Source organism: Vreelandella nigrificans (assembly GCF_002374315.1).
Classification (GTDB): Bacteria; Pseudomonadota; Gammaproteobacteria; order Pseudomonadales; family Halomonadaceae; genus Vreelandella; species Vreelandella nigrificans.
Window position 1 is genome coordinate 459,103 of sequence record NZ_NWUX01000001.1, and the last position, 57,032, is coordinate 516,134.

A 57,032-nucleotide genomic window follows, 5' to 3' on the forward strand; every position below is an offset into this window, starting at 1 on the left:
GATGAATTAGCACAAACAGGAATGGCGCTCGATGTACTGATCACCTTAACGCTAGGCAGAGATATGCTGTTTTCAGCCTATGGGCTTGAATCTGGCTTAGGGGGCACGCTGGAAATTCGTCAGGACAGCGGCGCACTACAGCTGTTTGGTGATGTCAGCTTGGTCGATGGGCGCTTCCAGGCGTTCGGGCAGGATTTGCTGATACGGCGAGGGCAGGTGCTATTTAGTGGTCCTCCCGGCTTACCGGTGCTGGATTTTGACGCTGTGCGTAATCCAGATATTACCGAGGATGATGTTATTGCTGGTCTTAGGGTAACCGGGAATGCCGAAGAGCCTAATGTCTCCATCTTCTCTGAACCTCCCATGGATGAGACGCGTGCGCTATCTTATCTTTTGAGAGGCCGTGCTCCAGATGCTTCAGGTGGCGGAATAGATAGCGCTTTAACCACGGCCTTGATAGGCATGTCTCTTGGTCGCACGGGGAGTGCTGTTGGGTCTATTGGTGAAGCCTTTGGTATCTCTGATTTGACGCTGGATACCACGGGTGCCGGTGATGATAGCCAAGTGGCGCTAAGTGGGCAGTTAACCGATGATATTCGGATTAGCTATGGCGTGGGGATTTTCTCGCCTATAGCAGAACTCACTCTTCGTTATACTCTCTGGCGTAATCTATATGTACAAGCGGTTTCGGGGGCTAATCAGGCGGTGGATTTAATTTACACGTTTTCCCGCTCTGGCAATCCCGATATTTACCCACGGCAATAAAAGAGGGCGTTATGACGCTATTTTCCGAAAATCCGACTGTGCCAACAGGACGTGAAGCGCCTATCGAAACCAGTGAAACGCACACCGTTACTGGACATATGATGCATCCGCCTTTTCCTGAAGGGTATGAAGAAATAGTCGTGGGAATGGGGTGCTTCTGGGGGGTAGAGCGCCTGTTTTGGCAGCAGCCAGGTGTGTACATAACCGCTGCAGGTTACGCAGGTGGCTCAACTCCCAACCCAACCTACCAAGAAACCTGTACCGGCCGCACAGGTCATACCGAAGTTGTTCGTGTGATCTATGACCCAAAGCAAGTGTCGTTGGACACCTTATTGCAAATTTTTTGGGAGCAGCATGACCCCACACAAGGGAATCGCCAAGGGAATGATATTGGTAGCCAGTATCGCTCTGCGATTTATACGACGACTGATATGCAGCTGGCCACAGCTAAACACAGCGCTGATGCATACCAGCAAGCGCTTGACCGTTCAGGTAAAGGCGCCATTACCACTGAGATTAAGCCATTAGATGCGTTTTACTATGCAGAGACTTATCACCAGCAGTATTTAGCTAAAAACCCAAATGGTTACTGCGGGTTGAAGGGAACGGGTGTCACTTGCCCCATTTGATAAGTCGGAGCAGTCAAATATGCAACGCTTAATTCGTGGTACCGCGCTTATCAGCTTAGCTACGGCAGCCATAATGCATGCTACTGCGGCGTTCTCAACGGATGAAGGCGCAACTTTTCAGCAGCCACTTACCTTAGAGAATTCCCCTTTTTCCAGTGAACGAGAGGCTGTTGCTTGGCGGCAAGACGAGCTGAAAGATTTAGAACGCTTACTGCGCCAGCTCCGATTTGACTTAGTCAATAATCGCGATGCTCGTGGTGCAGCCCCTCGTCTTGTCGAGTTACAACAGCGTGCAACCCTTGAGTACTTCTTGCCGGCGTTTATTGAAGGCACACATGGACGTGGTTCAGATGCACGCCCCGCAATCTGGCAAGAGTGGGACGAATTTGCTGCAGGCTTTCGTGATCTTGAGCAGAAGGTCGCAGAGCTAGTGAGTGCCGCTGAACAAGAGGATTATCGTGCAGCGACACGAGCGTTCTCGGATGTAAGTCTAAGCTGCCGCAGTTGTCACCGCGCTTATCGGCATAATTAGTAAATGGATAAGCGCGGCTATTGCCAACGTTAGTCGCCTGGCTGGATGCGGTCGATGCGATAGAGTGTCTCGACTTGGTCTAGACCGCTAATCGTGCATCGTAGGTCTTTAACGCGGCCGTCACTTAGCCCATAGACCCAGCCATGTACTGAGATCTTTTGGCCGCGTTGCCAAGCGCGCTGTAAAATTTTGGTGCGGCACAAGCTATTAACCTGCGCCTTAACGTTCAGCTCGCACATGCGGTCAATCTGGTCTTCTATCGGCAGATGCTCAAGTGAGTCACGGTGACGATTGTACTGTTCTCGAACAGAGTGAAGCCAATAATCAACGACGCCGCACTCGCTGCCAGTTACAGCGGCTTTAATGCCACCACAGCCATAATGACCCACAATCATCACATGGCTGACCTTGAGAACGTCAACGGCATACTGCACCACCGAAAGCGCATTCATATCAGTATGGTGGAGTAGGTTAGCTACGTTTCGGTGAACAAATACTTCGCCTGGTGGCAACGAGATGATCTGATTTGCGGGCACGCGGCTATCAGAGCAGCCAATCCATAAGTAATCAGGATTTTGTTGGTTGGAGAGGCGTTTGAAGTACTCTGGGTCCTCTTCGCACATGCGCTCAGCCCAAGCGCGATTGTTTTCGAGGAGCGTCGCAATAGGGTCAGGCATGGAATCTCCGTAGGATGGAATTATCAGGTTAAAAGGCGCTAGATATCAGCAATAGTAGCGCTGCGTTAATTCTGAGTAGGGGTTTTAACCTTCCCTGTATGTAAGGTCAATCTTCAGTTTACCGCCAGTGCCAATAATTTGGTGCTGTAGATAGGAGTCAACCATGCCAGCAAATGCTGATTACGAGTATGATTTATTTATCATTGGCGCCGGATCAGGCGGAGTTCGTGCTGCCCGTATGGCTGCTGCTACAGGGGCCCGGGTAGCAGTTGCAGAAGAACGCTACTTAGGTGGGACTTGCGTCAATGTCGGATGTGTTCCCAAAAAGCTCTACTCATACGCTGCCCACTTTCACGATAGTTTTACTGACGCTGCAGGCTTTGGCTGGCAGCTCCCTGAAGCCGCTGTATTTGACTGGCCAACGCTGCGGGATAATAAAACCCTCGAAATCAAACGACTGAACGGTATCTACCAGAAGATGCTGGAAGGTGCTGGTGTTACTTTATTCAGTTCCCGAGCCCAGCTGATTGACGCGCATACTATTTCATTAACGCTAGAGGGGAGAGAGGTCCAGGTCACCGCGAAACAGGTACTGTTGGCGACAGGAGGATGGCCTTGGGTGCCTAGCTTTCCAGGCAGTGAATACGCGCTTAACTCCAACCAGATATTCGATTTAGAAGCCTTTCCAAAGCGCTTTCTAGTATTAGGTGGTGGCTATATTGCGGTTGAATTTGCCAGTATTTTTAACGGATTAGGTAGTAATACACACCTAATTTACCGCGGTGAGCTATTTTTAAAAGGCTTCGATCAAGAGGTTCGTGAGTTTACCCGCGACGAGATGGTCAAAAAAGGCGTTAACCTCCACTTTGAAGCTAATATTCAGCGAATTGAGCCTAGCGGTAGTGCGCTTAATGTATACCTCACCACTGGAGAGGTGCTAGAAGTTGATGTCGTTCTCGCTGCGACTGGGCGCCGGGTAAATGTTGAGGGCTTAGGATTAGACGCATTGGGAGTAGCATTAGATGAGAACGGGAAAGTTCCTGTGAATAATCGCTATGAAACGACAGTTCCTTCGATATTAGCCTTGGGGGATTTAACCGCGGGCCCTGAACTTACCCCTATCGCCTTGGCTGAGGCAATGCAGTTGGTGGACATCCACTTCAATAAAATGGAGCTTCAGCCATTAGATTATTCCACCGTGCCTACGGCTGTGTTTTGCCACCCTAATATCGGTATGGTTGGGCTTACCGAGGAAGCCGCTCGAAAGACATACTCTAAAATCCGTGTGTACCGTACCGACTTCAAACCTATGAAGCATACGCTTTCGGGAAGCTCTGAACGTGTACTAATGAAGTTGATCGTGAATGATGAGAATGATGTCGTCCTAGGCGCTCATATGGTGGGTGACGAGGCGGGCGAACTAATTCAGGGGCTTGCGATAGCTGTAAAGGCTGGCCTTACCAAGAGCGATTTCGATCGCACAGTAGGTATTCATCCAACGGGTGCTGAAGAGTTTGTCACAATGCGCACGCCTTCCCGCTACTAAGTAGGTTAATGACATAAGTTGGTTAACTACAAGCTGGTTGTTGTCATATTGGGTGGGCTTAGGCCCGCCTTTTTATGTCGTGCACTTGGCAGTAATTGATCTAGGCCTTTACTCATGTCCCTAGCGGGAAAGCCCTTGGCTAGCGGGTTTTTACAGGTATTATAATATTAAATTATGGAAAACATGGGTAAGGATAATGTGGATTTTGAATTGCTCATAATCAGCTGTTATAATGAGCGTCAAATTCGCTACAGCGAAGCATAACCATGAGTACGCCAACCAAACCTTTTACACCCTCTGCTGACCTTGCGCGACCTACCGTCGCTGACGCTGTTGTTGGTCACTCGGAAACGCCACTGTTTATCCGTAAGCCTAATGCAGATGATGGCTGGGGAATTTTCGAGCTGATAAAAGCTTGCCCACCACTTGATGTGAACTCTGCCTATGCCTACTTGCTATTAGCGACACAGTTTCGCGACACCTGTGCTGTAGCAACTAATGAAGAGGGCGAAATTGTTGGCTTCGTCTCAGGCTATGTAAAAGACAATGCGCCCGATACCTATTTTTTATGGCAGGTTGCGGTCGGTGAAAAGGCGCGTGGGACAGGGTTGGCGCGGCGCTTAGTCGAAGCAATCATGTCTCGACCTGAGCTTATGAATGTACACCATTTAGAAACTACTATTACTCCCGATAATCAAGCCTCATGGGGGTTGTTTCGTCGTCTCGCGGCTCGTTGGCAAGCCCCTCTTAATAGCCGCGAATATTTCTCTACTGAACAGCTGGGTGGAGAGCACGACCCGGAAAACTTAGTCCGTATTGGCCCGTTTCACACCAATACTATTTAAGTTTCGTTTTCCGTTCTCGTTGACCCAGCTTGCTCTATGCCTGCTAGGCTCATCTATCAATACAAGGAGGTCGCTTAATGCAGACCCAAACGCTTGAACGCTTAGAATCTAATGTACGTACTTACTCTCGCTCCTTTCCAGTCGTGTTTACTAAAGCGCAAAATGCGCGTTTAACTGACGAAAATGGTCGCGAATACATTGATTTTCTAGCCGGCGCTGGCACTCTGAATTATGGTCATAATAACCCCCACTTGAAGCAGGCAATGATTGACTACCTGGCTACAGATGGGATCGTACATGGCCTTGATATGTGGACGGCCGCCAAGCGTGACTATCTAGAAACCCTTGAGGAAGTGATTCTTAAACCTCGCGGCCTTGAATACAAAGTTCATTTGCCGGGACCAACAGGCACCAATGCCGTAGAAGCGGCCATACGCTTGGCCCGTGTTGCTAAAGGTCGCCATAATATTGTGACCTTCACCAACGGCTTCCACGGCGTAACAATGGGCGCATTGGCCACAACAGGTAATCGTAAATTCCGTGAAGCTACAGGCGGTATACCCACACAGGGCGCCAGCTTCTTGCCATTCGATGGCTACATGGGTGAGCACACGGACACTCTGAATTACTTTGAGAAGCTACTTAATGATAAGTCAGGCGGGCTAGATATTCCGGCAGGCGTAATCATTGAGACCGTGCAAGGAGAGGGCGGTATTAACGTTGCGGGCCTAGACTGGTTGAAGCGTTTGGAAAGTATTTGCCATGCCCATGACATACTGCTGATTGTTGATGATATTCAGGCGGGCTGTGGCCGCACTGGAAAGTTCTTTAGCTTCGAGCATGCGGGTATTACCCCTGATATCATTACCAACTCAAAATCGCTATCTGGGTTTGGTTTGCCTTTTGCTCATGTGTTAATGCGCCCTGAGCTCGATAAATGGAAGCCAGGCCAATATAACGGTACTTTCCGCGGCTTCAATTTGGCCATGGTTACAGCAACAGCAGCACTGAAAAAATATTGGTCTGATAGTACCTTTGAGCGTGACGTGCAACGCAAAGCGCGTATTGTTGAAGAGCGCTTTCAAAAGCTGGCAGCATTGCTGAGTGAAAATGGCATACCTGCAAGTGAACGAGGTCGCGGACTAATGCGCGGTATTGACGTTGTTTCAGGTGAAATCGCTGACAAAATCACCAGTAAAGCGTTTGAGCATGGCTTGATTATCGAAACCAGTGGCCAGGATGGCGAAGTCGTTAAGTGCCTCTGCCCGTTGACAATTACGGATCAAGACTTGTTGGAAGCGCTGGATATTTTAGAAGCATCTGTCAAAGCTGTGATCAGCGAGTAATTTTAAGGAGCACTCACATGATTGTTCGCAATATTGAAGAAGCACGCAAAACAGACCGCCTGGTAACCGCAGAAAACGGAAACTGGGATAGTACACGCCTTGTGTTGGCCAACGATGGCGGTAACTTTTCTTTTCACATTACCCGCATTTTTGAGGGTACTGAGACACATATTCACTATAAACATCACTATGAGTCTGTGTACTGCATTGAAGGTGAGGGTGAGGTTGAAACGTTAGCCGATGGTAAAATTTGGCCAATTAAGCCAGGCGATATTTACATCCTTGACCAGCATGATGAGCATCTACTGCGTGCTCATAAGACCATGCATTTGGCGTGTGTGTTCACTCCTCCCATTACTGGTAACGAAGTGCATCAAGAGGACGGTTCTTACGCACCAGCCGAGTAGTCGACGTTGTTGTGGCGTTGTAAAACGCTGATGTAGAGTAACTGAATAAAAAAGCAGCCTTGCTGATCAGCAGGGCTGCTTTTTGCTGGAGGGTTAGGTGGTAGCGGCTGCTCGGCATCTGATTGATGGTCACCAGATTAGTGAGTGTTCCGCCTACCAGCTTGTAGGCATTTCCCGAACGGCAAGCCAGGGTACCCAATACGGCATGTGAAGAACCTCATTGGGTCAGTGGTGCCGATCTAGGGGAAAGGTCATGAACATTGGCGCGACAGATTTTTTAAACTGAGCATTGTGGACTGATATCTATTTTCGTACTTCGTACATATATTATTTGGCTAATCAGTCTAATGGAGTAATACTATTGTTGCAGCTTAAGCCCTCTTCTATCAACGACTCCTTATCAGAAACATCAATAGAGTTGGCAACTTCTATATTTTTATGTAACTTATGTAATAGTTTAATAAAAGTTTTGACTTCGTTTTCTGAAAAACCATTAAGTAGAGCTTCTTCTCTCGCCAAAGCAACGTGAATGATCTCTTCATGAACTGACTCACCCAATTCTGTCAAGGAAATAATCTGTTGTTGTTTACTGTTCCTCTTGAACTGACAATTAACAATACCTTGAGATCGAAGTGATTTAATGGCACGGCTTATTGCCGCCTTGTCAAAGCCTATTACATCCCCAATACGAGTTGCCGTAATATTAGGTTCTATGGCCAGCATAGCAATAATACGCCACTCAGTGATTCCTATCCCAAAGTGTTTTCTGTAAAGCATAGACGCCCCATTCACATACCTGATGAAATAGCGAGGCTATCTCTTTTCCCAGCCAAAGTAATCCCTCTGACCGAAGGGATGAAAAAGCCCTGAAACATTCCTGTGTCCTGTGCAGGTATTAAGTGCAAATTATAGTGTTGTCCTTCGTCTTCGATTTATCGAATATCTTCGTAAGAATTTATTTGGGTACGGAGGAAGGTATGACACACGAAATCCATATCACCAAAACAGGAAGCCCGGATGTCCTGTCGCTTCGTGAGGTCTATGCCGCTGCCGAGGCCGGGATCCTCGCTGCTGATATTTGGAAAACGTATCCGCTGACGCAGGTGGCTGACGCGCACCAGACGTTAGAGAGCCGAACAGCCATGGGGCCGAACGTGCTAAGGCCTGAATAATGGAAGCCATTATCGTTATAGTGCTCGAAGCAGGGCGGAGCGCTGTCGATGTTGCCCTCTATACACTGCTGCCTATCATGGTAGTAACGATGGTTCTGCTTCGTTTTTTTGAAGCCAGCGGTGGGCTAGAGAAGTTTATGACCGCGGTGGCGCCCATTGCCCGTCCCTTTGGCCTGAACGGATTAGGGGTGTTGGCGATGCTGCAGATAAGTTTCGTAAGCTTCGTCGCGCCGCTCCCAACGCTGGTACTGATGGAAAAAAGAGGCGCTTCCAACAGGCACCTTGCGGCGGCACTTGCCGCCATACTTGCCATGGCACCGGCCAATGCCGTTTTTCCACTCGCCGTGATGGGGCTGAATGCCGGTGAAGCGCTATTGATTTCCCTACTCGGCGGATTGACGGCAGCAGCCACGACTTACTGGCTCTGGGGAAGAAAGCTATCCAGGGAACCCCATAATGCTGAGCATTTGGAACAGAAAGTTGCAGAAAAATTTTCAGTCCTCAAAATAATTAACACCAGTGGCGCTGAGGCCATTCAGATTGTCATTAATATCATCCCCATGCTGTTACTGTCTCTCGTTGTAGTGACAGCGTTGAGACATACGGGAGCCATCGGTAGCCTACAGGCATTAATGGCCCCCGTTATGAACATAATAGGTGCGGAGCCTGAACTCCTATTACCGTTCTTAACTAAATATTTGGCGGGCAGTACCGCGTTAGTGGGTGTCATGCATGATCTAAACGCTCAGGGTCAGCTCAATTTATCCTTGGTGAGCTTGACCAGTGCGGGGTTTTTGCTGCACCCACTAGATTTACCGGGAGTCGCCATCCTGCTATCCGCTGGTGCGCGTTTAGGCAAAACTGCTCTCCCTGCCATTTTAGGAGGCGTTATCGGTATTACGCTGCGCACCTTTCTTGGCACCATGATGAGTTAGAATGACAGCCTCACCTGTTGACGTTACCGGGAGAGCCAAGGCGGCCCGTTTTCGAAGCAACCGACGATCCATTCAATAAATGCTTCTGTTCGAGCGGGCGCGAAATCGGCCGAGGGGCGTACCAAGTATATTCCTCCGCTGGCGTCAAAAGACCAGTTGGGCAACACCGGCACCAGAGTACCTTGGGCAAAGTCCTTTGCCATTAGCCAATCGCCTGCGCCTAAAATGCCAATGCCCTGGCGTGCGGCCTCCAGTAGCGCGAGACTGTCGTTAGAAAGGAGAGAACTCTTCGTTATCACTGACTCTACACGATCTCCATTTGAGAGCTGCCATTCTGGAAACGTTGCCAAAGCGGGAAACGCCAAACAGTTGTGATGGATGAGGTCTTCGGGTTCGCTTGGCAACCCATGTTTAGCCACATACTCCGGCGACGCGCCAAGCACCCGTCTTTGATGCCAAAGCTTGCGGGCCTTCAATCGACTATCCTGAAGTACACCAATTCTAATGGCCGCGTCGAACCCTTCTCCGACCAGATCCACGTACTGCTCGTTGTAAAAGACGTCAACGTTCAGTGCAGGGTACATCTTCAGAAATTCGGGCAGCATTGGTGCAAGCCATAAGCGCCCCATCGTGGCTGGAAAGGCCAATCGCAACTTGCCCCTAAGATGTTCTGCGCCGTCGCTCGCCTCTAATTCTGCATTATGAAGCGAGTCGAGGGCTGATTCCGTTTTGTCTGCCAGCCGTCGCCCTGCATCGGTCAGCCGGATTTGGCGCGTTGTTCTTTCGACCAGCCGCACCCCAAGACGAGCTTCAAGTGAAGCAATACGTTTGGAGATGATAGTGGGATGACGATGTAAACGACGCCCCGCTTGAACGAACGACCCCTCGTGAGCGACGGCAAGCAGGGCGGTAAGCTCATCAATCTGTCGACTGTCCACTATGTAAACTCTTTGTAGGGCTAATCAGTGATGGGTTAGTGGGCCACGTCAATCACAACCTTGCCGACATGATTCCCGCTGGCAAGGCGCTGGTAGGCTTCACGGTATTCTGCGAACGGGTAAACCTGATCAATGACCGGCTTCACTTCGTGCTGGGCCATTGCTGCGAGCAGCGCTTCAAAATTAAGCCGAGGGCCAATGGCCGTACCGGCAACTCGAAGAGAGCGTGACAGTATGTCGATAGGTGGCAGGCCACCACCGATCCCGCTTGTGAATCCGACTATCGCGATTTCCCCACCAATTCGACACGATGCCGCAGACTTGACGATGGTTTTCTCACCCGCGATATCGACGACTTTGTCGACACCCTTACCATCGGTCAGTTCGAGAATCTCGCGATCCCAATCCGGGAAGGTGCTGTAGTTGACAACCGACTCGGCACCCAATGACTTCAGCATCTCGGCCTTCTCATCGCTAGACGTAATTGCCAGGACGCGCGCACCAAACATCCGTGCCACCTGGAGCGAGAAAAGCGCGACACCGCCAGTACCTTGTACCAGAACGGTTTGACCTGGCTGAAGAGGGGATGACAGATTGAGGCCTGTCCAAGCCGTAACGGCTGCGCATGGCAACGATGCCGCCTCAATGTACGACAGGTATTCAGGCAAATGCACAACGGCGTTTTCATGCATGAGAATATATTCGGACAACCACCCATCTGCCGATATTCCCAAGCTGTTCAAATGATACTCCGCCTGCATGGGGCCACCGACCCAGTGTGGGTTGCAGCTTGCGGATACCCGATCACCGACGTTCGCTCTGGTGACACCATCGCCAACCGCGACGACTTCACCCGCTCCATCTGATAGAGGGATACCGTTTTTCTTGGTTGGCCCGCCATATTGACCATTCAATATAACCTGATCACGAAAGTTCAGCGAGGCAGCATGAACGCGAACAAGTACCTCATGGTCTGTTGGGGTCGGCGTTGGTTCGTCATGCAGTTCCAGGTCTGGCTTTTCTGCAGACGTCCATCTGACAGCTTTCATCTCTCTTCTCCTTGCGTGGAATAATGGGATATATCACTACCGGTCTGCCCACTTAGGCAGGCCAATTCAAAGACCGGTTAAGAGCGACCACATCGGCATGGGTCGGGTTCGACCCGAGTACAGTAAATTGCTCAGGCAACTGAGCGCGCTTGCGAGGTGCTTCGCCTTCTACTGCGGCAGCCAGCGCTTTGCGCATTGTCTCGGCGTCCCAATCGCAGCAGTAGGAGGGTGTTGATGGCTGCTGCCGCCATGATTCATCCAGGGTTCCGCCATCGACCGGGTCAAAGCCGACCTCATCGACGAGCCCCATGACCTTTTGTTTCTGGTTAACGTCATCACCGGCTACTGCCACCGCAAGCCGGTCTTCTGCTCCTCGGGGGCGGCCCAGCTCGACCAAGGAGTAAGCCAGAATGTTATTGAAAGCCTTGATCACAGGGCGGCCAAGCTGCTCCGCAACCCATACGCTCTCCACCTGTCCCGAATCAATATCGGGAATACACGGATCGCCTAGCTCTGGGTAGTAGTTGCTTGTACTAACGATAGGCGTCGCTTGAGGCGTGTTTTCAAAGAGCATTTTAGGCAACGTTGCAATGGCTGACAGCGGGATCGCCAGGATAACCAGTTCCACTCTGTCGACCGCGCCGTGAGTGTCGGCCGCCTCAGCGCCGATTTCGTCCGCGAACGGCCGAACGTCGTCCGGCCCCTTGGAGTTTGCGACTCGAACCTGATGTCCCGCAGTGGCTAACTTGCGGGCAAGTGAGCCGCCGATGTTACCAGTACCGATTACACCGATTTTCATTGCTATACCTAGCCTTCTAAGTTGCTTTACAGCAAAATAGAGACAAGCGAACATAAGCGCAAGAACCTACTAAAAAGTGCAATACCCACCAAAAGGTAAGTATGACTGATCGAGATTGGCGTTGCGAAGACCCTGAGCAGCAGCTCGTTTGGGCTTCCGCAACCAGCGAAGCCTTACGAGTGCTTGAAGGAAAATGGAAAATTGTCATTATCATTCAGCTGTTTGCGGCAAAAAAACCGTTACGTTTTTCCGAGCTGGAACGTCGCGTCGACGGTGTCAACCAGAAGATGCTCATCCAACAGCTTCGACAGCTGGAGAAAGACGGCATTGTGACAAGGACGATTTATCCGCAAGTGCCGCCAAAGGTGGAATATACGTTAACCGAGATGGGCATCGCGCTCGGACCCTCTCTAGAGGCACTGATTGACTGGGCCTTTATGCGTCGCGAATCCCTTGGCGATCAGGCTGAAAATGCATGATAAGAGCCCCTCATAATAGGAAATCTACCTATAAAGGTTAGACAAAGCCGTGTTTTTGTTTTTTAACCTTGTCGGCTAGCAGGTACGATTAATAAAGAGAAAGCGTTGCTCTTTGTGGCAACGCTTTTGTAATGATTTTATCGATTTACAGTTCACATTTGCTGCTATGTAAGACAGCTTCTTGCATCATTTCCAACCCCGGAAAATGACGCTGGCGTTGACGCCACCAAAGCCGAAGCCATTGGATATAGCGTGCTCCATCGACATTTGGCGCGCTGACCCCCGCACCAAATCAAGCCCTTCGCTAGCAGGATCGGGATTCTCCAGGTTGAGGGTGGGCGGCGCAATCTGGTCACGTAGCGCCAGAATGGTCAGAATCGCCTCCAGGCCCCCGGCCGCTCCTAGCAAATGACCGGTCGCCGACTTGGTCGCGCTGACGGCCACTTTGTCACCAAAGGTGCTTTTGATGGCCGCGAGTTCTCCTTTGTCTCCTAATGGAGTGGAAGTGGCGTGGGCGTTGAGATGCTGGATATCGACGGGTTGCAGCTTAGCCTGCGCGAGCGCGTTTGACATCGCTCGTTGGGCGCCACTGCCGTCCTCGGGGCCTGACGTTATGTGGTAGGCATCAGCCGTTGTGCCATAACCGACAATTTCAGCGAGGGGAGTCGCACCACGGGCAAGCGCATGTTCAAGCTCCTCTATGACCAGAAGCCCTGCGCCTTCACCCATCACAAAGCCATCCCGGGCGCTATCAAAAGGGCGGGAGGCCTGTGTTGGCATGTCATTGAAATGCGTAGACAGCGCGCGAGCGGCCAAGAAGCCCCCCAGGCTCACTTCGTTGATGCAGGCCTCGGCCCCACCGCAGATGGCGACATCCACCTCATCGGCCCGAATCATCCTTGCCGCATCACCAATCGCCTGGACGCTGGCGGCGCAAGCGGTTACCGGCGCCCCGATAGGGCCTTTGTAGCCATAGCGAATAGAGACATGACCAGCAGCCAGATTGACCAAGAACGAAGGCACGGTAAAAGGAGACAGGCGACGTGCGCCTCGGGTGTCACTCGTGCGAACGGCATCTGCAATGGCTGGAAAGCCACCCACCCCAGAGGCAATCACCGTTGCGGTTCGCTCTTGCTCGTAAGCTTGCGTGGGATACCATCCGGCCTGGTTAACGGCTTCCTCCGCCGCTGCTAGTGCAAGCAGCATAAAGCGATCCATTTTGCGCTGATCCTTAACCGGCACAACGTTATCGGCATTGAAGCCGGCCTCTGGATCTTCCCGGTGATCGGGAATAATCCCGGCAATTTTGACCGCCAGGTCATCCGCCATTGTGTCAGGCAACCGTCTAATACCTGACTGGCCATTCAAAAGCCTTGTCCAGCTAGCTTCTGCTCCAACCGCTAAAGGGGAAACCAGCCCCAATCCAGTCACAACAACTCTACGCATTTTTAGCTCCTTATTAGCAATTGCTAATTATTAGCTTGGCCCTGTATAGCAGGGTTCACTCCACCTTCAGAAGCGGTATTCCCGCCCCTAGGTGTCGGCTTGATCTTGAACCAGATGGCATACATCGCCGGTAAGAACACGAGCGTCAGAATTGTCCCGGCGAAGGTGCCCCCGATCAGGGTGTAGGCCAGCGTTCCCCAAAACACCGATTGGGTGAGGGGTATGAACGCCAGAATGGCGGCGAGCGCGGTCAGGACGACCGGGCGAGCACGCTGCACGGTGGCCTCGACCACGGCGTCAAAGGGGGCGAGCCCTGCCTTCGCGTTGTCGTGAATCTGTCCGATCAGGATAAGAGTGTTGCGCATCAGGATGCCTGCCAACGCAATCAAACCGACGAGCGCATTGATGCCGAATGGCTGGTTGAATACCAGCAAGGTAGGCACCACGCCGATGAGGCCCAGCGGTGCTGTGGCGAACACCATCGTCATCGCTGAGATCGAGCGAACCTGAAAGATGATCGTGATCAGCGTCAGCGCGATCATAATGGGGAAGACCGGTAGCAGGGCGCTATTGGCCTTGCCGGCTTCCTCGATGGAACCGCCCATCTCGATCCGGTAGCCCGCCGGCAGTTCGGCGATGATCGGCTGAAGTTCTTCCCAGATGGCGCTGGACACGTCGGGCGGCTGCAACTCTTCCGCTATATCCCCACGCACGGTGATCGTCGGCGTGCGGTCTATGCGGCGCAGAATGGGGTCTTCCATGTGAACCTCCACCGTGCCGACCTGCGATAGCGGAATCCGCTGACCGGATGCGCCTGTCAGGGTGAAATCTTGAATTTTGCTTGGGTCAAGTCTTGTAATGCCGGCCGAGCGGGCCACGACCTGAACGGAACGGATATCCTCGCGCACCTCGGCAATCGGGATACCACTCAACAGGAACTGTAGCTGCTGGGCAGCATCACTCGAGGTCAAGCCGAAGCTTTGCAGGCGATCCTGATCAAGCGAGAATCGCAGCGTGGGTATGCGCTCGCCCCAATCGGTATTGACCGTTCGCATCTTAGAAGAAGCCTGCATGACGGCACGCACCTGGGCCGCGATGTCGCGCAGTTCATCGGGCTCCGGCCCCATCACGCGGAAGGCCACGGGGAAGGGGGAAGGTGGGCCGAACACCAACTGGGTCACTCGCACCCGCGCCTCCGGCGCCAGGCCGTCGGCCACTGCCTGACGCAGCCTATGCTTGAGCGCCTCACGCGCCGTCTGGTCATCCGTCAGGACGACGATCTTGGCGAAGGAGGGATCGGGCATTTCCGGCGACATGGCGAGATAGAAGCGTGGCGCACCCTGGCCGATGTAGGACGTCACGATGCTGGCTTCCTCTTGCTCCTCCAGCCAGGCCTCGACTTTGGCGGTCGCCTCACTCGTCTGCTCGATCGAGGTGCCATAGGGCATCTGTACTTCGATCAGCACCTCGGGCCGGTCAGACGTCGGAAAGAACTGCTTGTTGACCACGCCCATGCCTATGATCGCGAGGATGAAGGTTCCGATCACGAACGCCGCCACCAGCCATTTGCGCCGTATCACCGAGCCTAGCAACCGGCGGAAACGCTCGTAGTTCGGCGTCGCGTAGATAGCCCCGTGGCCGCCCTCGCGCTTCTTGAAATCCGGTAGCAGCTTCACCCCCAAGTAAGGCGTAAACACCACGGCGACGATCCACGACATGATCAACGCAATGCCGACGATCCAGAACATGTTGCTGGTGTATTCGCCGGCGGTGGACTTGGCGAATCCGTTCGGCATGAAGCCGATCGCCGTCACCAGGGTGCCGGAGAGCATGGGTGCGGCAGTGTGACTCCACGCATAAGCCGCGGCACGTACACGGTCGTAGCCTTCCTCCATCTTCACCACCATCATCTCAATGGCGATGATCGCATCATCGACCAGGAGCCCCAGCGCCAGAATCAACGAGCCGAGAGTAATACGGTCGAAGGCCATGCCGGAAGCCGCCATGACGATAAAGACGGCGGCCAGGGTCAGGGGAACAGCCGCCGAAACCACGATACCGGCACGCCATCCCATGCTGATGAAACCGACCAACATCACCACGCCGAGGGCGGCGAAGAACTTGAGCATAAACTCGTCGACGGCCGAGCTGATATTAACCGACTGGTCTGTGACCTTGGTTAGACTCATGCCAAGTGGCATATCGGCGTTGATAGCCTCTGCCTCCTCCTCCAGTGCCTCGCCGAGGTTGAGGCCATTCCATCCCTCGCGCATGACTACACCGAGCAGCAAGGTGGATTCGCCGTTGTTGCGAATGATGAAGGTGGCGGGATCCTCGTAGCCCCGCTTCACCTCGGCGATGTCGCCGAGCTTTAGGGTATGGCCCTGCGCGACGACGGGCGTATTGCGAATCGCCTCAAGGTCGTCGATCGCCCCGTCCAGCCGGATGAAGACCTGGGGGCCCTGGGTGTCAATCGAGCCGGCGGGCGTCATGACATTACGTGCATTGAGTGCCGCGAATAGGGCTTGCGGGGAGACGCCAAGCGTGGCGAGACGATCATGGGAGAACTCGACAAAGATCCTTTCGGACTGTTCGCCGATGATATTCACCTTCTTGACGCCCGGCACGTGAAGCAAGCGCTGACGCAGGCTCTCAGCCTCGCGGATGAGATGCCGGTGAGGCTCGCCCTCTGCCTTCAGCGCATAGAGTGCAAAGGTCACATCGGCGTATTCGTCGTTCACCATGGGTCCAATGACGCCACTGGGCAGACTACGGGCCTCGTCGCCAATTTTCTTACGCGCCTGATAGAACTGCTCCGGGACTTCGGCTGGCGGCGTACTATCAAGCAGATACACCGTGGTGAAGGCTAGACCCGGACGCGTAAAGGTTTCGGTACGGTCATACCAGCTCAGTTCCTGCATGCGTTTTTCCAGCGGCTCGGCGACCAGTTCCTCCATTTCCTGGGCCGTCGCACCGGGCCAGGCCGTGGTCACGGTCATCTGCTTGATGGTAAAGGCGGGATCCTCCGCCCGGCCCAGCGTCAGGAAGGCCATAATGCCGGCAATGAAGATCACCACCATCAGAAACAGGGTGACCGAGCGCTCGCGCACGGCGAGGGCTGAGAGGTTGAAGGCACTCATGGCTGCTCTCCACGATTGGCGGCCAAGCCCGTGGTAACTGAACGCTCATCTAACTGCACTTGCTCGCCCTCGTGGAGTAAGTGCACGCCGAGCGCCACAACGCGATCGCCGGCTTCCAGGTTGCCAACGACCGACGCCGTTTCATCGCTGAGGCCAGCCACTTGCACGGCCTGCCAAGTGACCCGGGGTGTTTCTCCTTCGATCAGCCCTTCGATCAGCCATACGCCGGGCCCTTTACCTGGATCGAAGAGGGCGCTTATCGGCACCTGCAATAATGCCGAAGAAGAAGGGTCGATCTGGATACCGACGGAGACGGTTGAGCCCAGTGGCGCATCGGCAAGATTACCTTCCAATACATAGCGTGCTTCGAAGGTTCGTGTCAGGGGGTTGGCGGCATCCGACAACTGGCGAAGCGTCGCAGCACCCGTGAGCCCGTTGTCATAGAGGGCTGCACGGCCTGTGGAGCCGACCGCTGGGCGCAGCGTTTCGGGGAGGTCGATGAGTGCCTCGCGGGGCCCCGCATGGGCCACCCGCACCACGGTTTGGCCGGCAGCAACGACTTGGCCGGGTTCTGCCAGCGTGTCCACGACCACCCCGTCTGCATCGGCGAGAAGCACCGCATAGTCGGTTTCATTGCGAGCAACATCCGCGCGAGCCTCGGCCGCCGTGAGATCTGCCCGAGCCGTCTCGGCGGCTGCCCGGGCGCTGTCGTAGGCTGATGCGGACACCGCGCCTCGAGAGACCAAGTCACGGTATCGCGCCTCGTCCTCTGTGGTTTGACGCGCGCGCGCTCTGGCGGCAGCCACGGCCTGCTCGTGGGCTCGCGCGGCGAGCACCAAATCCGTAGGGTCGATGCGCATGAGTGGCTGGCCGCGCTCGACGGCTTGACCGGTATCGACTAGGCGCTCCTGCATCTTGCCCGGTACGCGAAAGCCGAGATCGCTTTGCACCCGCGCGGCAACGATACCGGTAAATGAACGCTCGGCCTTTCCATCGGCCTCCACCTCCGCTACCCGTACATAGGGGGGCTGCGTGCGCGGGTCGGTTAAAGAGCTGTTGTCACTGCAAGCCGCCAGAGCGAAGGGCAGCAGACCGGCGAAAACTAAGGAATGAATATTACGGCGCTGAAGCATGGCGACCTCCAGGGATAGAAGGTCTCATGTTCTAACTAGTGACTAATATTGTCAATAGTCACTGTGCGTAAATTCGTCCTTTAGGGTGCCAAGCTACGCAATACCAGGTTCGAAAGCTGCGCTGGAGCATCCTCGACAAGATCTAAATTGTGTTGGAGGAGAAGAGGGTTCACATAGGGGTGCATGACCAGAAAGATTGAGTGCACTGTCTCATCCAGCGGGGTTTTTCGCTCGAACTCGCCGCTCTCGCGTCCTTCGCGAATGATCTCCAGCAGCATCTGCTTGATGTGCTGCGCATAGCCGCGAGCAGAGGGCCAGCCTTCGCCTGCGGAGTGTGCGGCGATGTCATAGAGCTTGCGATCATTGAAGAAAAGGTTTGATCCTGTCTCTACTAATGCTTTGAACATCCTCCTAAATTTCTCCGTTGGCGTGGATGCGTTCATCACAGCCTCTTCGATTGCCTCGACAATGGCGCTCAAGACTTTAGAGCAGATGGCCTCGCCAATGGTCTGTTTGGAATCGAAGAACTTATAGATATAAGCCTTGGAAAAGCCAATCGATTTGGCTAGGTCGGAGACAGTGGTTTTCTCGTAGCCGTAGTGGCTGAAGTGCTCTTCAGCCGCCGCCACGATCTGTTCGCGAACACTGTGTTCGGCAGGTCCTCGTGACGGTGGTGTGGAAGGTGGTGTTTCAATCATCGGTCGTGTTACCTCGTATTCTTTAGCTTGACAGTTAGTGACCATAATGGATTGTAGTCACTTTAACAATTTTACTCTCCGGAGACTCTCATGCTCACCCGCCCACGCTCTCTCGCCTTACTGATGAGTGCCAGTCTATTAACGGCCAGCCTGTTAACGGGATGTGCGGTCGGCCCTGACTATAGCTCACCCGAGCCCGCCTTATCGCCTCGTTTCCTTGGGCAGGAGGGCGTTGAAGCGCGTGGAGTTCAGCACAAGGCAAACCTTCAGGCCTGGTGGGCCGCTTTTGATGACCCCATGTTAGCGCGCTTCGTTACTCTTGCTCTTGAGCAGAACCTGGATATCGAACAAGCGGCAGCCCGTGTCGCCCAAGGGCGTGCTTCATTGCGACAAGCCGATGCTGCACTGCTGCCATCGGGCAACGTGAGCGCTTACGGCGCGGAAGTATACCAGTCGATCGAGACCCCGCTGGGGCAGGTGCTGTCTGCCACACCTAGCTTCGACCGCAGGGGCCGTGCCTACGAGGCCAACCTCGAGGCGGGCTGGGAGATCGACATGTTTGGAGGCCTGCGGCGAGGACGGGAAGCGGCACGCGCCGAGTATGTGGCCTCTGAAGCTGGAGCCGTCGCGACACGGCTGGCCGTCGCCGCCCAAACGGCGGACGTATACGTCATGATCCGGGGCTTGCAGGCACGTATCAAGATTGCTGAACAGCAATCCGAGACACGTCGTGAACTGCTCGACACGATCAGATTCCAGTACGAGAAGGGGGTGGCTGCCGAGCTTCAGGTGAACCAGACCGAGGGTGCGCTTGCTCAAGTCGAAGCACAGATTCCGGTCCTCGAGGCTGGTCTCGACTCGGCGATGAATGCGTTGGACGTGCTGCTCGGTGTACCGCCTGGAACCTACCGCAGAGAAATGAGTCAGGTGGCGTCGATCCCGGTGGCTCCAGGCTTGGCAGAAACCGGCACGCCAGCCGAGATGATTCGGCGGCGCCCAGATCTTATCGTTGCCGAGCAGCGCCTCATTGCTGCTAATGCGCGCATTGGCATGGCGGTTTCAGAGTACTATCCCAAGTTCTCGCTCGGCGCACTGCTGGGTAGTGCCACCACGATCTCAAGCGGCAACCTCTTCTCTGGCGATGCCAACCAAGCCCAGGGCGTCCTCGGGCTGCGCTGGCGCCTGTTCGACTTTGGCCGCGTCGAGGCACAAATTGCCGCCGCGCGCGGCCAGGAAGCAGAAGCGCTCGCCGCCTACCGTCTAGCCGTGTTGCGCGCAACGGAAGAGGTGGAAAACGCCTTTTCCGCGCTAGTTAAACGCGAGGCCCAGCTCGATATTTTGGCGCGAGGTGAATCCTCTCTCGCACGTGCCCGCGAAAACTCACTTGCCGCCTATGAAAGTGGTGTCGTTAGCCTGATCGAAGTGCTCACCGCCGACGCCAACTTGCTGCAGATAAGCGACATGAAGGCGCAGGCACAAACCGAAACCGCACGGGATGCCATTGCCTCCTTTAGGGCATTGGGAGGCGGGTGGGATGCACCGCATGCAAGCAGCAAGAAAAACATATAGCTCAGGAGGTAAATGCCATGACAACGTCAATTGACACTCGTAACGCTGAAGAAACCCTTGCGCTCTGGCAGGCCGAAGAGGCGGCCGTGCGAGAGCGTATCCAGACGGTTCCCGGCGTGGCGACCCCTGCTCAGATCGCCGGGCGCAGCGGATTGCAGGTATTTGAGGCGCTTCTCGCCGGAGAGATCCCGCCACCGCCCATGGCTGATACGCTGAACTTCACTCTGCTTCGTGTGGAGCCGGGATTCGCGCTGTTCCAGGGACAGCCCCGATTCAGCCATTATAATCCGATGGGTACGGTGCATGGCGGCTGGTTCGCGACCATGCTCGATACAGCCATGGGGTGCGCCGTGCATTCGACCTTGCCTCCGGGCAAGGCCTACACGACCCTGGAATTGAAGCTCAATCTCGTCCGTGCGCTCACCGATGCGGTACCGCTAGTTCGTGTGGAAGGCCAATTGGTTCACGGCGGCCGCCAAGTGTCGACGGCAGAAGGTAGGCTCATCGGGCCAGACGGTAAGCTCTATGCCCACGCGAGTACAACGTGCTTAATATTCGAACAGAGGGCGTAGAAGAGTATTTTGCGGAGGAACCGAAGGTCTACCATGCACCTTTTACGACTGGAGAACATGACGATCAGAACAGCCCCTTTGGAATGGTAATGTCTTAGGCAGGTTGTTGGCTTTAAAAATGATTGTCGTAAGAAAATGTAGGCCTGATGTCGCTAATGTGTAGTAATCGCGGTTTGATCTGACAGTTCAGGCTTTTAAGTCTACGACTGTCAGGTCAAGTTCAGCTATTTAGTGTGGTGATTTTATTGCGATCAAGCTAAATAGGCGCTGATCGGAGAATAGCTCGACTGACTAATCTTGGCCGAGGAGCGACTGTGTGTAAAGCTGCTCAATCGAATGACTCGCAAGGTTAATATTCGCTAATTGGTAACGCTAGTGGTCTATCGAAAGAGCACCGAGTCTACGGTACGAAGAAGTGAGTCTAGTGCGTTGCGACGTTGCCTAGTAAACATTGCCATTCCTATTTTTGATGCGGTAGATGCAGAGCTAAACCAGTAAACCTCATACGACATGACGTCTTATGCAGGCTGCGATAAAGGCTGTGCCGTTATCGGCCTTCAAACGCTTAATTTTTAATTATGATTTGCTATCGGGTCATGCAACTGGATGGTATTCAATGGCATTGAAGCCTTTCTACGACGAGGGGTAGCACCGCTATAAAGTTTTCGCCAGGTTTGCGGCGATAAGCCTGTTTCGCGTTTAAATACCCGGCAAAGGTGTGATTGGTCGCAAAAACCATACCTCAGTGCTATATCGCTTAGGGAGCACTCCGAACAGAGCATATATTGCCCGGCAGCCTCTACTCGTCTGGCAGTTACATACAGCAGCGGTGTTATCCCCATTGTCTGTTTGAACAAGCGCGAAAAATAACTGGTGCTCAGGCTCAATAGCGAAGCGAGTTCGTTTGTTCGGATGCATCTGCCGAGGTGCTGATCTATAAAGTCGTTGACACGAGCAATTTGCCACCGGGCTAACCTGCCGGTGACTCTGTCCTGGGAAGGCTTGCTGTCACTGTCAGCGGTAAGCAAAGAGATTGCCCGACGTAACTGCGTCGCAGCTGCGTCGGGGTTTAGATGAATAACTCTTTCCGTCTCCATTAGTAGCGACAGCATTAGCCTGGTCTGTTTCAAGCAGTCGGCCCTTCAGAATAGATTTTGTTCAATGGCTTTGAAGTCATTGATAATCCATCGGATTGTCAGTAGACATCGCCAGAGGTGTCGTTGCCTCTGGTTACTACTATGCATGTTCACATATTCGTTCCGGTAGTAGCGTCCGGTGATTAGCTTTGTCGCGAAAAGAGGAACGCCAAGGGGGGGGGGTGTTAGTTGGTCAGCAGGGCTATCGCGTTCTTGCGCTCTTCGTATCTGATTTTTTGCGGTACCTGAAGGGGGCTTTGAGCGTCGCGCATCACACACGCGTCCAAATTGCGGGCCGTCATCCAATAATAAGCGCCGATTCTTTGTGATAGTGACGAGGCATTTCACACATTTCATCGCGCTCGAAAAAGGGTGAACAGCACTGGTATTTGCCGATGATCAAGCATGGCCTACTAGCATGAGGACTTATGATGGAAATCGGTATCGACAGTTTCGCGGCCATTTTTCCTGACCCGGTGACCGGGAAGCTTCCCTCAGCCACCGATCGCATGGCCGACCTCCTCGAGGAGGTTGAAATCGCCGACCGGGTCGGGCTCGACGTATTCGGAATCGGCGAGCACCATCGTGCCGAATTTCTCGATTCCGCACCCGCGATTATTCTCGCTGCTGCCGCTGCCCGTACCCGCCAGATTAGGTTGACGAGCGCGGTGACAGTACTGAGCGCCGCCGACCCCGTGCGGGTCTTCCAGGAGTTCGCCACCCTCGATCTGATTTCCAAAGGGCGGGCCGAAATTGTTGTCGGCCGAGGCTCGTTCGTCGAGGCGTTTCCACTCTTTGGCCTCGACACACGGGCTTATGATGAACTCTTTGCTGAAAAGCTTGATCTGTTTCTGAAGCTGGGCGAGACGACCAATATCACCTGGGGTGGGCGTTATCGCCCAGCGCTTCGCGGAGAGGGTGTCTTTCCGCGCCCCCACCAGCCGCGCTTGCCATTATGGGTCGGCGTCGGCGGCACACCGGCGTCCTTCGCGCGGGCTGGCACCCTTGGCCTTCCATTGATGGTCGCTATCATCGGCGGCAGTTTCGAGCGTTTCCGCCCACTCGTCGATCTCTACCGCGAAGCGGGCCTGAGAGCTGGGCACCCTCCCGAGAAACTAAAGGTGGGCGTTCACGCGATGGGCTTTGTCGGTGAAACGGATGCTGAAGCCAGAGACTCCTTTTTTCCCGGCTGGGCGCACCTGACCGGGACGATAGGGCGCGAGCGTGGGTGGCCAGCCCCGACACGCCATCAGTTTGATGATATGGCAAGCCCAGAAGGTGCTTTCCTGATCGGCGACCCAACAACGGTGGCAGCGAAAATGCTCAAGTTAAACGAGTCGCTCGGCGGCGTGTCTCGCATCACATTCCAGATGAGTACCGCGGCGTTAGACACGGCGGCAATGAAGCGCTCTATCGAACTCCTGGGTACCGACGTCGCGCCACTAGTGCGGGAAGCACCATGATTAGTCTAGAAAGTGGGCTATCTCCCTTAATCATACCGAGTAAGAAGGGAGTTTAATGATGGGTGCTTCCGAATTTAGTTTAGTACAAGCGGTTGTTCTACTGGGGGCGGCCACCATCGCGGTGCCACTTTTTAGAAGGCTGGGGCTTGGTTCCGTGCTTGGTTATCTTGCAGCAGGACTTGCCGTAGGCCCCTTTGGTTTTGGATTGATCAACAATCCCGAAACGCTACTTCATACCGCTGAACTGGGCGTGGTGATGTTTCTGTTCATCATCGGGCTGGAGATGCGCCCGTCCAAGCTATGGACGTTGCGGCGCCAGATATTTGGGCTTGGCGCGGCGCAAGTGGTCACCTGCGGTACCCTGCTAACGCTGGCAGCCATGGCGGCAGGTGTTTCATTTCCCGTTGCTGCGGTTGGAGCGATGGGCTTTGTACTGTCGTCAACCGCCGTCATCATGCAGCTGCTGAAAGAGCAGGGCGACACCTCGTCGCCCGAAGGGCAGCGGTCGATCTCGATTTTGTTGTTTGAGGACTTGGCGATTGTGCCTTTATTGGCGCTTGTGGCGCTTTGGGGCTCGTTAGCCAGCCCGATAGGCGCCAACAATGAGTCGGTATGGCAAGCAGCCGCCATTGCCGTCGCCGGTTTTGCTGCCCTGTTGATGGCGGGCCACTGGCTGCTCGACCCGTTTTTCAAGATCATCGCCCGATCCGGCGCAAGAGAGGTGCTCACCGCTGCTGCATTGCTGGTTGTCTTGGGGTCGGCGGTGTTCATGGAGAGCGTCGGTCTGTCGATGGCGATGGGCGCCTTCGTCGCAGGCGTACTGCTTGCTGAGTCGAACTTTCGGCATCAGCTGGAGGCGGATATCGAGCCGTTTCGTGGCATCTTGCTCGGTCTGTTCTTTCTGAGTGTCGGCATGTCGCTGAACCTTCAGATCGTCGCTGACGAGTGGCGTATGGTACTGGGGGGCGTCGTAACCTTCATGCTGGTGAAGGCCCTCGGAATTTATGCCATCGCACGTTTGACAGGCTCCGCCCATAGCACCGCCATGAGCAGGACTGTGCTGTTTGCACAAGGTGGTGAATTTGCCTTTGTCCTTTATGCCGCCGCGATGGCAGCAGGCATATTCGACCTGCGTGCATCCGCTATTATGAGCGCGATTGTGATTCTCTCTATGGCGCTTACGCCAATCCTCCTGATAGCTCAGGCGCAAATGCGCAAGCGTGCGCCTGTCGCCATCGATCTTGATGGCGTCGATAAAGCCGAAGGTCTACGTGGACAAGTGCTGGTTATCGGTTTTGGCAGGTTTGCTCAAGTGGCCAGCCAGGCGCTGCTTGCCCGCCGTGTCGAAATCTCAGTGATTGAGAACGACGTCAAGATGATTCGCGCAGCGGCAAACTTCGGATTCAAGATCCATTATGGCGACGGCACTCGCTTAGATGTGTTGCGAGCGTCGGGGGCTGAAACGGCTGAGGTTATCCTGGTCTGCGTCGACGACCCGGAGGCGGCGGACCATATTGTCGAGCTTTGCCAGGCAGAATTTCCCATGACTACTCTTTATGTACGCTCCTTTGATCGTGGCCATTCGTTGCGGCTGATCAACGCGGGAGTCGGGTTCCAGATCCGTGAAACCTTTGAGTCCGCGCTGGTATTCGGCCAGGCAGTATTGACGGAGCTGGGCTTCGACGAAGACCAGGCAAGGGGGGCTATCGAAGAGGTACGTGAACGCGACAAGGAGCGATTGGAACTGGAACTGATCGGCGGCCTGGAGGGCGGACGCAAGATGATCCGTGGCAATACCGAGACACCTGAGCCCGCACCGCTGTTCAAAACCCGATCCAACAGTGCTGATATAGGCACGTGATCCTTCCTATCCCATGTAGCCTGCTACAGGAGAATTCCACCATGACCAAAGCATCCGATCTGTTCATCAAGTGCCTAGAGGAAGAGGAGGTGGAGTATATTTTTGGGGTTCCCGGCGAGGAGAATCTCGATATGCTCGACAGCCTCAGCCACTCGACCAAGATTCAACTGATCCTTACCCGGCACGAACAGGGGGCAGGCTTCATGGCTGCAACCTATGGCCGGCATACCGGCAAGGCTGGGGTGTGCATGGCGACGCTAGGGCCGGGCGCGACGAATTTAGTCACCGCCGCTGCCTATGCGCAGCTTGGCGGTATGCCGATCCTGATGGTCACCGGTCAAAAACCAATCAAAAAGTCGAAGCAAGGCCGCTTCCAGATCCTCGATGTGGTTGACATGATGAAGCCGCTGACCAAGTTCACCCATCAGCTCGCCAGCGCCGACAACATCCCCAGCCGGGTGCGTGAAGCGTTCCGGCTCGCCGAAGAGGAGAAACCCGGCGCGACGCATATCGAGTTTCCAGAGGATATCGCCGCCGAGCAGACTGAATCAATGCCGCTTAAGCGCAGCTACACGCGGCGACCCAATGCCGATGTGAAGTCGATTCGCGCTGCGGTGCATGCGCTTGAAAAAGCCAAATCGCCGATCCTGGTGATCGGCGCAGGTGCCAACCGCACTATGACCTGCCGGATGCTGAACCAATTCATTGAGAAGACCGGCATTCCGTTCATTACCACTCAGCTCGGCAAGGGTGTGATAGACGAACGCCACCCCAAGTTTGTCGGCTGTGCGGCTCTGTCATCGGGCGACTTTGTCCACCGCGCTGTCGAGGCCGCTGACCTGATCGTTAATATCGGTCATGACGTGATCGAGAAACCGCCGTTCTTCATGCTGCCAGGCGGCACACCGGTGATTCATATTTCGTCCAAGACAGCTGAGGTTGATCCGGTCTATTTTCCGCAGATCGAGGTTGTTGGCGACATCGCCAATGCTATCTGGCAGATCAAGCAGGACATCGTTCCCAATGGCGGCTGGACGTTCGACGCGATACTGGAGGCGCGCAAGCGCCAGGTCGTGCACACCGCGTCGATCTCGGGGGATGCACGCTTCCCTATCTTCCCACCTTACCTGGTCGAACAGGTCCGCGCGGCGATGCCCGAAGATAGCATCATCTGCCTCGATAACGGGGTGTACAAGATCTGGTTCGCCCGCGACTATCCGGCTTACCGCCCCAATACCGTACTACTCGATAACGCGCTCGCCACGATGGGCGCGGGCCTGCCCTCGGCCATGGCATCGGCGATGGTTTATCCCGATCGCAAGGTGATGGCGATCTGCGGCGATGGCGGCTTTATGATGAACAGCCAGGAAATGGAGACCGCCGTTCGTTTAAAGCTCAACCTCACCGTGCTGATCCTCAACGACAATAGCTATGGCATGATTCGCTGGAAGCAGTCGAACATGGGCTTCAAAGACTGGGGGCTGACTTATGGCAACCCCGATTTCGTCAAGTATGCGGAAAGCTATGGCGCGTTCGGGCATCGCGTGGAAAGCGCTGAGCACCTCCAGCAGCTGCTTGCACATACCCGCGACACGCCGGGCGTTCATCTGATCGACTGCCCAGTCGATTATTCGGAGAATGACCAGATCCTCAACATCGACATAAAGATGCTGTCGAAAGAATTGCAATCCTTATCCTCAGATTCGCTGGAAAGTGGGATGCGCCCCGGGAGTTTCGAATGACCAAGCTCAAGTCCATCTATCCGCTCTATCTCAACAACGTGGCGCAGCAGCCGAACACTAATCTTGCTGTGACCGACAAGTTCACCGGCGCGGTCGCGTTTCACGTTGCCCAGGCCGATGCCGCGACGATCGATGCGGCGATCGCCGGCGCAGTCGAGGCAGCAGAACCAATGGCACGGATGGCAAGCTACGAGCGCCAGGCGGTGCTCACCCATTGCGTCACCCGCTTCACGGAACGGTTCGACGAGCTTGCGTACGCACTGTGCGTTGAGGCGGGCAAGCCGATTAAGGACAGCGAGGGGGAGGTCGGCCGGCTGATCGATACCTTCCGTATCGCCGCCGAGGAGTCGGTGCGGATGACGGGAGAGGTTCAGCCGCTTGACATCTCGGCGCGCGCCAAGGGCTATCAGGGCATCTGGAAACGAGTGCCCATCGGGCCCAGTTCGTTCATCTCGCCGTTCAATTTTCCACTCAATCTGGCCGCGCACAAGATCGCCCCGGCGCTTGCGGTGGGCTGTCCGTTCGTGATGAAACCAGCGAGCCGTACCCCCTTGGGCGCAATTATTATCGGTGAAGTGCTAGCCGAGACCGACCTGCCCAAAGGTGCATTCTCAATTCTACCCGCCAGCCGCGACGGTGCTGACCTGTTCACCACCGACGACCGACTCAAGCTACTCTCGTTCACTGGATCGCCCGATGTTGGTTGGGACCTCAAGGCGCGCTGCGGCAAGAAGAAGGTAGTACTCGAGCTTGGCGGCAATGCCGCGGTGATCATTGATGCGGATGCCGATCTCGACGATGCGCTGGAGCGTGTCATTTTCGGCGCTTTCTACCAGTCGGGGCAGAGCTGTATCGGGGTGCAGCGCATCATCATCCATGCCGATGTTTACGACCGCTTCCGCGACATGCTGGTCGCCAAGACAAAAACACTGGTGGCGGGTGATCCCAAAAAACGCGACACGTTTATCGGCCCGATGATTGATATCAAGGAAGCGACGCGGCTCGAAACCTGGGTCAAGGAGGCCGTCTCTGCTGGTGGGACGCTACTCTGCGGCGGCAACCGCGAGGGTGCGATGCTCGCCGCCACCTTGCTCGAAGCTGTGCCTGCCGATACCAAGATCGTCACAGAAGAGGCGTTCGGCCCGGTGGCGGTGCTGTCACGCTTTACTGATTTCAATGCTGCTGTCGCCGAGGTCAACGCTTCTAAATTCGGGCTGCAGGCGGGCGTCTTTACCCGCGACTTGTTCAAGATGTTCGATGCTTGGGATCACCTCGATGTTGGTGGGGTGGTGATCAACGATGTGCCCAGCTATCGCGTCGACAATATGCCCTATGGCGGGGTCAAGGATTCTGGGCTGGGCCGCGAAGGTGTGCGTTTCGCGATGGAGGACATGACCGAAATCCGCAACCTGGTGATTCGCCGCCCCTAAGGTTCGCCTTTGGGGCGGCATCTAGCGCCAAACGTTCTTGCCAAACGCTACTCCCCGATTGAGAAGATAAATAGGACGCTACTGTTACCTCTATGCATAGTTATCATGCCTTGTTGGCCCTGGCGGAGGCTCAACGGTATGTCGTCGGCGCCAAGCCATCGGGGTGTCGCCGACGACGCGTCGGAACACGCGAGTCAAATGCGCCTGATCGCACATCCCGCAGACCAGCGAAATCTGGCACACCGAGTCCTCCGTCGTTAGCAGCAGCCGCTGCGCCAACTCCACTCGCAGGCGTGTGACGTAAGCCATCGGTGCCTGGCCGCAGCTTAGTTTGAATGCACGCGAGAAATGGCTCGTGCTGAGTTGAGAGAGCGCAGCGAGATCCTTCACTCGGATCGTCGATTCCAGATGCGTCTCGATGTACGCGACGGTACGGCGGACCTGCCAGTCGGCCAGCCCACCGTGGGGGCAGGTGGACGAACCGGATACGGGAGCAAGGTCTTCGTGCAAGAGATCCAGCGCCCGCGCGACACAGGCTCTCGCAAATGCGCGATCGGATAGCAGTGCAGCTTTAGCGTCGTTCAACAACACTGCGACGTCGGGTGGGGAGTGGGTTTGCATGTGATTTCCCTTTTTGATCTCAACCACTGCGAAATAGCTGATCGTGAATCAGGATCGGGTAAGTGGCGGAAGGTTCGCGTCGGTGAAAATCCCTTACGTCTAGTTGGTCAGGTTCGTATCGGTTATTATCGGGTACACAAATACGTCAGTTGAAACGGTGGACTCGATGCGGCCTCGCGCTGGAACGCCACGATGGTCTCTTCTGGGACGGCGCGCAGAGCGTGCGACGATTGAGCAGGCGCTGGCCCGGGCAAAGACCGGGCAGAGCGGTGTGCTCGTGGTTCGCGGGGAAGCAGGCGTCGGGAAAACTACGCTGCTTGAGTATGCCCGCGACACCGCCACTACATTAGGGTTCCGGGTGGAGTACGCAGCCGGAGTGGAGTCCGAGACACAGTTTGCGTTCGCGGGTCTGCATCAGTTGTGCGCGCCGCTGCTGGACCGGGCAGGCGCGCTGCCCGACCCGCAGCAGACCGCCCTGGGCGTGGCGTTCGGCATGCAAGGCGGTGCTGCACCAGACCGGTTTCTGGTCGGGTTAGCGACCCTCAACCTGTTGGCCGAAGTCGCCGAGGAGGGGGCGCTGTTGTGCCTTGTCGAGGATGCACAATGGCTGGATCAGGCGTCCGCGCAGGTTCTTGCGTTCGTTGCGCGGCGATTGGAGGCCGACCGGATCGCGTTGGTGTTCGCGCTACGCGACCCGACCGATCGTGATGTCCGCCCCTTCGTCGGATTGCCCGAACTCCGGCTGGACGGGCTAGGGCAGACGGATGCGCGGGCGCTGCTGGCCGCTGCGTTCGGCACACCGCTAGATGAAAGGGTGCGCGACCGGATTGTTGCCGAGGCCCGCGGCAACCCCTTGGCGCTGCTGGAGCTGCCGAAGAGCGCACTTCCGGCGCAATTGGCCGGCGGGTTCGAGTTGCCCAACGTGCTGAGCGTGCCGCGCCGTATCCAGGACAGCTTCCAGCAGCGCTTGAACACTCTGCCTGCCGACACGCAGTTGTTGCTTCTGGTGGCCGCAGCCGACCCGACCGGTGACGTGGCGTTGCTCTGGCAGGCGGCCGCGCACCTGGGGATTGTTCGCGAGGCGGTGGCACCCGCGGAGACCGTCGGGTTGGTGGAGATCGATACCCGGGTTCGGTTTCGTCATCCGCTGGTACGCTCGGCGGTCTACACGGCCGCGACTCTGCCCGACCAGCGCCGAGCACATAGGGTGCTGGCCGCCGTCACCGACCCCCAGATCAATCCCGACCGGCGTGCTTGGCACCGGGCGCAGTCGGTGGTGGGCACCGACGAGGAAGCCTCGGCGGAGCTTGAGCACACGGCCGGACGTGCACTCGACCGCGGCGGGCTGGCCGCGGCGGCCGCATTCATGGAGCAAGCGGCAGTGCTCACGCCTGAACCTGCCCGCCGTGCGACACGCGCGCTCAACGCCGCGTACGCCAAGCACGAGGCCGGTGCGCCCGAAGCCGCGTTGGAGCTGCTGGCGGCCGCGGAGGCAGGGCCTCTGGATGCATTGCAACAAGCTCGCCTCGAGCTGCTGCGCGCCCAAATAGCGTTCCACCTGAAACGAGACAGCGACGTGCCGAGGATGCTGCTGGACGCGGCCAGAATGCTCGCCCCACTGGACTCCGCGCTGTCCCGCGAGACCTACCTGCACGCGCTGGATGCGGCCGTCATCAACGGCGGTGCCGATGCGGTGCACATCGCTGAAGCGGCATTGGCCGCTCCCCCATCTGCGGTACTTGCGCGACCTGCGGACCTGCTCCTAGATGCCCTCGCGACGACCTTGACGAGGGGATATGCGGCTGGAGCACCCGGGCTGCGACGCGCCCTGGAAGCGTTTCGCGACAGCTCAAACACGGATCCCGGGCAAGCCCGCCAGAGCGACTCCTGGCTATGGCTGGCTGGCCGCAACGCTGTGGCTATCTTCGATGACGAGCTCGTCTACATATTGGCCAGCCGCAACGCCCAGCTGGCTCGTGAGGCCGGTGCGCTGACGACGCTTCCCGCCGCGCTAAGCTTCCTGTCCATCACATCGGTTCTGATGGGTGAACTTGCCCGAGCCAGCGAGCTCGCCACTGAGGCGACGGCGATCACTCAGGCCACCGGCGGCGTACAGCTACGGCACGCTCACATCATCCTGAGTGCTTGGCGTGGCGACCATGCCGAAACCACGGCGCTCAACGCCATCACCGCTCAAGACGTCACCTACCCTGAAGGAGGCACGGACGACTCCCTGGCTCAGTACGCGATGTCGGTGCTCCACAACGGGTTGGGCAACTACTCGGCCGCTCAGGAGGCTGCGGCACGGGCGTGCGAGTCCCATGAGCTGTCGCTTAGCAGCGCGGGCCTGCCCGAACTCATCGAGGCTTGCGTCCGTGGCGGTCACCCAGAGCGCGCGGCTCTGGCGCTGGAACAGCTCAACTCTCGAGCCCTTGCCAGCGGCACGCAATGGGCACTCGGGATGGCGGCGCGCTCGCGGGCGCTGATCAGCACCGGGCCGTGCGCCGAAGCTCACTACCGGGAGTCGATCGAGCGGCTCGGCAGCTGCCGGATGGTTACCCACCTCGCTCGTGCCCACCTCGTCTACGGCGAGTGGCTGCGCCGCGAAGGACGCCGCCAGAATGCCCGTGAGCAGCTTCGAAACGCCCATCAGTTGCTTTCGGACATGGGGGCGGAGGCCTTCGCCGAACGTGCCGCCCGCGAGCTGCGGGCCACCGGCGAGCACCCACGCAAACGTACCGCTCGGCCGACCGACGCACTCACCGCCCAGGAGCTACACATAGCACGGTTGGTCGCTACGGGAGCGACCAACCGGGAAATCGGCGCCCAGTTGTTCCTGAGCCCTCGTACGATAGAGGCCCACTTACGCAGCATCTTCCAGAAGCTGAACATCACCTCCCGCCGGCAGATCAAGAACTTCCAGCTTCCCTGACACGACGAACGCTACCGGTCATGATTTCTGCCTGATAAGCGGAGATCCCTTTCGACACGTTATGCGCATTTCAACAAGCCTTGGTGCTCTTGGAAACTGAGCGCAATGCCGCGCCACTCCATAAATACGGAGACTGTTCAAAGTACTCGATCAGCATCTCGGTAAGGATCCGGACCTTCCGTGCAGGGTGCTGGCCTGGGGGGCGGATAACATAGGCACCGGCCGGAGGGGGAGGATAGCGCGTCATAATGGGAACAAGCGCACCAGTTGCCATATGTTCCTGGGTAATGAAATCGGGCAGCCAAGCTACGCCAAGCCCAGCCACAGCGGCGGCGGCGAGGGCTGTGGCGCTGTCGGCCTTGAATCGCCCTTGCGGGTGCACCGCAATGATTTTGTCTCCGTCCATGAATTGCCAGGCTTCTGTGCCCTGCATAAGAGCCTCATGGGCCAGGATCTCATCTGGGGTCTCCGGCGCTCCATGTGTCTTGATATAGCATGGACTTGCAACGAGGTTGCCAAAAATCGGACCGACGCGACGTGCTTTCAGGGTCGAATCTTCTAGAAAACCAAGCCGTATCGCACAGTCATAACCATCGGTGATCAGATCAACACGGCTATCACTGTAGCAGGCGTGTATGTGTAGTTGAGGGTGTCGTCGTGCCATTTCAGCCAGGACAGGAGCGAAATGCGTTGGCCCAAACGATAGTGGGGCTGCGATTCTCAGGCGCCCGCGGAGTGCACCGTTGGGTAGAATCGCTTCTCTAGCCACGTCGGTTTCTACGCAGATTTTGGCTGCATAGTCTTTAAAGGTAGTACCTGCTTCGGTAAGCGCTGCCCCGCGGGTGGTTCGCGAAAGAAGTTGAACGCCCAGTTCCGCTTCGAGCCGTGCGAGGCGGCGACTGACAATCGACTTGGCTATACCGAGTCGAAGGGCGGCAGATGAAATGCCTCCAGCGTGAGCAACCTCTACGAATGTCTGTAATTCTTCAATGTCCATTTTAGCGTTCCACGAATAGCAACAATGGTTTCTGCAAAATGGTACTACCAGGCTGAAAGCCCGAATAGGACAATACTGCTGCAAATGAGTGTCTGCTTTTTGGGCATGCCTTGCGGAGATCAAACTTAAGCTCAATGGCAGCAGGGGATGTTTCATAGAGACCCTGTCATGGGCTTTCGCCACAAAAATGTGGTGCTCTTTCTGGGCGCCTATCTAGCACAGGATTTACGACCATGAATAATATTCTTGTTATTAACAGCAGCGTTTCAGGTGAGGCATCGGTTTCACGATTTTTGGTAGGGGACGTCGTGCAGCGCATGCTGGAGATAAATCCCAACGCTGAGGTTACTTATCGCGACCTTAACGAAACGCCCATACCCCATCTCACATCCACCACTGTTGCGGGCATCCGGGCCGTTGCCGAGACGCAAGCCGAATTGGCCGCGGAGACCCTTTCGAACGAGCTGATCGCTGAGCTGAAAGCGGCGGACGTCGTTGTAATGGGTGCTCCGATGTATAATTTCAGCATTCCGTCGTCCTTGCGCAACTGGTTCGATCACGTGCTGCGCCCGCGGGTGACGTTTGCATACGGCGCAGGCGGTGTGCAGGGGTTACTTTCTTCAGATATAAGCGTGATCGTGATCGAATCGCGGGGCGGGCTCTATTCGGAGGGGCCCACGCAGGCGATGGATTTCCAGGAGCCCTATTTGAAGACGCTGCTGGGCTTTATCGGGATCACTGACGTCACCTTTATTCATGCCGAGAAAATCGGCTCTGGACCTGAAGCGCGCGAACTTGCCATTGAAACCGCAAAATCGCGTATTGAGGAAGTCGTCGCAGCTTTAGTTTGGTAAGCATTCTTATCTTACCTTACGTGCGGGTGTTGTGGCGTCTAGCAGGCGCCCGCCCCATGCATCCGCACTTGCTACGCAAGTATTCCTTCTTCGATATCCCCTTCATTGTTCCCCATTCTGCGACACAGCTTAGCTTCAAAGAGGGCTACTGCGCCGAGTATAAGTGCAGCAGTATCTAAGTCCGGGCAATGTCGCCACTGGCGCATTGCTAACGGGAAACCAAGCTCGCAAAAAAATTGACCACTGACAGAGGATATTTCCATGACTTTTCGTAATGGCCTTGCGTCTCTTCTTCGTCCCGAAGATTCAGTATTGGTGATGATTGACCACCAGCCTTACCAGCTCGCGAATCTTAATAGTCACGAACCAACGATGGTAATTAACAATTCGGCGGCGCTTGCGAAAACTGCAAAAGCCTTCAATGTTCCTACGATTCTGACGAGTGTGGTCGCTGCCCAGGGCGGCAACATCTTTCCTCAGATCACTGATGTATTCCCTGGCCAGGAGATCATCGACCGCACGTTCATCAACACTTGGGAGGATAAGCCAACAGTGGACGCGGTCAAGGCGACGGGCCGCAAGCAGCTGATCATCGCAGGCCTGTGGACCGAAATATGTGTTGCCATGCCGGCGATCCAGGCTGCTGGCGAGGGCTGGGACGTCACTGTCATCACGGATGCGTCTGGCGGTACGTCGGTGGAGGCCCACGAAGTCGGCATACAGCGCATGATTGCGGCCGGTGTGAACATGATGACCTGGATGGCATTGGCGTCCGAATGGCAGCGAGACTGGGCACGGGCCGAGCATCTTGTCGAGATACTCGAGGTCATGAGACAGCATGGCGGTGGCAGCAGTATTGCGTACATGTGGGAGCAGCAGTTGCTCAATACGCCGGTGCCTGACAGCGCGGGCTAATCCGAGCGGGGATGACGAGATTTTTCAGCGACACGTCACGAGAAAGTTAGTGACTGTAAGAGTCTTGTCATCCTTCTTGCAACAAGCCGTCATGCCATTGGTGATGATCGCAAGCCAGCCCGGCTAGGCTTTAAATAAGGGGCGTAAAATGTCCATAGATAGTTTTCCTGTTGGCTTGGAAATGCATGTTTCCTATCCAGAGCTACAGGTCAATCTGACGCTACTGTCAGTGACGCAATTGAAATTCGAGATCAAGGACGGGCCATTTGCCCGGATCGAAACCGTCGATATACAGGTCGTGCCACTTGGCAACAGTCTCTTCGCGGTAAGCTGGCAGGGGCTTGATGGTGCGACGGTCATGAATGTTCAGGACTATGACAAAGGTCTGATTCACTCCTACGCAACCTTACCTGGCGGTGAGTTTCTGAGGATGACCGGGGCATTTACGGTTACACGTCCCGCGGATCGTACTTCTGACGAGCGCCCTCATCGTAACAAGGCTTTGGTGCTTGACGCGATGACATCACTTTTCCAACGTCATGATGCGTCTGCGGTGGAGCGCCTCTATGCAGCAGATTACATTCAGCACAATCCCAATATTCCTCAAGGTCGCGATGCGCTGCAGGCGCTGGTGGCAGGTCTTTCGCCATCTGTCTACTACGAGCCCGGCCTGATCATTGCTGAAGGTGACCTTGTCGCCATCCACGGCCGTATCCGCGGCTGGGCAGATACCCCTCAGGTGGTGGTTGATATCTTTCGGGTTGAAGAGGGCAAGCTGGTGGAACATTGGGATGTATTACAGGATGAAATGCCGGTAGCTCTCGGTGGCATCTCTATGTTCGATCCCGCCGAGGGAGCTCATCACGCTCAACCGGAAACCGCATAGGCGGCTAGGGCCGCTCCAGACTAGTTCTTCAAACCGCTATTCATCCAAACGCGACATCTTTGTTCTATAGCCTTCGTTATTAGCGCTTTAACGTCTTAGTGGTACTCACCAACAGGAGCAGTATCCATGACTATGTTCACTACCAGCGATAACGTCTCACTCTTCTACAAAGATTGGGGCTCGGGCCAGCCAGTCTTTTTCTCCCACGGTTGGCCGCTTTCCTCCGACGCCTGGGATAACCAGATGCTGTTTTTTGGCCAGCAGGGTTATCGGGTTATAGCCCATGACCGGCGCGGCCATGGGCGCTCGGAGCAGACCTGGGATGGCAACAATATGGATCGTTATGCGGACGATCTTGCCGAGTTGTTCGAATATCTGGATCTTCGCAATATCATCATGATTGGCCATTCCACCGGTGGTGGCGAAGTAGCGCACTATATTGGCCGCCATGGTTCTTCGCGAGTGGCTAAAGCCGTATTGGTGGGCGCAGTGCCACCTCTAATGCTGAAAACCGATAGCAATCCTCATGGCACGCCAATGGAGGCGTTTGACGGTATTCGTGCGGGCACTGCGTCGAACCGCTCTCAGTTTTTCCGCGACCTGACCGTGCCGTTTTACGGATTCAACCGTGAAGGGGCTGATGTTAATGAAGGGCTTCAGGAGTCGTTTTGGCTACAGGGCATGCAGGGGGGGATCAAGGCGCACTATGACTGCATTCACGAGTTCTCCGAAGTCGACTATACCGCTGACCTAAAAGCCATCGACAAGCCCGTATTGTTTATCCACGGCGATGATGATCAGATTGTCCCGCTCGCGGCCTCTGCTGAATTGGCTGCTGAGATCGTCAATGACGGCATCCTGAAAGTCTACCCCGGTGGTTCGCATGGGCTGGCGCAGATTGACGCTGACCAGTTCAACACAGATGTGCTGGGTTTTATTCGTAGCTGAAACGTCCGCGACGCTCGAGCATTTAGTCGGGCGTCGCTCATCACACTCTTGTCCCACTCTTAGGCAGTTATCCAAGAGTCAGCGACGGTATTTTGCGACAGTGCACTGATGTCTCATATCTGCTTTATTCAAGGCGACTGGCTAAACCCAACGGTATGGGAAAAGTTCGAGCGCCACTTCAAGGCCTGTGGCTACGCCTGCAGTATCCTGTCGCTGCCAGTCTCGGGTGAGCAGGGTTGGCATCAAGTTCTGCATGGCAAAGATGCTAGGTTTTCACCCCTTAAATGCCTTGTAGATTTCTACGCGATTCAGATTGCAGGTTTTTCGACGCCACCTATTCTAATTGGTCATGCGATGGGCGGGCTGATTGTTCAGCTGTTGCTTGATCGTGGCCTGGGGTTGGCTGGTGTCGCCATCGCTTCGCGACCGCCGCAGCGGGTCTCTCCTGGCTTTCACTCGATACTGCAGATACTTACGGCACGCGTTGAGCGACGACAAGGCATGCGCTTTTTGCGCATGACACCTGCGCAGTTTTTCTGCCGGGTGGCGTATCCGGGATCGCGCCCGTCAGCAGCGCCGCTGTATGAGCAGTTGGTTGGCAGAGTCCCGCAAACACTGATGATAACAGCAGCACTGGGCGTAGGTGGCAGGCTACTCTTCACTCAGGAGCGAGGGCCGCTATTACTGATTTCGGCCGGTGATGATCGAATGGTTGCCAGTTCTGTGGTTTTAGCCAACTATTTCTATCAGAGACGATCCTTGGCGCCGACAGACTACATCGCGTTTCCTGGGCACGGTCATCTGCTTATTGTGCAGCCAGGCTGGGAGTGTGTCGCCGATCGAATTATTGAATGGCTCCAGCAGCAATTGGGCTGGTTTTGAAAGCTCGCAATGGCCTTAGTACTTAAAAGACACTGTAGGTGTATTCCTTGCGAACATACGTAATTTTACTGCTGAGCCTCGTGCTTGGCTGTCTTGCGTGCTCAAGTGCAGTGGCGCGTATCTCGAACGAAATGGATCACCGTCGCTGGACTGCCAGCGACCGGGAGCCCACTGCAGTGGGCGCGCTTGCGCAAACCGTTGATGGGTACCTTTGGCTGGGTACCCATGATTCCTTGTATCGCTTCGATGGTTTCGAGTTCGAGAAATTTGAGCCTGCTGACGGTGAGCCGATGGGGGTGGTCTCCGCGCTTGCCGGCACAGCGGAAGGGCTGTGGGTGGGTTTTCGTATCGGTGGAGCCCGTTTGATCAACGCAAATGGTGTGATGCAACCGGTGGAGCCAGGCCTTCCGGACGGCGTGGTCTACAGCATTGCCGAGGATCAGCAGGGACAAGTCTGGGTCGCGGCGGATGAGGGGCTCGCGAACCATGATGGCACAGCTTGGCGCCAGATTGGCCAGGAGATGGGCTTTACGGGCCGCCATGCCCGAGCGGTACACGTGGATGCAGGTGGATATATCTGGGCAGCAAGCGAAGAGGCGCTTTATATGCTCCCTCCGGGTGCCTCTTCGTTCATAGGAACGGGTATCAGGAGTCCATCAATCAGCGAAATAGCATCATCCCCCTCAGGCGACGTATGGATAACTGATCGCTCCAGGAACCGGTTACTGCATGTGACAAAAACAGGCTTTGCTGGCGTCGAGTTTGAAGAAATACCGATATCAAGTGCGAACAGTATCGTTCTGGATGAGCAGGGGGACGCCTGGCTGGGTACGCTTGGAGCCGGTTTGCTCTACCTTGCCACCGGAAAGATACATGAGCCTACCGAGGGTAGAGATGTCATCAGCTCGTATACCGCTCGTGACGGACTGAGCTCTAATTTTGTATTGTCACAGCTCATCGACCGTGATGGTAATTTGTGGGTAGGTACGGATGCAGGCCTGGATCGACTCAAGCGTAAAGACCTGGCCCCCCTCGCTCTATCTACAGGCGTGGGCAGTACTGCACTGGCAGTAGATGGTGAAGGTTCACTCTGGGTCGGCTCCGACAATGGCCAATTAACGAGCTTCGGGAGTGCCAACTATTCCACCTATGAATTAGATATGCCGATCAACGCATTGGTTAACAGTGAGCAACACGGCTTATTGATTGGCGGGCATCAGGGCGTTTTCTCACTTTCGGGCGATGAACTTGTGCACGTCGCAGCATTACCTATCGAATCTACCCCGGAATCTGCCGTCAGGACGATGGTGGTAGGAAAAAATGGCGATATATGGGTCTCCGTCAACAGAGCAGGGCTATTCGTCTGGGCTGATCAGCAATGGCAACCTATTGGCCCATTTAGTGATTCGGAGCGTCAGGTGATGCCTGTGAGCGCCTCCCGAGACCCATCAGGTAAACTGTGGTTCGGCTACCGGGATAACCTTCTGGTGTCCTTTGCCGAGCATAAGTTCGAGCGCTGGAGCTACCAGGAAGGGCTGGACATTGGCCATGTCACCGCCATGCTGCATCTGCCCGAACGCACCTGGGTAGGTGGTCAGCATGGTCTGGCATATCTCAAGGATGGACGTTTTCATCGTCTAGATCTGCCGGCCGCCGGATCATTTCAGAATATCTACGCCTTAGTCGCCGTGCCGGCAGAGAAGAGCGCGGGAGAATCCGGGATGGACATCTGGGTGCATAGTCGCGGTGGCATCTTTAAGCTACCTGCCGCGGAGATCGATCGCGTAATAGCGGGCGGTGACACACTGTTGTACAGCTCTCACGATCACATTGGCCGACTACCCATGGATCCCCACAAAGTATTGCCACTGCCTACTGGCGTCTCTACGCCTGGAGGCTTGCTATGGTTTGCCACCGGCCATGGCGTTATCCGTGTTGATCCCCATAAACCAAGTGATATGACACATCCACCCGTCATTACCATCCAGGCGCTTACAGCCGATGGTGTCGATATTGACATTTCTGCCACCCCTATTCGTTTATCAGCACCACCGCAGAGGCTGGTTATTAACTATTCTGCGTTAAACCTCACCGCACCAGAGACCATGCGTTTTCAGTACCGTCTTAATGGTCATGATTCGGAATGGGTCGATGCAGGGCGTTCCAGGCAAGCTGTTTTCTCACGCCTGCGAGCAGATAATTACGAATTCCATGTTCGCGTGCTTGATGAGACCGGGCAGTTTCATCATCCTAAAGAAGCTTTGATTTTCAACGTCCCTCAGGTTTTCTATCTGCGTCCATGGTTTTTAATGCTCGTTTCAGGAGCGCTGCTGGCGCTCGTATTCTGGATATCCCGTGTTTATACGCAACGGGAAAAAGCAGCCCTTCGAACACGCTTGGAAGAGCGCTTTCATGAGCGTGAGCGCATCGCACGCGAGCTGCATGACACCTTACTGCAAAGCGTGCAGGGCATGATGCTTAGCTTCCAGGCGGTGGCCGACAGTCTGCCTGAAGAGTCCCGTGCTCGTCATGCGATGGAGCGCGCGCTGGACCGGGCTGATCAAGTGATGGCCGAAGGTCGGGACCGAATTACGGGGTTGCGCGGTGAAATATCTCCGGCGGAAGATCTGGCGGTTGCATTCCAACTGTTACAACAGGAGGCCGACGCTTCGGTTTCTGTAGCCTACCGCGTTAGCAACGTGGGTCAGCCATTGCCGCTGGGCAATGAGGTTCGCGATGTTTTCTATCAGGTGGGAAGAGAAGCGGTTTTCAATGCATTGCGTCATGCAGAGGCCACGCAGATTTCCGTTAGCTTGACCTACGCTAAGGATAGATTCGAGATGCTTGTTGCTGATGACGGGGTTGGCATGGATCCACGCTACCAACGAATGCGCGGGAGACCTGGGCACGGCGGTTTGAGGGGCATATATGAACTTGCCGACAGAATTGAGGCCACGTTGATGATCGTTAGCAGCGACCAAAGCGGTACGCGTATCAGGTTGTCACTGCCTGGCGCCATTGCCTATGAAAAAGCAATTGACGACAAATACAACCGTTCAATTAAGGCAGGTTAAACTTATGGTCGATCATCAGAAGCCCATCTCCGTATTGGTAGTCGATGATCATGCTCTGATACGCGAGGGTATTGCGGCAGTAGTGGGCAATTATGAAGACATAAGCCTGGTGGGTGAAGCTTCCAACGGGCTGGAGGCAATCCGCGTGTACCGGGCAACGCAACCGGACGTGACGCTAATGGATGTTCAGATGCCTGAGCTCAATGGCATTGGTGCCATTAGCGCCATCATGTCGGAGTTTCCCCAGGCATGTATCGCGGTACTCACCACCTACCGAGGCGATGTAAGAGCGTTGCAAGCGATCAAGGCGGGCGCGCGCGGCTATCTCTTAAAAAGTATGCTGCGCCGTGAACTCATTGACACGATACGCGCTCTGGCAGCCGGTAAACGGCGTTTCCCACCGGAGATCGCGGCAGAGCTGGCGGCCCATATTGATCAGGAAGGTCTGACCGGCAGGGAGCTTGAGGTACTGCAATGTGTCGCTCGCGGTTTTTCGAACAAGGAGGCCGCTGTCGCTCTGGCGATAGGTGAAGATACAGTAAAAGGGCATCTACGCAATATCATGGACAAACTCGGAGCCAATAATCGCACGCATGCGGTGACTATTGGTATCCAGCGAGGAATCATCGAGCTTCCGCAATAAATAGTTCTGTCCCCCACTTTAGTGTTGGTAATTGCTCTCCTGTTTAGGGCTGGGTCGGGCTTGGCCACACTGCCATCCTGGGTATCCCATGGTGGCGAGCTGGGTACGCCACCAAGTTCTGATCCCTGCCAAGGAGCGAGAGCTATGAACGGAAGTGTTAGCACAGGTTACTTACTGGACAACACCGCCTTCAGTGGTGCTGACCACTTAAAGCGTACTAAGCAACTGCTGACGTTGCTGATAGAGACGGAGAGAGCCCTTCACCACGATCCCGACATTGCTTCGACTTATCTTAATGAAGCGATCGCTTTGCTGGCAGACGACAGTCAGCATGAGCCTTCGCCCCATAGACATAGGGGAGGGTTGGCACGCTGGCAGATATCGCGTATTGACGAATTCATCAATGATCATCTCGACCACTGCATACGAACCACCGAACTTGCTTCATTGTTGGGTTTGAGCGTTAGTCATTTTTCGCATGCGTTCAAACAGACGACCGAAATGACTCCGCTAACGTATGTGACTGCCAAGCGTTTGGAGGCAACGCAGCAAAATATGGTCTGTTCAACACTCTCCTTGAGCGATATTGCGCTTAGTCACGGATTTTGTGACCAGTCCCACTTTTGCCGCGTGTTCAGACGTGAAACAGGACTGTCACCGCAAACATGGCGGAAGCTGCATACTGATGTCCTAGCGGAACAACCAGCCTGCCACGAGTCGAACCACCTTGGGCATGAATTGTTGTCGTAAGCAGAGGCGTACCAAGTGAAGTTCATCCACGCCCACCAAATGGCAAAAAAAGACGCTGAGAACTTCAGCGCTCCCTCAGTCATACGGAAATCTAAAATGGCATGATGGAGACCTACCGCAGCGGAGGCGACTGCAATGACCGAAACCAGATCAAACAGCAGTTCAAGCGGTGTTGCCCCTCGGCACGACCTGCTGGAAAAGGTCGCAACCCTGGTAGATCAGGGCCTTATTCGCACCACTGCTGGGAAAATCTCGGGTTAATTAATGCCGAACATCTGCGTGCAGCCCATGCCGAGCTGGAAGCTGGAAAGGCTGTAGGTAAAATTGTATTGGAGGGTTTTTAAAAACTGACCTATGAAAATGTGGTGACGTAGATGGTAAAAGGGGCGGCCTAGCAGGCCACCCTTTTTCTTTCGCGAAGCACCCAAGAATTCGCTTGTGCTCTCCAGCCTGGAGCAACTGATTGAAAAGTAACGGGCATTACCAGGGTGCAGTTGGGTTAAATCCTAGCAATGGCGTCCCGCTCATCACCTCATGTGCAGGTCGTTTCCCATATTTAAGGTAAAGAAGAGAGCAGAAAAGCCATCCGTGTTGATCTGTTGTTCGATGTTCATCTCGGGGACTGAGCCCGAATAAGATTCAATAGCGAAGAAAAGCCCAAGGGTCATTTTTTCTTCTTTGAACATCGTAGAATAACCACGATGGTTAGAGAAGTCAGTCATTTGAGAGCTCCCGATAGACGTTATTTAAGATAAAGTTACATAAAGGAAAATGCCCTAAAGAGTTCATAATGAAAGTTTTAAAAAGTTTCAGCGAGCCGGAACATGGATAATGTTAGGGGCAGCTTTCACTAAACTGCCCCTCGATATGGTAGACCTTCGGTTCCTCCGCAAAATACGCTTCTAAGCCCATCATGAACACCTGATGATCTTCACTCTCTTCGAAGCCCGGCGTGTGATCCTCAAGCGACGCCCATCGCACGATCAGGTTGAATAACTCGGGCGTTTCAATCCCTTGCGCGAGCATGTGGCCGCCGTAACCCTTGGCGCGGGTGAGCAAGGGAGCGACCTCGTCAAAGGCACGCCTGAACTGTTCAACGTGTTCTTTGTGAACGGGCAGCAGAGCGATTTCATAAACCATGGGATATTCCCTCAAGTTGAGTTCAACGGTTAAACATTCGCACTTACGAGACGAGCGATGGCTCGACGGCAATGGCGATTTTTCCTCGGAGGCCGTTGTTGGGAGTCTCCAGTAGGGCATGGGCGTCTGGAATATCGGCAAGTGAGTAAACCGCGCCTACGTGTGGCTGCAACTGACCGCGGGCTATCAATGCGCTCAGCTCATCAAGCTTGCCGCGGTTTTGTCGGGTGAAAACGAAGTGATAACTGGCGTTCTTACCCCAGGCCTCCACAAGGTTTTGCGGTTGGGCAATGTCCACAATCGAGACCACGCGGCCAAGCTGAGCGAGCGCGTCGGGGCTGCGCGATAGTGTGTCGCCGCCAATGGTGTCGAACACTACATCGACACCGTGGCCACCGGTTTCCCGCAGGATGGCATCAACGTAATCCTCTTTCCTGTAGTCGATGACCACATCGGCACCTAGGCTTCGGGCGAACTCAAAATTTGCTTCACGCACGGTGGCGAACACTCTCGCACCCATGGCTTTTGCTACCTGGATCGCCACATGGCCGACGCCACCCGCGCCGCCATGCACCAGGATGCTTTCTCCCACTCTGAGCGCCGCGCGCACGACTAATGCTTCCCACACCGTCCCACCAACCAGGGTCAGGCTGGCCGCCTCAAGATGACTCAGCGAGGGTGGCTTCTTCCCGATGATGCTCTCTGCTGCAACGTGGTACTCGGCATAACTTCCGGGGCCATCGAAAATCTGCGGGGTGTACCAGACTTCGTCGCCTGGCACGAAACTCGTCACACCCGGCCCCACCGCTTCGACAACGCCAGATACGTCATGCCCGGTAATAGCCGGCAGTGGCACTAGGTCGGGATAGTCGCCACGTCGCACTTGGTAATCCAGCGGGTTGATGGAGGTTGCGTGGACCCGCACCAGCACTTGTCCCGCCTGCGGCACTGGCTTGGGTACCTCGCTAAGTTCAAACGATTCCGGGCCGCCAAATGCTTTGAGTATCTGCGCTTTCATTTTGAGCCTCACTTCGAGAAAGGGATATCGGGATGTTTTTCGATGGCTGACAAGAATAAGTGCCGAATCTTCAGGGAGGAGAAGTGACGTCAGGCCATTACAGAAGTCGTCATGGTTATATCTCTGCTAAGAGCAAGCCTGATTTACCAACTAACGAGCCTCGTCGGCAATATTCCCCTGCCTAGCCACTCTCGCAAAACACCGCCGCTTGTTATTGGATGACTCTCTGAATTTGGATGAATATGTGATGAGCGACACTCAATGATCGTTCGGGCGCCGTAATCTTTTTTACTGCGGATCAACGCCAGCACGTCAGTGTTGAACTGAGCGCCAAGCGGTGTTGCCCCTCAAAAAGCTATGCTGCCCCGTGCACCACTATCCCCGCGGCCTAGGTGGTTTCGGGGTTCGCCGCTCCTTACTTACACCGAAGTATCAGATGGTTGGATCGTTCCGATAGAGGATCACACAATTGTCCCAAACCAAGATTGTCGTCCAATCTTAAGCAGGGGTGGGCTGCAATAGTGAATGGCCGTTTCACGACTTCCATCACATCCGTCATAAGGTGAGCCCAATGCAGAACCCCAAGCTTGAAGTCCTTACGCCCAGCAATTCACAGTTAATCTTTATCGACCAACAGCCGCAGATGGCCTTTGGTGTTCAGTCGATTGACCGCCAAGCTTTGAAGAACAATGTCGTTGGCTTGGCCAAGGCAGCGAAAGTGTTCGGTATCCCGACGATCATTACTACTGTCGAAACCGAAAGCTTTTCGGGTCACACCTATCCTGAACTGCTGGGAGTATTTCCTGAAGCACCCATCCTCGAACGCACCTCGATGAACTCCTGGGATGACCAGAAAGTGCGCGATGCACTCAAGCAAAACGGCCGAAACAAAGTCATCGTTTCGGGTCTTTGGACGGAAGTTTGCAATACCACTTTCGCGCTCTCGGCGATGCACGATGCCGGGTACGAAATCTATATGGTGGCTGACGCCTCCGGCGGCACCAGCCAGGCGGCCCACGATTTCGCAATGCAGCGGATGATTCAGGCTGGGGTGGTGCCGGTGACATGGCAACAAGTGTTGCTGGAGTGGCAGCGTGACTGGAAAAACCGCGATACCTACGACGCTGTGATGGCGGTAGTGAAAGAGCATTCCGGCGCTTACGGCATGGGTGTTGATTATGCCTACACCATGGTGCACAAGGCCGACGAACGAGTAGAGCACGGACCTACACTCGCTCCCGTACACGCTGATATTTAGGTTGTTAAGGGGCGGCTATGGCCGCTCTCATCCAAATATTACGTTACGTTTGCACCCAGCGGTTGGGGGCAACGCGCCAAAACGCCGGTGGTGCTAAGACAGCGATAGCACTCTTGCTGGTAATCGTGCAGTGGATCAGAGCCTAGCGCCTCTACAGCACCCCTTAACAAAGGAGTATCCACTATGTCCGATTCTGCTCCCGACATTATCTTTCATAATGGCCAGATCACGACGCTTGATAGGGCGAACCCTAATGCCACTGCCGTTGCGATCAAAAATGGCAGGTTTCTGGCCGTCGGCTTGGATCAGGAGATCATGGCCTTGGCCAGCGCAGGCACTCAGGTCGTTAATCTTCAGCGGCGTAGCGTGCTGCCTGGTCTGTTCGACAACCATACCCATGTGGTGCGCGGCGGTTTGAACTACAACCTCGAGCTGCGCTGGGACGGCGTACGCTCGCTGGCCGACGCAATGGATATGCTCAAGCGCCAAGTGGCCATTACTCCCGCACCGCAATGGGTGCGCGTGATTGGCGGTTTTACCGAGCATCAGTTCGTGGAAAAACGCCTGCCGACCCTTGCAGAAATCAATGCGATCGCCCCTGACACCCCCGTGTTCCTGATGCACTTGTATGACCGTGCTTTACTTAATGGTGCCGCCTTGCGTGCCGCTGGCTATACCAGGAATACACCCGAACCTCCTGGGGGGCAGATCACTCGCGATGCCAACGGCAACCCCACTGGCCTACTGCTGGCCACACCCAACGCGATGGTTCTCTACTCCACGCTTGCCAAGGGGCCGAAGCTCCCATTCGACTACCAGGTCAACTCCACTCGCCACTTTATGCGCGAGCTGAACCGTCTTGGCGTGACCGGCGTGATCGATGCAGGGGGTGGTTTTCAGAATTATCCCGATGATTATGCAGTGATTCAGAAGTTAGCTGACGAAGGGCAAATGACCATACGTTTGGCCTACAATTTGTTTACCCAGAAGCCACAGGAGGAGAAAGAAGACTTCCTAAACTGGACTTCTAGCGTTACTTACAAACAGGGTGACGACTATTTTCGCCACAATGGTGCTGGTGAAATGTTGGTTTTCTCGGCGGCTGACTTTGAGGATTTCCGCCAGCCGCGTCCAGATCTTCCACCTGAGATGGAGGGTGAACTGGAAGAAGTCGTGCGCATCCTGGCACAGAATAAGTGGCCCTGGCGTCTGCATGCCACCTACGACGAAACCATTACCCGTGCGCTGGATGTATTCGAGAAGGTTAATCAAGACATTCCTCTGGACGGTATCAATTGGTTCTTCGACCACGCTGAGACGATCTCCGACAAGTCCATTGACCGTATCGCGGCCCTGGGTGGCGGTATCGCCGTGCAGCACCGGATGGCCTACCAGGGCGAATATTTTGTCGAACGTTATGGAGCACGCACCGCTGAGGCGACCCCACCCGTCAAACGCATGCTCGAGAAGGGCGTTAACGTCTCCGCTGGGACCGATGCTACCCGCGTGGCCTCGTATAACCCCTGGGTATCGCTGTCGTGGATGATCACCGGCAAAACGGTCGGCGGTCTTGGCTTGTATCCGCGAGATAACCTGCTCGACCGTGAAACGGCGCTGCGAATGTGGACCGAGAAAGTGGCCTGGTTCTCCAACGAGGAGGGCAAGCGGGGCTGCATTAAGGTTGGCCAGTTCGCTGACTTTATCGTACCGAGCAGGGACTTCTTCAGCGTGGCTGAAGATGAGATCTCCTTCCTGACTTCCGACCTGACGGTCGTGGGTGGGCGAATTGTCTATGGTGATAATGATTTTGCGCCCCTGGACGACAACCCTCTGCCGCCTGCCATGCCGGACTGGTCGCCGACGCGCACCTTCAAAGGCTACGGTGCCTGGGGCGAGCCCGAAGGTGCAGGAAAAAACTCTTTGGCACCGCTAAATGCCCAAGCATTGGCTAGCTGTGGCTGTGCTAGCGCCTGTGGCCTACACGGCCATGATCACGCCCAGGCCTGGGCATCCAACGCGCCGACGTCGGATTTGAAAGGCTTCTTTGGGGCTCTCGGCTGCTCTTGCTGGGCCGTGTGAAAGGGAAATACCTCATGCATCGATTGGAACAAAGACTACATGGCTTGCAGGGACGAAAGACATGAATAAGACTCCTTCCACGCCTCTTTCCGTAACGCCGGACAGCGCGTTTGCGCCTTTGCGGCATAGGCTATTTGCCGTCATCTGGGCGGCCACCATCATCGGCAGCATTGGTAGTTTCGTGCGCGATGTTACCAGTGCCTGGCTGGTGACTGATTTATCCTCCTCTCCTGCAGCTGTCGCTATGGTGCAGGCTGCCGCGACTCTGCCGGTTTTTCTCCTGGCGATCCCCGCAGGCGTGCTGTCCGATATGCTCGACCGGCGTAAATTGCTGATCTGCGTCCAGCTGCTACTTGCCAGTGTTAGCGTTTGCCTCGTCATTCTATCGCTTATCGATCAGCATTCTGTGGCATCACTGATAATGCTAACGTTTATAGGGGGCATAGGCGTTGCCCTGATGGGGCCAACTTGGCAGGCTATCGTCCCTGAGCTGGTCGACAAGAAAGACTTCAAGAACGCAGTGGGGCTTAACTCGCTGGGGATCAACATTGCCCGTGCCGTAGGTCCCGCTTTGGGCGGGCTGTTGCTGGCCAGCATGGGGGCTGCGTTCACCTATGGAGTAGATGTTCTAAGCTATGCATTTGTCATTGCTGCACTGTTGTGGTGGAAACGGCCAGCAACGCACCGGGATGCCTTGTCTGAACGTTTTCCCGGCGCTTTCCGTGCCGGGCTCCGTTACGCCCGCGCCAGCCGCGAACTGCATGTTGTCCTACTACGCGCTTTTCTCTTTTTTGCTATGGCCAGCTCAGTCTGGGCATTGTTGCCATTGGTGGCGCGTCAGCTACTGAACGGTGGCCCTGGCTTCTATGGCGTTTTACTTGGGGCAGTTGGCGTGGGCGCAATCGCAGGGGCGGTTGTTATGCCTCGCCTGCGTGTTTACCTTAGCGCTGATGGCTTACTTCTCACATCAGCGTTGGTCACGTCGGCTGTCATGGTGGTGCTATCCCTTGCGCCGCCCAAATGGCTTGCAGTCTCCTCTCTGTTAATTCTTGGTGCCGCTTGGATTACTGCGTTGACGACGCTCAATGGCGTAGCGCAAGCCATTCTTCCCAACTGGGTGCGTGGCCGCTCTCTAGCGGTATATCTGACGGTGTTTAACGGTGCCCTGGCCGCAGGCAGTTTGGCATGGGGGGTAGTCGCTCAAGGGATTGGCGTACCGTTGGCGTTACTATCTGGCGCGGTCGGGCTAGCAGCGATTGGGTGTATTGCACATCGTATCAAGTTGCCCAAAGGCGAATCAGACTTAATGCCGTCAAATCATTGGCCCGAGCCACTTACAGCCACTCCCGTCGAGTATGACCGAGGACCGGTACTTATCCAGATAGAGTACCGCGTATCGCTAGCGGACCGTTCCGCCTTTCTGAAAATAATGGCTAGGCTCTCAGCTGAAAGACGGCGTGATGGCGCCTATGCGTGGGGCATTACTGAAGATTCCGCCGATCCCACCTTGATGCTGGAGTGGTTCCAGGTTGAATCCTGGGCTGAGCATCTACGTCAGCATAAGCGCGTTTCTAAATCAGCCGCCGATATCCAAGAGGAAGTACTGCGTTTCCACCAAGGGGAGGAAGGTCCGGTGGTGCGCCATTTTTTGACGTTCAATCATCCGCATGAAGGTCGACCGTAAGATTTTATTTGAAAGGCTAAGCACTTCGAAAGACCAAGCACTTCGAAAGACTAAGCACTTTAGAGACAAATGCTGAGCTGTTGACCTGGTAATACAACAAGGAGAATGTGATGACTGATGTATCTAAAGCCTCATTTACCATTGAGCATGAATCTAACGATACCAAAGGGCGCTATGTCGTTGAACTCAATGGGGGCAAAGCAGAGATGACCTATTCGAAAGCGGGTGATTCGATGATCATCATTGATAGCACCGAAGTGCCTGATGTCATGCGCGGACAAAAAGTGGGTTTTGCGTTAGTCGCAAAAGCGGTGGAAGACGTTCGCTTATCGGGTAAGAAAATCATGCCGTTATGCCCATTTGCAAAGGCACAGTTTGCGCGCCACTCAGAGTGGCACGATGTGCTTCTGTAAAGTGCGTACTCTATTTTCCTAACTCTCACTTCTGGAGAAAACCTATGAGCTGGATGCCTAATTTAGAGCCACAATGCCCATCCGCCGGCAGTTTGAATGATATAGAGACACTGATTGTTCCACGCGCTCGGGATTTGGGTGGTTTTGAAGTGCGCCGTGCACTGCCTGCCCCGAAGCGGCAGATGGTGGGGCCATTCATTTTTTTTGATCAGATGGGACCCGTTGAATTTCTTAAGGACGAAGGCATAGATGTTCGCCCACATCCTCATATTGGGCTTGCCACGGTTACGTATCTATATCAGGGGGAGTTCCAGCACCGCGATAGCCTGGGTACCAACCAAATGATTCACCCTGGCGCGGTTAATTGGATGGTAGCGGGCAATGGAGTCACCCATTCGGAGCGTACCAGTGCTACCACTCGTCAGAACAAGCACTCGGTGTTGGGAATACAGACGTGGGTAGCGCTCCCTGAAGCCTATGAAGACCAGCCTGCCAGCTTCGAGCATCATGCCGAAGAGACTCTGCCAGTACTGAAAGGAGAGGGCAAGGAAGTGCGTTTGATCCTGGGCACGGCCTGGGGAGAGCGGGCCCCGGTAAAGACCTTCTCTGAAATGTTTTATGCGGATGCAATACTGCAGCCAGGGGCAAAGCTACCCTTGCCGGATAATCATGAGGATCGTGGCATTTATGTCATGTCCGGTAGCGTCATCATTGCAGGCGAGACCTTCGAGGCCGGCCGCATGATGGTGTTCCGGCCAGGTGACCCGATCACGGTGGTGGCGGGTGAAACCGGCACTCGGCTGATGCTACTGGGCGGTGAAACACTGAATGGGCCCCGTTATATATCTTGGAATTTCGTTTCTTCTTCGCAGGAAAAGTTGGAGGCCGCCAAGCAGGCATGGGTAGAGGGCGATTTTGAACACGGCCGCTTTCGCCTTCCACCAGGAGATGATTCTGAGTTCATTCCTTTTCCTGGGCAATCTGGTAAATAATGCCCCAAAAGCTGGCTGTCTGAGGCAGTCAGCTTACTCTTCAATTACTCAATCAGTTACGATTGGTAGAGCACTTTATCCTCTTTTTTATATTTGTACCTCACTGGCTTGAACCGCGTAAGGGCCACAAATATACCTATATACCAGCTGCCTTGGCTCCTGGCGGATGAGGAAAATGTTGCAAGTAACTCCTAGCCTTGACTCTGGAGCTGTCATGGATAGATTTGAAGAGATGCGTGTGTTCGCGTCAGTAGCTCAGCTAGAAAGCTTTTCGGTCGCTGCCCGGCAGCTTGAGTTGTCACCTCCTCAGGTTACTCGGGCGGTGGCAGCGCTTGAATCGCGTTTGGGCGTTGCCTTATTACAACGCACCACACGGCAAGTGCGCGTAACAGAAGCTGGACGTCGTTATCTTGAGGATGTTCAACAGGTGCTTGCACAGCTTTCAGAGGCTGAGGCTGCCGCAACCGGTAGTTATCTCACTCCACGCGGTCTTTTGCACGTAACCGCGCCGGTGCTGTTTGGCGAGTACTTCGTTACCCCGCAGATCGTTGATTACCTGGATCAGTACCCTGATGTACAGGTTCGCGCCGAACTGATTGATCGGCCGGTTAACCTTCAGGAGGAAGGCATCGATGTGGCGGTGCGTATTGGGCATGTGCCTGAGGATTGCCAGCACTTAATCGTGCCCGTCGGCGAAGTGCGGCAGGTGGTCTGCGCTGGCCCCGAATGGTTAGCACAGCACGGCGAGCCACAGCACCCGCATGAGTTGGAAGGGCTGCCCACGGTGGTGGCTGAAGGCAGCAATTTTGGCAACCATTGGTGGTTTGAGGATAAGGGCAAACGCATAGAGGTTACGCCATCGCCTCGGCTGCGCATCAGCGCGATTCACGCGGCGTTAACGGCGGTCGAGGCGGGCGCTGGGCTCACTCGGTTGTTGTCTTACCAAATAGCTGCCAGCGAAGCGGAAGGTAGAGTGCGACGCGTTCTAACGCGCTTTGAACCACCGGCCATCCCCATTAATATTTGGGTGACGGCGGGCCGTGGGCGTGCCGCCAGTGTACGTACCTTCGTTGATTTGCTTGCCGAGCGGCTACGTGCCGACCCGGCACTCGGCTATCGTGCCTAACCATGGCGCTCTCTCCAGAATCACCGCTGCGTTTTGAGGCCTTGATGGCACTGTCTGCCGTTGCCCAGCACGGCAGTGTGCAAGCCGCAACTGAAGCGAGTAGCTTCTCGGCAGCTAAACTCCATCACCTGCTTCGGGCGCAGGAGCAGAGCCTGGGTGTCGCTTTAGTCACTAGCTCAACTAAAGGTAGTTCATTGACGCCAGCGGGCGAGCGATTGAACGCACATGCCGGCGCGCTTATTCACGCCGTGGCCGACGCTGAAACCAACGCCCGCCAGGAGCACCTTGAACTCAGCGGCACGCTACGTTTGCAGGCGCCCCTGGCGTTAATGAAGCCGCTATTATTGCCGTTGGTGCTGAGGGTGCAAGCGGCGCATCCGGCGTTAAAGGTCTGCCTGCAAGCTGATGAATATCCCCATCTGGTAGACGCAGCGGCTCCAGCCCACATCCACCTAATGACGGGATCCCTTCCTGAAACGGTGTACGCCAGATCCCTTGGCGACTTACGCACTGGCCTGTTTGCCAGCTCCCGTTATCTGAACAAAGCAGGGCGGCCTGATAGCCTGCAAAGTTTGGCCCGCCACGCGCTCATTCACTGCCCAGAAGCGGGGCAGGCACCGGTTTGGCGGTTGGCCGAAGGCCAATCCCTTCGCTTTCAGCCCAGGTTGAGTATTAGCACAAGTGCCGCGGCGTTGCGGGCAGCCATTGAGGGCTCGGGCATCGTGCGCTGCTACCAATTAGAGGCACGTCGCGCTTGCGCACAGGGTCTGCTTGAGCCTGTCCTCGAACCTCTTTGGCCAGCAACGGATTCTCTGGCGTTAACCTACGCTCTCGGTCTTCGGGCGCCCGCCAGCGTTATGGCTTTTTTGGAGCTAGCGACCCCCTGGTTGCGGGGACAGTTGGCAGGTTGATTATTTCATTTCACGCAATTTTCTATTGATTAAAATCGTTATTCTTACCGTTCCTGTTTTAGCTCAGGATAGCTGATGTCGCTTCATTAACTGAGGCCCACCTGTTCTTGAAGATGCTAACTAAGGAGCCAATCATGTCCAACGCTATTAAGGTCTATCGTCACGCACTTTCCGGCCACTGTCATCGCATCGAGTTAATGCTCTCGCTGCTCGGTTTGCCCGCCACCTTTATCGATGTCGATCTCGCTGCAGGCGAGCATAAGGCACCGCCTTTCTTAAATCTGAACGCCTTCGCTCAGGTGCCGGTTCTCGATGACCAAGGCGTCATTCTGTCGGATTCCAATGCTATTTTGGTCTATCTCGAACGTCGCTATGGTTCTGGCCACTGGCTGCCGAATGACCCGTTGAAACAAGCCCAGGTGCAGCGCTGGTTATCCGTGGCGGCTGGGCCGTTGGCGAATTCGGCCATGAAGGCTCGATTGGTCACAGTCTTTAATGCACCTTTCGATCCTGAACCGCTAATTGCCGATGCGCATGAGCTATTCACAATTATGGATGCTCATTTGGCACATCAGCCTTTTCTGGCAGGCGATCAAGCCACCCTGGCTGAGGTTTCGCTCTACAGCTACATCGCTCACGCCCCCGAAGGAAATGTGTCGCTGGAACCATACCCGCATATTCGCGACTGGTTGCAACGCATCGAAGCGCTGGAAGGCTTTGTGCCAATGGGGGTGACAAAGGTAGGTCTAGTAAGCTGAGATAACTGATACAGCGTCTCAAGTCGGCACGGGCGATCGGCCCGTCAGGAGTCGAGAGTGAATAATGCCGTGAGCAAGAGTCCGTGGCATGAGGGTGAGCTTGCTTTGCAACGCGTGGTCGGGGTAGAGCAACAGATGTCAGAAGTTGGCAGCAAAGTAGTGCGGCCCTTTCTAACGCCGCAATTGCAGAGCTTTTTCCCTCAACTACCCTTTGTGGCTGCTGCGGCGATGGATGGTGACGGTTGGCCATGGGTCTCACTGCTGGAAGGCGCACCGGGATTCGTTCATGCGCCGGACGAATCACGGCTGGATCTAGCGTTATCACCGCCAGCAGATGACCCCCTTACACCGCTGCTTACCAACGGCGCCAACATTGGGCTACTGGGTATCGAGCTTCACACGCGTCGTCGTAACCGGGTTAACGGGGTACTGAAAGGCTCCGCAGCGGAATGGCAGTTGGAAGTCGTTCACGCCTTCGGCAATTGCCCGCAGTACATTCATGATTGGTCAGCGATGAGGCCGGTGCTGCCACAGCCGGGTTCCGTGCTATCCATGCGCGACTCGACTCTCGTCCAGTTGCCTGAGCAAGTGCTTGCACATATTGATCGGGCTTTAACGGCCTTTGTGGGTAGTTATGCGCGCACCGACCAAGGCATTGAGGTAGATGCCTCCCATCGGGGTGGTAAGCCGGGGTTCATACGTCGCCTTGGGGCGGATTTGATCCTGCCCGATTTTGCAGGCAATCGGTTCTTCAATACGCTGGGCAACGTGCTGTCCAGCGGCCGTGCTGCCTTAGCAATACCGGATTTTGCCAGTGGAGATGTGCTGCACCTCTCCGGTGAAGCGCGGCTTGTGGACGAGGAGAGTGTCAGGGCGCGGTATCCCGGTGCTGAACGCTACTGGTGCCTGACGCCACGCCATATTGTCTGGCGCCCAGGGGCGTTGCATTGGCGTAGCCACGCAAATGAAGTGGCCGTTGAGGTTGAGCCCCATGGGCCCTGGGAATCGCTTGCTCCCTTCACACTGCAGCGCGTTCAAGTAACCGCCGTGGTGCAGGAGACGCCCGAGATTCGCTCTTTCTATTTGAAGAGTTCCCAGCAAGGCAAAGCACTGGCTCCATTTACAGCGGGGCAGTTCATCACGCTACGTGTACCGCGCTTGGATGGAACTCCGCTGGTGCGCAGCTACACGCTGTCAGCAAGCAGTCGCCAAACGAGCTACCGCATTAGTATCAAGGCAGAAGGTGAAGGCTCGCGCTACTTACACGAGGCTCTCAAGGTAGGCTCAGAGCTAGCCATCAGTAAGCCAACGGGGTCGTTTACAGCGGAGGCCAGCGGCACGGATCGCGCCCATTGGGTACTACTGGGTGGTGGCATTGGCATTACGCCTTTAGTTAGCCTAGCCCATGAGTTAACCGACACAGGGCGTGGCCAGGTCACGTTGATTCAGAGCGTGCGCGATGTTGCCGAAGCCCCTTTCGGCAAGGAGTTGCTCGACCTCCAGGCGCAAGGGCTGCAGTTGCGGCGTCACGTTACGGGCTCAGAGACTGCCCCTAATGGCTGGATTCCAGGCCGGGTTTTGCTGGCCCAGCTTCTTGCTGAGCAAGAGCTTTCAGAGTTGCAGCTGTATCTTTGTGGACCAGCCACCTTTGTTCAGCGCTACCATCAGGAGGCGCTAGAGCTTGGGGTTTCGGCTGGGCAGATACATACGGAAGCGTTCGGCCCTTCGGCGCTAACGCAGGCATATGCAGCACCTGTCGCCGAGCAACCCGTAGAGGTTAGTTTTACCCATCAAAGCGTGGTCACCCAATGGCAGCCAAGCGAAAGCCTGTTGGAAACTGCTGAAAAAGCGGGACTAAACCCCGTTTTTGGGTGTCGCAGCGGTAGCTGTGGAGAGTGTGCCTGCACAATGACAGCGGGTGAAGTGGCCTACCCGGAGGGAATATCACCACCAGAGGGGAAGGTTTTACTGTGCAGCGCCCGTCCAGCAGCGCACTCCAGGAAGCTTGTGATACATCTTTCGTAGGGAATTCCCAGTGGTGGAAGTGGCCTTTTTTCCATCACGTGGGTGGTTAGTAAAAAGCAGTAAAGCCCATTACGATCCCAAAAGCCATTAATACTCCTCCGGCCGCGCGCTTACCCCAAGCGGCGGCACCTGGTTTAGCCAGCCGGGTTGCCACTGTTTGGGCTGTTAGCACGTAAGCGCTCGACACGATCAGTTTGATAAACACAAATAGCAGAATTAAGAGCAACTCCCCCTTCCTAATCGATTCATTTCCGACCGTGAGGTCAACAGAGAGTGTGGCTCGAAGAATTCTCAGTCGATGTGTTCAACTCGAACCGTGATTGGGCCGGGGCGATCAAAAATCGAAACATCGCCCTCTACGTTACCGAGAATGACGATGCCAGGTTGAGGAACGCGACCGCTGCGATAATAGATCACGAAGTCATTGGAGCCCCAGAGGCCGAGTGTTCCGGCCGAAAAATCGCGTTGGCGAGACTCTGCTGGCAAGGGTGAAGGAAGCCTGCCGGTTTTTTCCTGACGAAGATGATCTCGCATGTCGATCGTGATCGGCAGCATTTGGATCAACTGCTGTGTCGCAGCGTTATCGACCAGCTCTGCCGTCACTTCTCCCCAATCCGACGAAATCAATATGCGCTCTTGAGCCGACGCATGTCCTGTAGAGGCAAATGTGAGGGCCATGGCACTTAATAAGATCTTCAGCATAGTAGGACTCCTGGTGATTAATTTCTTATTAAACACATGTTTCATGTATCTTAAAATTTACTCCCACCAAGCGCTAAAGCGCTGATCTTGATCTGCTAGACGAATAGGCTCACCAATGAGGGGCGTGGCCAATCGATAATTACGCCCTTCACTGGCGGTGGTGATACGTTGAAAAGGCTCATCCCATGCATGCTGAGCAAGCGAGAACTTGCCAACGTGTGCTGGTAGAAGTGCTTCGGCCCCTAGTTCATCCGCTGCTTGTGCAGCTTCTTCAGGCGTCATATGAATATATGCCCAACGGTCATCGTATTGGCCGTGGTCAAGCGATACTAAATCGAAATTGCCAAAGCGCTCACCGATTTCGGCGAAATGTGGTCCATAACCACTGTCGCCGCTAAAATATAGCTGCCGCTCTGGTGTCTCCAGAGCAAAGCTTACCCATAGCGTTTGGTTTCTGCTAAATAGCCGCCGGGAGTAGTGCCGAGCAGGCAGAACATGCACGTTGAGACCATTTTCCAACTCGAAGGAATCGTACCAATCAGCTTCCTGAATCCTTTCAGGTTCATATCCCCAGTGCTCAAAGTAACCGCCTAACCCTAAGCTGGTAATCACCGCACTTGTTTTAGGCTCTAGCTCGAGAAGGCTACGATAGTCCAGGTGGTCATAGTGATCATGTGTCACCAGCAAGTAATCAATGTCTGGCATATCGTCTGCTGTGTAAGGGTTAGTACCCTCAAACGCCACGTTTGCACGTGGAATAGGCGCAGCGTTTTCGCTGAAGACAGGGTCAATCAAAATACGTAACCCCGCTAGCTGCACAAAGTAGGAAGAGTGGCCTAACCAGATAACAATGTCTTCATCAGTATCTAAATTATGCAAATCTGTTTTAAGAGAAGGAATATCCTCCTCGGGCCTTAGTCGTTCGTTACCTGCGCGAAAATCTTCAATAATAATAGACAGCGTGCTTCTTTGTTCAGTGAGCATTGGCGTTTCGACTTGATTACGAAACTCACCGTTTTGGTAGTTTGGTGAGCGCTCAATAAGAGCAAGTCGCTCGCCTTCAATAGGGATGCCAAACTGAGGATGTTTCAAAAAAGCCCAAATGCCCGCAACGG

52 protein-coding genes and 1 pseudogene (2 of these 53 only partly in view) are annotated in these 57,032 nt (G+C 55.1%); 35 read left to right on the forward strand and 18 right to left on the reverse strand.

From position 1 onward, the window contains the following. The 3 genes in view from tamB to CPA45_RS02220 are tightly spaced (at most 19 nt apart) and all read left to right on the forward strand, a layout consistent with a single transcriptional unit that may run on beyond the window. A protein-coding gene (tamB, locus tag CPA45_RS02210; protein ID WP_096649902.1) for an autotransporter assembly complex protein TamB crosses the window boundary here: on the forward strand, positions 1 to 765 show its 3' portion. Its footprint begins 3,243 nt before the window's first position; 765 of the gene's 4,008 nt are visible here — the last part of the coding sequence; its start codon lies off the left edge, out of view; the stop codon is at positions 763 to 765. An 11-nt stretch (positions 766 to 776) separates the two neighbouring features. After that, complete coding sequence (msrA, locus tag CPA45_RS02215) at positions 777 to 1,394, forward strand: peptide-methionine (S)-S-oxide reductase MsrA (RefSeq protein WP_096649904.1); 618 nt, start codon at positions 777 to 779, stop codon at positions 1,392 to 1,394. 19 nt (positions 1,395 to 1,413) lie between these two features. Next, a complete protein-coding gene (locus tag CPA45_RS02220; protein ID WP_096649905.1) occupies positions 1,414 to 1,926 on the forward strand; it encodes a c-type cytochrome in 513 nt (170 codons plus the stop codon). A gap of 29 nt (positions 1,927 to 1,955) precedes the next feature. Here CPA45_RS02220 and can read toward each other — a convergent pair whose 3' ends face one another. Then, positions 1,956 to 2,603 carry a carbonate dehydratase gene (gene can, locus CPA45_RS02225; RefSeq protein WP_078087565.1) on the reverse strand — a complete coding sequence of 216 codons (648 nt, stop codon included), beginning with the start codon at positions 2,601 to 2,603 and terminating at the stop codon, positions 1,956 to 1,958. A 163-nt stretch (positions 2,604 to 2,766) separates the two neighbouring features. On the opposite strand from can, the gene gorA reads away from it, so the two are divergent. The 4 genes from gorA (at position 2,767) to CPA45_RS02245 (ending at position 6,747) form a co-directional block, all read left to right on the forward strand. Beyond that, positions 2,767 to 4,149, forward strand: coding sequence for a glutathione-disulfide reductase (gorA, locus tag CPA45_RS02230; protein WP_096649907.1), 1,383 nt, complete (start codon positions 2,767 to 2,769; stop codon positions 4,147 to 4,149). 266 nt (positions 4,150 to 4,415) lie between these two features. Beyond that, entirely contained in the window at positions 4,416 to 4,994 is a 579-nt protein-coding gene (gene ectA / locus CPA45_RS02235; protein WP_096649909.1) for a diaminobutyrate acetyltransferase, read from the forward strand. Between the two features lie 77 nt (positions 4,995 to 5,071). Continuing rightward, entirely contained in the window at positions 5,072 to 6,340 is a 1,269-nt protein-coding gene (ectB, locus tag CPA45_RS02240) for a diaminobutyrate--2-oxoglutarate transaminase (RefSeq protein ID WP_096649911.1), read from the forward strand. Positions 6,341 to 6,357: 17 nt separating this feature from the next. Continuing rightward, on the forward strand, positions 6,358 to 6,747 hold the full coding sequence (locus CPA45_RS02245; RefSeq protein WP_078087569.1) for an ectoine synthase: 390 nt from the start codon (positions 6,358 to 6,360) through the stop codon (positions 6,745 to 6,747). A gap of 339 nt (positions 6,748 to 7,086) precedes the next feature. Here CPA45_RS02245 and CPA45_RS02250 read toward each other — a convergent pair whose 3' ends face one another. After that, positions 7,087 to 7,524 (reverse strand): MarR family winged helix-turn-helix transcriptional regulator, encoded by a 438-nt coding sequence (locus tag CPA45_RS02250; protein WP_096649913.1) that lies wholly within the window; start codon positions 7,522 to 7,524, stop codon positions 7,087 to 7,089. Between the two features lie 200 nt (positions 7,525 to 7,724). Between CPA45_RS02250 and CPA45_RS02255 the strand changes: the two genes are divergently transcribed. Both CPA45_RS02255 and CPA45_RS02260 read left to right on the forward strand, forming a co-directional pair. Next, positions 7,725 to 7,919, forward strand: coding sequence for a zinc-binding dehydrogenase (locus CPA45_RS02255; RefSeq protein ID WP_096649915.1), 195 nt, complete (start codon positions 7,725 to 7,727; stop codon positions 7,917 to 7,919). Beyond that, complete coding sequence (locus CPA45_RS02260; protein WP_096649917.1) at positions 7,919 to 8,854, forward strand: hypothetical protein; 936 nt, start codon at positions 7,919 to 7,921, stop codon at positions 8,852 to 8,854. The genes CPA45_RS02255 and CPA45_RS02260 overlap by 1 nt, the downstream gene beginning before the upstream one ends. Positions 8,855 to 8,877: 23 nt before the next feature. Here CPA45_RS02260 and CPA45_RS02265 read toward each other — a convergent pair whose 3' ends face one another. From CPA45_RS02265 to CPA45_RS02275, 3 genes are read right to left on the reverse strand one after another with little or no spacing between them, the layout of a single operon-like run. Beyond that, positions 8,878 to 9,792, reverse strand: coding sequence for a LysR family transcriptional regulator (locus tag CPA45_RS02265; protein ID WP_208858446.1), 915 nt, complete (start codon positions 9,790 to 9,792; stop codon positions 8,878 to 8,880). Positions 9,793 to 9,827: 35 nt separating this feature from the next. Beyond that, on the reverse strand, positions 9,828 to 10,841 hold the full coding sequence (locus tag CPA45_RS02270) for a zinc-dependent alcohol dehydrogenase family protein (protein WP_096649921.1): 1,014 nt from the start codon (positions 10,839 to 10,841) through the stop codon (positions 9,828 to 9,830). Positions 10,842 to 10,893: 52 nt separating this feature from the next. Further along, positions 10,894 to 11,640 (reverse strand): NADPH-dependent F420 reductase, encoded by a 747-nt coding sequence (locus CPA45_RS02275; protein WP_096649923.1) that lies wholly within the window; start codon positions 11,638 to 11,640, stop codon positions 10,894 to 10,896. Between the two features lie 101 nt (positions 11,641 to 11,741). On the opposite strand from CPA45_RS02275, the gene CPA45_RS02280 reads away from it, so the two are divergent. After that, on the forward strand, positions 11,742 to 12,119 hold the full coding sequence (locus tag CPA45_RS02280; protein ID WP_096649925.1) for a winged helix-turn-helix transcriptional regulator: 378 nt from the start codon (positions 11,742 to 11,744) through the stop codon (positions 12,117 to 12,119). Positions 12,120 to 12,305: 186 nt separating this feature from the next. Here the strand turns inward: CPA45_RS02280 and fabF are convergent, their stop codons facing one another. From fabF to CPA45_RS02300, 4 genes are all read right to left on the reverse strand, one after another. Then, on the reverse strand, positions 12,306 to 13,565 hold the full coding sequence (gene fabF / locus CPA45_RS02285; protein ID WP_096649927.1) for a beta-ketoacyl-ACP synthase II: 1,260 nt from the start codon (positions 13,563 to 13,565) through the stop codon (positions 12,306 to 12,308). 23 nt (positions 13,566 to 13,588) lie between these two features. Further along, a complete protein-coding gene (locus CPA45_RS02290) occupies positions 13,589 to 16,705 on the reverse strand; it encodes an efflux RND transporter permease subunit (protein ID WP_096649929.1) in 3,117 nt (1,038 codons plus the stop codon). After that, complete coding sequence (locus CPA45_RS02295; RefSeq protein ID WP_096649931.1) at positions 16,702 to 17,838, reverse strand: efflux RND transporter periplasmic adaptor subunit; 1,137 nt, start codon at positions 17,836 to 17,838, stop codon at positions 16,702 to 16,704. The genes CPA45_RS02290 and CPA45_RS02295 overlap by 4 nt, the downstream gene beginning before the upstream one ends. 80 nt (positions 17,839 to 17,918) lie before the next feature. Then, positions 17,919 to 18,536: a TetR/AcrR family transcriptional regulator gene (locus CPA45_RS02300; RefSeq protein WP_096649933.1), complete on the reverse strand. Its 618-nt coding sequence runs from the start codon at positions 18,534 to 18,536 to the stop codon at positions 17,919 to 17,921. 90 nt (positions 18,537 to 18,626) lie between these two features. Between CPA45_RS02300 and CPA45_RS02305 the strand changes: the two genes are divergently transcribed. Continuing rightward, entirely contained in the window at positions 18,627 to 20,105 is a 1,479-nt protein-coding gene (locus CPA45_RS02305; RefSeq protein ID WP_096649935.1) for an efflux transporter outer membrane subunit, read from the forward strand. Positions 20,106 to 20,122: 17 nt separating this feature from the next. Continuing rightward, a complete protein-coding gene (locus CPA45_RS02310) occupies positions 20,123 to 20,677 on the forward strand; it encodes a PaaI family thioesterase (protein WP_096649937.1) in 555 nt (184 codons plus the stop codon). 572 nt (positions 20,678 to 21,249) lie between these two features. Here CPA45_RS02310 and CPA45_RS23140 read toward each other — a convergent pair. Next, positions 21,250 to 21,789 (reverse strand): AraC family transcriptional regulator, encoded by a 540-nt coding sequence (locus CPA45_RS23140; protein ID WP_096649939.1) that lies wholly within the window; start codon positions 21,787 to 21,789, stop codon positions 21,250 to 21,252. 455 nt (positions 21,790 to 22,244) lie between these two features. On the opposite strand from CPA45_RS23140, the gene CPA45_RS02320 reads away from it, so the two are divergent. The 4 genes from CPA45_RS02320 to CPA45_RS02335 are packed head-to-tail and all read left to right on the forward strand — an operon-like array spanning position 22,245 to position 28,309. Beyond that, the gene (locus CPA45_RS02320; RefSeq protein ID WP_096650211.1) at positions 22,245 to 23,276 is read left to right on the forward strand and encodes an LLM class flavin-dependent oxidoreductase; all 1,032 of its coding nucleotides are present in this window, start codon (positions 22,245 to 22,247) and stop codon (positions 23,274 to 23,276) included. Positions 23,277 to 23,334: 58 nt separating this feature from the next. Continuing rightward, a complete protein-coding gene (locus CPA45_RS02325; protein WP_096649941.1) occupies positions 23,335 to 25,137 on the forward strand; it encodes a monovalent cation:proton antiporter-2 (CPA2) family protein in 1,803 nt (600 codons plus the stop codon). 41 nt (positions 25,138 to 25,178) lie between these two features. Next, a complete protein-coding gene (locus CPA45_RS02330) occupies positions 25,179 to 26,879 on the forward strand; it encodes an acetolactate synthase large subunit (RefSeq protein WP_096649943.1) in 1,701 nt (566 codons plus the stop codon). After that, the gene (locus CPA45_RS02335; RefSeq protein WP_096649945.1) at positions 26,876 to 28,309 is read left to right on the forward strand and encodes an aldehyde dehydrogenase family protein; all 1,434 of its coding nucleotides are present in this window, start codon (positions 26,876 to 26,878) and stop codon (positions 28,307 to 28,309) included. The genes CPA45_RS02330 and CPA45_RS02335 overlap by 4 nt, the downstream gene beginning before the upstream one ends. A gap of 90 nt (positions 28,310 to 28,399) precedes the next feature. On the opposite strand, the gene CPA45_RS02340 is transcribed toward CPA45_RS02335, so the two are convergent. Further along, a complete protein-coding gene (locus CPA45_RS02340) occupies positions 28,400 to 28,930 on the reverse strand; it encodes a helix-turn-helix domain-containing protein (RefSeq protein ID WP_096649947.1) in 531 nt (176 codons plus the stop codon). Positions 28,931 to 29,096: 166 nt separating this feature from the next. On the opposite strand from CPA45_RS02340, the gene CPA45_RS02345 reads away from it, so the two are divergent. After that, complete coding sequence (locus CPA45_RS02345; protein WP_096649949.1) at positions 29,097 to 31,862, forward strand: ATP-binding protein; 2,766 nt, start codon at positions 29,097 to 29,099, stop codon at positions 31,860 to 31,862. Between the two features lie 70 nt (positions 31,863 to 31,932). Here CPA45_RS02345 and CPA45_RS02350 read toward each other — a convergent pair whose 3' ends face one another. Continuing rightward, positions 31,933 to 32,859 (reverse strand): LysR family transcriptional regulator, encoded by a 927-nt coding sequence (locus CPA45_RS02350; protein ID WP_096649951.1) that lies wholly within the window; start codon positions 32,857 to 32,859, stop codon positions 31,933 to 31,935. A 233-nt stretch (positions 32,860 to 33,092) separates the two neighbouring features. On the opposite strand from CPA45_RS02350, the gene CPA45_RS02355 reads away from it, so the two are divergent. From CPA45_RS02355 to CPA45_RS02395, 8 genes are all read left to right on the forward strand, one after another. Further along, positions 33,093 to 33,713, forward strand: coding sequence for an FMN-dependent NADH-azoreductase (locus CPA45_RS02355; protein ID WP_096649953.1), 621 nt, complete (start codon positions 33,093 to 33,095; stop codon positions 33,711 to 33,713). A 261-nt stretch (positions 33,714 to 33,974) separates the two neighbouring features. Continuing rightward, positions 33,975 to 34,628, forward strand: a complete 654-nt coding sequence (locus CPA45_RS02365; protein WP_096649957.1) for a hydrolase — start codon at positions 33,975 to 33,977, stop codon at positions 34,626 to 34,628. A 148-nt stretch (positions 34,629 to 34,776) separates the two neighbouring features. After that, positions 34,777 to 35,514: a nuclear transport factor 2 family protein gene (locus CPA45_RS22945; protein ID WP_208858448.1), complete on the forward strand. Its 738-nt coding sequence runs from the start codon at positions 34,777 to 34,779 to the stop codon at positions 35,512 to 35,514. A gap of 126 nt (positions 35,515 to 35,640) precedes the next feature. Continuing rightward, a complete protein-coding gene (locus CPA45_RS02375) occupies positions 35,641 to 36,462 on the forward strand; it encodes an alpha/beta fold hydrolase (protein ID WP_096649959.1) in 822 nt (273 codons plus the stop codon). 108 nt (positions 36,463 to 36,570) lie between these two features. Further along, a complete protein-coding gene (locus tag CPA45_RS02380) occupies positions 36,571 to 37,344 on the forward strand; it encodes an alpha/beta hydrolase (RefSeq protein WP_096649961.1) in 774 nt (257 codons plus the stop codon). A 47-nt stretch (positions 37,345 to 37,391) separates the two neighbouring features. Next, a complete protein-coding gene (locus CPA45_RS02385; RefSeq protein ID WP_096649963.1) occupies positions 37,392 to 40,418 on the forward strand; it encodes a sensor histidine kinase in 3,027 nt (1,008 codons plus the stop codon). A 4-nt stretch (positions 40,419 to 40,422) separates the two neighbouring features. Then, positions 40,423 to 41,061, forward strand: a complete 639-nt coding sequence (locus tag CPA45_RS02390; RefSeq protein ID WP_096649965.1) for a response regulator transcription factor — start codon at positions 40,423 to 40,425, stop codon at positions 41,059 to 41,061. A gap of 144 nt (positions 41,062 to 41,205) precedes the next feature. After that, positions 41,206 to 41,811, forward strand: a complete 606-nt coding sequence (locus CPA45_RS02395; protein ID WP_096649967.1) for a helix-turn-helix domain-containing protein — start codon at positions 41,206 to 41,208, stop codon at positions 41,809 to 41,811. Positions 41,812 to 41,849: 38 nt separating this feature from the next. On the opposite strand, the pseudogene CPA45_RS23230 reads toward CPA45_RS02395, so the two are convergent. After that, positions 41,850 to 41,972 (reverse strand): annotated as a pseudogene (locus CPA45_RS23230) (hypothetical protein); the annotation flags it as partial. Between CPA45_RS23230 and CPA45_RS23145 the strand changes: the two are divergent. Next, the gene (locus CPA45_RS23145) at positions 41,947 to 42,072 is read left to right on the forward strand and encodes a hypothetical protein (protein ID WP_279628788.1); all 126 of its coding nucleotides are present in this window, start codon (positions 41,947 to 41,949) and stop codon (positions 42,070 to 42,072) included. The pseudogene CPA45_RS23230 and the gene CPA45_RS23145 overlap by 26 nt on opposite strands. Positions 42,073 to 42,338: 266 nt before the next feature. Here CPA45_RS23145 and CPA45_RS02410 read toward each other — a convergent pair whose 3' ends face one another. From CPA45_RS02410 to CPA45_RS02420, 3 genes are all read right to left on the reverse strand, one after another. Continuing rightward, the gene (locus CPA45_RS02410; RefSeq protein ID WP_096649971.1) at positions 42,339 to 42,533 is read right to left on the reverse strand and encodes a hypothetical protein; all 195 of its coding nucleotides are present in this window, start codon (positions 42,531 to 42,533) and stop codon (positions 42,339 to 42,341) included. 112 nt (positions 42,534 to 42,645) lie between these two features. Continuing rightward, complete coding sequence (locus CPA45_RS02415; RefSeq protein WP_096649973.1) at positions 42,646 to 42,951, reverse strand: antibiotic biosynthesis monooxygenase family protein; 306 nt, start codon at positions 42,949 to 42,951, stop codon at positions 42,646 to 42,648. Positions 42,952 to 42,994: 43 nt separating this feature from the next. Further along, positions 42,995 to 43,969, reverse strand: coding sequence for a zinc-dependent alcohol dehydrogenase family protein (locus CPA45_RS02420; protein ID WP_096649975.1), 975 nt, complete (start codon positions 43,967 to 43,969; stop codon positions 42,995 to 42,997). 571 nt (positions 43,970 to 44,540) lie between these two features. Between CPA45_RS02420 and CPA45_RS02425 the strand changes: the two genes are divergently transcribed. The 9 genes from CPA45_RS02425 to CPA45_RS02465 all read left to right on the forward strand — a co-directional run bounded on the left by CPA45_RS02425 (position 44,541) and on the right by CPA45_RS02465 (position 55,215). Continuing rightward, positions 44,541 to 45,227: a hydrolase gene (locus tag CPA45_RS02425; protein ID WP_096649977.1), complete on the forward strand. Its 687-nt coding sequence runs from the start codon at positions 44,541 to 44,543 to the stop codon at positions 45,225 to 45,227. 183 nt (positions 45,228 to 45,410) lie between these two features. Beyond that, the gene (locus CPA45_RS02430; protein ID WP_096649979.1) at positions 45,411 to 47,306 is read left to right on the forward strand and encodes an amidohydrolase; all 1,896 of its coding nucleotides are present in this window, start codon (positions 45,411 to 45,413) and stop codon (positions 47,304 to 47,306) included. Between the two features lie 61 nt (positions 47,307 to 47,367). Then, complete coding sequence (locus CPA45_RS02435) at positions 47,368 to 48,990, forward strand: MFS transporter (protein ID WP_096649981.1); 1,623 nt, start codon at positions 47,368 to 47,370, stop codon at positions 48,988 to 48,990. A gap of 110 nt (positions 48,991 to 49,100) precedes the next feature. After that, entirely contained in the window at positions 49,101 to 49,403 is a 303-nt protein-coding gene (locus tag CPA45_RS02440; protein WP_096649983.1) for a GNAT family N-acetyltransferase, read from the forward strand. 44 nt (positions 49,404 to 49,447) lie between these two features. Further along, positions 49,448 to 50,395, forward strand: coding sequence for a pirin family protein (locus CPA45_RS02445; RefSeq protein ID WP_096649985.1), 948 nt, complete (start codon positions 49,448 to 49,450; stop codon positions 50,393 to 50,395). Between the two features lie 214 nt (positions 50,396 to 50,609). Further along, a complete protein-coding gene (locus CPA45_RS02450) occupies positions 50,610 to 51,521 on the forward strand; it encodes a LysR substrate-binding domain-containing protein (RefSeq protein ID WP_096649987.1) in 912 nt (303 codons plus the stop codon). Between the two features lie 2 nt (positions 51,522 to 51,523). Next, entirely contained in the window at positions 51,524 to 52,432 is a 909-nt protein-coding gene (locus tag CPA45_RS02455) for a LysR family transcriptional regulator (protein ID WP_096649989.1), read from the forward strand. A 134-nt stretch (positions 52,433 to 52,566) separates the two neighbouring features. Next, a complete protein-coding gene (locus tag CPA45_RS02460) occupies positions 52,567 to 53,190 on the forward strand; it encodes a glutathione S-transferase family protein (protein ID WP_096649991.1) in 624 nt (207 codons plus the stop codon). A 57-nt stretch (positions 53,191 to 53,247) separates the two neighbouring features. Next, entirely contained in the window at positions 53,248 to 55,215 is a 1,968-nt protein-coding gene (locus tag CPA45_RS02465) for a 2Fe-2S iron-sulfur cluster-binding protein (protein ID WP_096649993.1), read from the forward strand. Positions 55,216 to 55,506: 291 nt separating this feature from the next. Here the strand turns inward: CPA45_RS02465 and CPA45_RS02475 are convergent, their stop codons facing one another. Next, complete coding sequence (locus CPA45_RS02475) at positions 55,507 to 55,917, reverse strand: cyclophilin-like fold protein (protein WP_096649995.1); 411 nt, start codon at positions 55,915 to 55,917, stop codon at positions 55,507 to 55,509. Positions 55,918 to 55,974: 57 nt separating this feature from the next. Beyond that, on the reverse strand, positions 55,975 to 57,032 hold the 3' portion of the coding sequence (locus tag CPA45_RS02480; RefSeq protein WP_096649997.1) for an MBL fold metallo-hydrolase. Its footprint extends 34 nt past the window's final position; 1,058 of the gene's 1,092 nt are visible here — the last part of the coding sequence; its start codon lies off the right edge, out of view; the stop codon is at positions 55,975 to 55,977.

What these genes read in the sequence shown, in the direction of transcription:
- gorA (WP_096649907.1), top strand. Translation starts at nt 2,767, where the DNA reads ATGCCAGCAAATGCTGATTACGAGTATGATTTATTTATCATTGGCGCC.
- CPA45_RS02450 (WP_096649987.1), top strand. Translation starts at nt 50,610, where the DNA reads ATGGATAGATTTGAAGAGATGCGTGTGTTCGCGTCAGTAGCTCAGCTA.
- CPA45_RS23145 (WP_279628788.1), top strand. Translation starts at nt 41,947, where the DNA reads ATGACCGAAACCAGATCAAACAGCAGTTCAAGCGGTGTTGCCCCTCGG.
- CPA45_RS02460 (WP_096649991.1), top strand. Translation starts at nt 52,567, where the DNA reads ATGTCCAACGCTATTAAGGTCTATCGTCACGCACTTTCCGGCCACTGT.
- CPA45_RS02250 (WP_096649913.1), bottom strand. Translation starts at nt 7,524, where the DNA reads ATGCTTTACAGAAAACACTTTGGGATAGGAATCACTGAGTGGCGTATT.
- ectB (WP_096649911.1), top strand. Translation starts at nt 5,072, where the DNA reads ATGCAGACCCAAACGCTTGAACGCTTAGAATCTAATGTACGTACTTAC.
- can (WP_078087565.1), bottom strand. Translation starts at nt 2,603, where the DNA reads ATGCCTGACCCTATTGCGACGCTCCTCGAAAACAATCGCGCTTGGGCT.
- CPA45_RS02365 (WP_096649957.1), top strand. Translation starts at nt 33,975, where the DNA reads ATGACTTTTCGTAATGGCCTTGCGTCTCTTCTTCGTCCCGAAGATTCA.
- CPA45_RS02260 (WP_096649917.1), top strand. Translation starts at nt 7,919, where the DNA reads ATGGAAGCCATTATCGTTATAGTGCTCGAAGCAGGGCGGAGCGCTGTC.
- CPA45_RS02380 (WP_096649961.1), top strand. Translation starts at nt 36,571, where the DNA reads ATGTCTCATATCTGCTTTATTCAAGGCGACTGGCTAAACCCAACGGTA.
- CPA45_RS02345 (WP_096649949.1), top strand. Translation starts at nt 29,097, where the DNA reads ATGCGGCCTCGCGCTGGAACGCCACGATGGTCTCTTCTGGGACGGCGC.
- CPA45_RS02350 (WP_096649951.1), bottom strand. Translation starts at nt 32,859, where the DNA reads ATGGACATTGAAGAATTACAGACATTCGTAGAGGTTGCTCACGCTGGA.
- CPA45_RS02390 (WP_096649965.1), top strand. Translation starts at nt 40,423, where the DNA reads ATGGTCGATCATCAGAAGCCCATCTCCGTATTGGTAGTCGATGATCAT.
- CPA45_RS02395 (WP_096649967.1), top strand. Translation starts at nt 41,206, where the DNA reads ATGAACGGAAGTGTTAGCACAGGTTACTTACTGGACAACACCGCCTTC.
- CPA45_RS02280 (WP_096649925.1), top strand. Translation starts at nt 11,742, where the DNA reads ATGACTGATCGAGATTGGCGTTGCGAAGACCCTGAGCAGCAGCTCGTT.
- CPA45_RS02290 (WP_096649929.1), bottom strand. Translation starts at nt 16,705, where the DNA reads ATGAGTGCCTTCAACCTCTCAGCCCTCGCCGTGCGCGAGCGCTCGGTC.
- CPA45_RS02310 (WP_096649937.1), top strand. Translation starts at nt 20,123, where the DNA reads ATGACAACGTCAATTGACACTCGTAACGCTGAAGAAACCCTTGCGCTC.
- CPA45_RS02295 (WP_096649931.1), bottom strand. Translation starts at nt 17,838, where the DNA reads ATGCTTCAGCGCCGTAATATTCATTCCTTAGTTTTCGCCGGTCTGCTG.
- CPA45_RS02320 (WP_096650211.1), top strand. Translation starts at nt 22,245, where the DNA reads ATGGAAATCGGTATCGACAGTTTCGCGGCCATTTTTCCTGACCCGGTG.
- CPA45_RS02245 (WP_078087569.1), top strand. Translation starts at nt 6,358, where the DNA reads ATGATTGTTCGCAATATTGAAGAAGCACGCAAAACAGACCGCCTGGTA.
- CPA45_RS02420 (WP_096649975.1), bottom strand. Translation starts at nt 43,969, where the DNA reads ATGAAAGCGCAGATACTCAAAGCATTTGGCGGCCCGGAATCGTTTGAA.
- CPA45_RS02255 (WP_096649915.1), top strand. Translation starts at nt 7,725, where the DNA reads ATGACACACGAAATCCATATCACCAAAACAGGAAGCCCGGATGTCCTG.
- CPA45_RS02330 (WP_096649943.1), top strand. Translation starts at nt 25,179, where the DNA reads ATGACCAAAGCATCCGATCTGTTCATCAAGTGCCTAGAGGAAGAGGAG.
- CPA45_RS02375 (WP_096649959.1), top strand. Translation starts at nt 35,641, where the DNA reads ATGACTATGTTCACTACCAGCGATAACGTCTCACTCTTCTACAAAGAT.
- CPA45_RS02430 (WP_096649979.1), top strand. Translation starts at nt 45,411, where the DNA reads ATGTCCGATTCTGCTCCCGACATTATCTTTCATAATGGCCAGATCACG.
- CPA45_RS02435 (WP_096649981.1), top strand. Translation starts at nt 47,368, where the DNA reads ATGAATAAGACTCCTTCCACGCCTCTTTCCGTAACGCCGGACAGCGCG.
- CPA45_RS02335 (WP_096649945.1), top strand. Translation starts at nt 26,876, where the DNA reads ATGACCAAGCTCAAGTCCATCTATCCGCTCTATCTCAACAACGTGGCG.
- CPA45_RS02445 (WP_096649985.1), top strand. Translation starts at nt 49,448, where the DNA reads ATGAGCTGGATGCCTAATTTAGAGCCACAATGCCCATCCGCCGGCAGT.
- CPA45_RS02275 (WP_096649923.1), bottom strand. Translation starts at nt 11,640, where the DNA reads ATGAAAATCGGTGTAATCGGTACTGGTAACATCGGCGGCTCACTTGCC.
- CPA45_RS23140 (WP_096649939.1), bottom strand. Translation starts at nt 21,789, where the DNA reads ATGCTGTCGCTACTAATGGAGACGGAAAGAGTTATTCATCTAAACCCC.
- CPA45_RS02220 (WP_096649905.1), top strand. Translation starts at nt 1,414, where the DNA reads ATGCAACGCTTAATTCGTGGTACCGCGCTTATCAGCTTAGCTACGGCA.
- CPA45_RS02270 (WP_096649921.1), bottom strand. Translation starts at nt 10,841, where the DNA reads ATGAAAGCTGTCAGATGGACGTCTGCAGAAAAGCCAGACCTGGAACTG.
- CPA45_RS02300 (WP_096649933.1), bottom strand. Translation starts at nt 18,536, where the DNA reads ATGATTGAAACACCACCTTCCACACCACCGTCACGAGGACCTGCCGAA.
- CPA45_RS02355 (WP_096649953.1), top strand. Translation starts at nt 33,093, where the DNA reads ATGAATAATATTCTTGTTATTAACAGCAGCGTTTCAGGTGAGGCATCG.
- CPA45_RS02305 (WP_096649935.1), top strand. Translation starts at nt 18,627, where the DNA reads ATGCTCACCCGCCCACGCTCTCTCGCCTTACTGATGAGTGCCAGTCTA.
- CPA45_RS02415 (WP_096649973.1), bottom strand. Translation starts at nt 42,951, where the DNA reads ATGGTTTATGAAATCGCTCTGCTGCCCGTTCACAAAGAACACGTTGAA.
- CPA45_RS02325 (WP_096649941.1), top strand. Translation starts at nt 23,335, where the DNA reads ATGGGTGCTTCCGAATTTAGTTTAGTACAAGCGGTTGTTCTACTGGGG.
- CPA45_RS22945 (WP_208858448.1), top strand. Translation starts at nt 34,777, where the DNA reads ATGTCCATAGATAGTTTTCCTGTTGGCTTGGAAATGCATGTTTCCTAT.
- CPA45_RS02340 (WP_096649947.1), bottom strand. Translation starts at nt 28,930, where the DNA reads ATGCAAACCCACTCCCCACCCGACGTCGCAGTGTTGTTGAACGACGCT.
- CPA45_RS02410 (WP_096649971.1), bottom strand. Translation starts at nt 42,533, where the DNA reads ATGACTGACTTCTCTAACCATCGTGGTTATTCTACGATGTTCAAAGAA.
- CPA45_RS02440 (WP_096649983.1), top strand. Translation starts at nt 49,101, where the DNA reads ATGACTGATGTATCTAAAGCCTCATTTACCATTGAGCATGAATCTAAC.
- ectA (WP_096649909.1), top strand. Translation starts at nt 4,416, where the DNA reads ATGAGTACGCCAACCAAACCTTTTACACCCTCTGCTGACCTTGCGCGA.
- CPA45_RS02475 (WP_096649995.1), bottom strand. Translation starts at nt 55,917, where the DNA reads ATGCTGAAGATCTTATTAAGTGCCATGGCCCTCACATTTGCCTCTACA.
- msrA (WP_096649904.1), top strand. Translation starts at nt 777, where the DNA reads ATGACGCTATTTTCCGAAAATCCGACTGTGCCAACAGGACGTGAAGCG.
- CPA45_RS02425 (WP_096649977.1), top strand. Translation starts at nt 44,541, where the DNA reads ATGCAGAACCCCAAGCTTGAAGTCCTTACGCCCAGCAATTCACAGTTA.
- CPA45_RS02455 (WP_096649989.1), top strand. Translation starts at nt 51,524, where the DNA reads ATGGCGCTCTCTCCAGAATCACCGCTGCGTTTTGAGGCCTTGATGGCA.
- fabF (WP_096649927.1), bottom strand. Translation starts at nt 13,565, where the DNA reads ATGCGTAGAGTTGTTGTGACTGGATTGGGGCTGGTTTCCCCTTTAGCG.